Annotated in this window: 20 protein-coding genes and 2 pseudogenes; 14 read left to right on the top strand and 8 right to left on the bottom strand. The window is 39.3% G+C overall.

The features are described 5' to 3' along the window. From CDG79_RS18815 to CDG79_RS18780, 7 genes and pseudogenes are all read left to right on the top strand, one after another. A partial coding sequence (locus tag CDG79_RS18815) for a homocitrate synthase/isopropylmalate synthase family protein (protein WP_442946224.1) occupies positions 1-724 on the top strand: 724 nt, incomplete at its 5' end. Positions 725-856: 132 nt separating this feature from the next. After that, positions 857-997 (top strand): annotated as a pseudogene (locus CDG79_RS43815) (CopG family transcriptional regulator); the annotation flags it as partial. A 438-nt stretch (positions 998-1435) separates the two neighbouring features. Next, a complete protein-coding gene (locus CDG79_RS18800) occupies positions 1436-2146 on the top strand; it encodes a 2OG-Fe(II) oxygenase (protein WP_094343484.1) in 711 nt (236 codons plus the stop codon). A gap of 108 nt (positions 2147-2254) precedes the next feature. Further along, positions 2255-3076: an NADPH-dependent oxidoreductase gene (locus CDG79_RS18795; RefSeq protein ID WP_094343483.1), complete on the top strand. Its 822-nt coding sequence runs from the start codon at positions 2255-2257 to the stop codon at positions 3074-3076. A 563-nt stretch (positions 3077-3639) separates the two neighbouring features. Then, positions 3640-3867 carry a hypothetical protein gene (locus CDG79_RS18790; RefSeq protein WP_143855516.1) on the top strand — a complete coding sequence of 76 codons (228 nt, stop codon included), beginning with the start codon at positions 3640-3642 and terminating at the stop codon, positions 3865-3867. Between the two features lie 359 nt (positions 3868-4226). Further along, positions 4227-4727, top strand: a complete 501-nt coding sequence (locus tag CDG79_RS18785) for a phosphate-starvation-inducible PsiE family protein (protein WP_094343481.1) — start codon at positions 4227-4229, stop codon at positions 4725-4727. A 340-nt stretch (positions 4728-5067) separates the two neighbouring features. Next, positions 5068-5298: a hypothetical protein gene (locus tag CDG79_RS18780; protein ID WP_143855515.1), complete on the top strand. Its 231-nt coding sequence runs from the start codon at positions 5068-5070 to the stop codon at positions 5296-5298. Here the strand turns inward: CDG79_RS18780 and CDG79_RS42470 are convergent. Beyond that, the gene (locus tag CDG79_RS42470) at positions 5271-5420 is read right to left on the bottom strand and encodes a hypothetical protein (protein WP_189525045.1); all 150 of its coding nucleotides are present in this window, start codon (positions 5418-5420) and stop codon (positions 5271-5273) included. The genes CDG79_RS18780 and CDG79_RS42470 overlap by 28 nt on opposite strands. A 256-nt stretch (positions 5421-5676) precedes the next feature. On the opposite strand from CDG79_RS42470, the gene CDG79_RS18775 reads away from it, so the two are divergent. From CDG79_RS18775 to CDG79_RS45515, 5 genes and pseudogenes are all read left to right on the top strand, one after another. Beyond that, complete coding sequence (locus CDG79_RS18775; protein WP_094343479.1) at positions 5677-6558, top strand: substrate-binding domain-containing protein; 882 nt, start codon at positions 5677-5679, stop codon at positions 6556-6558. Between the two features lie 87 nt (positions 6559-6645). Beyond that, entirely contained in the window at positions 6646-6864 is a 219-nt protein-coding gene (locus CDG79_RS18770; RefSeq protein ID WP_094343478.1) for a hypothetical protein, read from the top strand. A 444-nt stretch (positions 6865-7308) separates the two neighbouring features. After that, on the top strand, positions 7309-8007 hold the full coding sequence (locus CDG79_RS18765; protein ID WP_094343477.1) for an ABC transporter permease: 699 nt from the start codon (positions 7309-7311) through the stop codon (positions 8005-8007). Continuing rightward, a complete protein-coding gene (locus tag CDG79_RS18760) occupies positions 8004-9086 on the top strand; it encodes an energy-coupling factor ABC transporter ATP-binding protein (protein ID WP_094343476.1) in 1083 nt (360 codons plus the stop codon). Before CDG79_RS18765 ends, CDG79_RS18760 begins: the two co-directional genes overlap by 4 nt. A gap of 211 nt (positions 9087-9297) precedes the next feature. Continuing rightward, positions 9298-9592: pseudogene (locus CDG79_RS45515) on the top strand (hypothetical protein); the annotation flags it as partial. A gap of 95 nt (positions 9593-9687) precedes the next feature. Here the strand turns inward: CDG79_RS45515 and CDG79_RS18750 are convergent. The 7 genes from CDG79_RS18750 to CDG79_RS18720 form a co-directional block, all read right to left on the bottom strand. Then, positions 9688-11721: an ABC transporter ATP-binding protein/permease gene (locus CDG79_RS18750; protein WP_094343475.1), complete on the bottom strand. Its 2034-nt coding sequence runs from the start codon at positions 11719-11721 to the stop codon at positions 9688-9690. Between the two features lie 21 nt (positions 11722-11742). Next, a complete protein-coding gene (locus CDG79_RS18745) occupies positions 11743-12768 on the bottom strand; it encodes a hydroxyacid dehydrogenase (protein WP_094343474.1) in 1026 nt (341 codons plus the stop codon). Between the two features lie 151 nt (positions 12769-12919). Next, entirely contained in the window at positions 12920-13630 is a 711-nt protein-coding gene (locus CDG79_RS18740) for an aspartate/glutamate racemase family protein (RefSeq protein WP_094343473.1), read from the bottom strand. A gap of 30 nt (positions 13631-13660) precedes the next feature. After that, entirely contained in the window at positions 13661-24100 is a 10440-nt protein-coding gene (locus tag CDG79_RS18735) for a hybrid non-ribosomal peptide synthetase/type I polyketide synthase (RefSeq protein ID WP_094343472.1), read from the bottom strand. Positions 24101-24135: 35 nt separating this feature from the next. Continuing rightward, positions 24136-25065 carry a class I SAM-dependent methyltransferase gene (locus CDG79_RS18730; RefSeq protein WP_094343471.1) on the bottom strand — a complete coding sequence of 310 codons (930 nt, stop codon included), beginning with the start codon at positions 25063-25065 and terminating at the stop codon, positions 24136-24138. Positions 25066-25145: 80 nt separating this feature from the next. Then, the gene (locus tag CDG79_RS18725) at positions 25146-36698 is read right to left on the bottom strand and encodes a type I polyketide synthase (RefSeq protein ID WP_189525043.1); all 11553 of its coding nucleotides are present in this window, start codon (positions 36696-36698) and stop codon (positions 25146-25148) included. A gap of 37 nt (positions 36699-36735) precedes the next feature. Then, positions 36736-44637, bottom strand: a complete 7902-nt coding sequence (locus tag CDG79_RS18720) for a type I polyketide synthase (RefSeq protein ID WP_094343470.1) — start codon at positions 44635-44637, stop codon at positions 36736-36738. Between the two features lie 885 nt (positions 44638-45522). On the opposite strand from CDG79_RS18720, the gene CDG79_RS18715 reads away from it, so the two are divergent. Beyond that, complete coding sequence (locus CDG79_RS18715) at positions 45523-45759, top strand: hypothetical protein (RefSeq protein WP_143855514.1); 237 nt, start codon at positions 45523-45525, stop codon at positions 45757-45759. A 106-nt stretch (positions 45760-45865) separates the two neighbouring features. Further along, positions 45866-51201 (top strand): non-ribosomal peptide synthetase (locus CDG79_RS18710; protein ID WP_143855513.1); only part of this gene is annotated, 5336 nt, incomplete at its 3' end.

Genomic DNA, 51201 nt, shown 5'->3' with positions numbered 1-51201 from the left:
TGTATCTGTTGGCGGAGAAGATTCTTCCAGAGCCGATCCATCTTTTTTATTGGATGTGGCGTATTATGCTCAAGAGTTGGGAGCTTTCCGGTTTCGCTTTTGTGACACTGTAGGAATTCTCGACCCTCTGAACACTTACAGCAAAGTTCGCTCCCTTGTGCATCATCTATTCATTCCCATAGAAATGCACACGCATAATGATTTTGGATTGGCAATGGCGAACTCGCTAGCTGGTATTGAAGCAGGGGCGCGATCCGTTAACACTACAGTAAATGGGATTGGTGAACGCGCAGGTAATGCGGCGTTGGAAGAAATGGTGATGGCACTGAAACACCTTTACAACATCCCAACGGGTATTAATACAAAACGGTTGCTGGAACTATCACGGTTAGTTGCGAAAGCTGCTAATTGGCCGGTTCCTCCCTGGAAAGCGATCGTGGGTGAAAATACTTTTGCACACGAGTCGGGCATTCATGCTCACGGTGTGTTGCAAAATCCCGGTACTTACGAACCGTTTGCGCCCGAAGATGTTGGTTGGGAACGTCGCCTTGTTGTAGGCAAACATTCCGGTCGGCATCTGATCATCAGTGTGCTGCAAGAACATGGAATCATACTCAGTCAGCCAGAAATTCAATCAGTGCTAGATGCTGTAAAGCATGAGTCAGTAAAAGTTAAGCGCAGTCTCACTGTTGAAGAACTCCTGAGTTTTGTTCCCCAAAGGTGAACTCAATGAGGAGTCGGGAGGGTTAAGAAAGCATCACAATTCCGTCTCTGGTTAGCGTAGGCGCAGCCCGCCGCAAGCATCGCAGTTATTGTACCAACTGCTAGAATATTACCAATTATGTTGGTAACAGCTATGCCGAGAAAAGAGCAAGGATGGATCACTTTTCAATTGTCTCCCGAAGAACGGCAACTTCTAGAGCAGTACTGCGATCGGTTCCAACGCACTAAGACTGATGTTTTGCGTTCCCTATTGCGTAGTCTCCAAGGACAATCACTCAAACAGCAGGGAAAGCAGTTTGATCCTGGGGAGGTTGATCTGGATTTATTTTGAGCAGTGGTGAAGAACCGCTATCGGTAAAGCGAGTTGTCTTGCACCTAAACAAATTTGCAATGGGGTTGTTAATCCCTCTGAAATCGGCAAAAAGCGTTCAAGTTCAACAGTTGACTATGACAAATCCTACAAAATTATTGCGATCGGGATGGGCCCTCCGGGACTGGGGACTGGGGAATGGGGACTAGGGAATGGGGACTAGGGACTGGGGACTAGGGACTGGGAAGATTTAGATGGGGATTCAGACCCCAAGCAAATCTTACTCATATTTTCTTGCCCAATCCCCAGTCCCCATTCCCTAGTCCCCATTCCCTAGTTCAATACCACTTGATGTCCAGGGTAATCATGATTGGTTAATTCTACTAAAGCGTTTTTTCTACCATGCTTAATTTTGATTCGATTCGTGCCACAGCAATGCAAAAAGTCCCATACAATTGGGCTTTGATCAAAAACCTGCTTTCACCAGAAGCAAGCTTAGAACTAACTGCGAGTTTTCCTCACGAAGAGTTTCGCCTGTCGGAGGGAGAGGGATATGGATACTCTTGGGGAAAGATGCTTGCCACTAGCGAGGATATTTCCTTGATGCTCAAATCTAGCGATAATCGCTGGCGAGAGCGGATGGCACAAGGCAGACTTACTTATGACTTGAGACACCTCAGTAAAGTCTGGCGACAGTTGATAGAAGGACTATGGACAGATTCTTACCGTGCAGCAATAGCTGAAATGTCTGGGTTGGAACTAAAAAACTGTGTAATGGATATTGGATTTCGTCGATATCAATTAGGACAGTTGCATCACCCTCATACAGACGAGCCGAACAAACTTTTAACTCATCTGCTATTTTTCAATCAACAATGGTCTGTAGATTGGGGAGGCTATTTGCGAATTCTCAAAGACTCCCAGGCGGAATCTGCCTTTCAAGATATTCTACCCCTGAGTGATTCCTCAGTTGCGATCGCACGTTCTGATAATTCTTGGCATACGGTAACTCCCCTTACTTGTCCTGCATCTGAGTATCGGCTAGCTTTACGAGTTGCTTTTTTTCGGAAAGATCGCCTTTCAGATTTCGGAGAAACCCAGCTAGCTGCGTAGTAATCAAGTCTTTTCTCTCTATTGTTGTCAGTTAATCAGCCTCCTGATTTTCTGGTTCTTCCTTGTTTTCCTTAATCGTAAAGAAGTGTTCAGGTTCAAAAACTGACTATGACCAATCCTACAGAACTACTGCGATCGCGCTACGGTGAAGTTCCCTTCAATCACGAAATTGACTGGAACGATTCTCTAGAAACGCTAATAGCCCACCGTTCAGTCCGGTCTTATCTATCCGATCCTTTACCACCAGGAACCCTAGAATGGCTAGTTGCTGCTGCTCAATCTGCTCCTAGTTCAGCTAATATGCAAACCTGGAGTGTAGTAGCAGTTGAAGATCAAGAGCGCAAAGCAGAATTATGCAGGCTGGCTAATAACCAAGTATGGATTAACCAGGCTCCCGTATTCTTCGTTTGGTTAGCAGATTTAGGTCGTCTGGCTCATGTTGCTGACAGTCGCGGACTAACTCCCGTAGCTCTAGATTACGTAGAACTGTTGGTTAAAGCCATAGTCGATGCTTCAGTCGCAGCGCAAAATGCGATTGTAGCTGCTGAATCTGTTGGTTTAGGAACGGTATATATCGGCGCAATCCGCAAAAGTACTCAAGAGGTAGCCATGTTATTGAATTTGCCACCTTTTGTGTTCCCTGTGTTTGGGTTGTGTGTGGGTTATCCCAATCCTGAAGCACAACCTGTTGTTAAGCCACGTCTACCCCAGCCAGCCGTATTCCACCGGGAAACTTATAAATTGGCAGAGCAAGATGAAGCGATCGCTCATTATAATGATATCATGAAAGAGTTCTACACTGAACAAAAAATGAATGTGCCTGGTGATTGGTCGCAACATTCAGCCGAGCGAATAGCCACTTTAGACTATTTAAAAGGGTGTAAGGATTTGCGTGAGACTCTGAATAACTTCGGCTTCAAGTTGTTATAAAGAAGGGCAATAGTTGTTCCACTTGCAATACTTGTCGGGTTTTGTGGGAAAAGGAGAAAAACCTTTAACCTTTTCCCAAAACCAAATGTAGTGGGGAGGGGTAAAAGCCTTCGTAGTGAGGACTTCAGTCCTTATTCTCTAAGCACTAAAGTGCTTACTACAAACCTATCAAAACTAATAGGACAGACTACTAGTATTGGCTGCACTTGCAGAAAAATTGGAGCGAAGGAAATCTTTGCATTGCGATCGCTACACTCGCATACTCCTGCAAAGAAGCAAGCTACACGGAGCATCTCCAAGAGTTGCAATCTCAAGTTTTCAGTGCATAAATCCTAAAATAGACCAGTTAACTTACCAAATATAGCAATTCTCCTGCTTGAAACCTTTGTAAGAATTTGGGGAATCTGAAGGCATTTAAGCAGTCAACAGGCGAAAGATTTAATGGGTATTCCAGCAAGCTTTATCTTTCAAAAAAGGGCTGAACTGTAAGAATCGCTCTTGTTATGAGAATTGCTGACCAAAAATGTAGAATTAACCCGCGAAACAGAAAGGAGCTTCAGACAATGAATAATTTATCTACCAAAGACCTCAACAGACTACGCTCTCAAAGCAAAATAATTATGAATCGAGTGGAGATTTTCATAGAAACTTATTTATCAGAAACCTCCCTTGATGAGGATCTGGTTAACGAAACCTTACAAGAGATCGTTAAGGCTACGAATAACTTAACAACCGCAGCATCCAAGATGAAAACTGCCGAAACTGTACATAACCTCAACGGTTCCAAATAGTTTAATAGGGCTGAGTTGAACCTCATAGCTAAATGGGGATTGAATACAGTTCCAAGTGCTGAGTAATCGATCCTAGATACTCATACCAATTTTTTATGAAGCTGCATAGAATTCGATCCCCCCTAGCCCACGCCAGTCGCTCATGGGGGAAACCCCCATCGCTCTTAGCGTCTCCCCCTTGGGAGAAGACCGCGCTGGCTCCCCTTAACAAGGGGGGAACCGGAAAAAAAAACATCTATCAAAGTCCCCCTTTTTAAGGGGGATTTAGGGGGATCAAGATATGTGCAACTTCACATTAAATTGGTATCAGCACTATTTCAGTTATAGAAATAAATGAATCTAGACTGTTAGGAAATACGATGCTCAAAGGGCTAACTTTAAACTTAAATCACTGGTTACAAAGAAATACAATTGTACGTAACCTGGAGTTTTTTCAAGACTTTATTATCATTTCTCTCTGCCTTGGTTTATTCTGTGTGATGCTCATCCGACTGGGAGATATGTTTTTCTCCTTTTTGAGTCCATTAGATTTGCGGCAAGTAACATCTGATATCCTGTTCATTTTGATTTTAGTAGAGTTATTCCGCTTGTTAATAGATCATATACAACAACAACGAACATCCGTGGCAGCAGCAGTAGAGATTACTATGGTTTCTGCTTTAAGAGAAGTAATTTTACGCGGTGTTCTTGAAATTCCCCGCGACCAAATTTTTGGAATTGCAGTATTTTTAGTAGTATTAGCGGGAATTCTTGGGGCTTTACCTTGGGTATCTAGCTTTTTTGAACAGGTCAGAATTCCTCACACTGAAACAAAAGAAAAAACGCAATTATTGCCTGATAATCCTCTAGTTAATGATTAATTGTAACTACACATAATGCTTCTGTAATTTTAGGACAGATGAATTTCTTTTTAGCGTTTGGTGTGTGCTTTTACCGTTCGGAATCGGCGTTTAAAATCAGCCCTAAAAGAGCATGACTAGGAAACACGGACAAAGCATCCGCTTTTTAATGAAAACTAACAATCCATAATGCAAAATCGACATTTTTAAGCGTACTTTTGCCGCCTTAAATATTTCCAATTTGCCTAATTAAGAACCCTTTAAGAACATCCCATAACGGTTGTATTTTGCAACTAAACCAACAGACTTAAAGCAACTATACGATTTACGCTCGACAATGTACTCTTATACTTTAAAAGCAATGCCGATCGTATTTAATGTAGTAGACGTTGAGGAAAAAGAGCATTACTTGAACTATGAAGAGATAGAGGAAACAAAGGTAGCTGATGAAGGATTACGCAACGATGATTACCTCGATGCTCAATGCTTTTTCGTCCTCCTCAAAAATGGAGATATACTACTTCTAGAAATGGCCAGACAAAACCAAGTAAGTAAAAACTTCCTTTACCGCTTACTGATGCCAGGAGAATAGCCTCCTTTAATATCTAGGGCTGCCTGGATGCCGATCGTTGCTATTTTTAAATCCATCGTGGACACACGAACCTGTTGCGATCGCAACAGGTTCGTCAACTGCGATCGCATTCCACCAAGCATCTCTAAACTACGTCACAACGACTGAAACGAAGCGTCTAAAGCCATACCAGGACTTCTGTCAAGTTCCTCTCAAGTAACGCCATGCTGGGTAAAAACTCAGATGTCAGCATCTTGTCAAGAATTCCTCTCATCAGAAAAATTGTCTTGAAAACAACATAAATAGTTGATCTCCTACTCAATCTTGCTTATACTTGCCAATGTAAGCTTTACTTGCCATAGTAAAAAATATTGGCACATAGATTGCTAGGAGAGTGCAATGATCAATCATCGGGCTTTGCGTCATGGATGTTTGGTAATTTTCGTGGCGATTCTTTGCATCGGCTTTGGTAGTATAGCCAACCAAGAGCCAACTCTGGGACAGTCATCAGCGAGTAAAAACATCATAGTGGCGATGACAACCAGCATTGAGGATAGTGGGCTGCTAGATGATTTAGTTCCGGCCATTGAAAAGAAAACAGGATATAGGCTGAAAAAGGTTGCTGTTGGTACCGGACAAGCTTTGGCTCTGGCTGAAAAAGGTGAGGTTGACGCGCTATTCGTCAATTCACCGAAAGCCGAACGCAAAGTCTTGGCAGGCGGGGCGGTGATTAATCGCCACTTGGTAATGCACAATGACTTTGTGATTGTCGGCCCAGATGCAGACAAAGCAAAGATCCGAGGTAAAAAGAATGCTGTGGAAGCATTCAGTCTCATTGCCAAAAATCAAGCATTGTTTGTATCGCGGGGTGATGACTCAGGTACTAACAAACTAGAAAAAGATTTATGGAAACAGGCAAACATCACGCCGTCTGGCAGTTGGTATCAGCAAACAGGTTCAGGGATGGGGGAAACTTTGCAAATTGCTAATCAAAAACTGGGATATACCTTAGCAGATCGAGCAACCTATATATTTCAGCAGAAAAACCTGTCTTTGCCAATACTGGTGCAAGGAGATAAGAAACTGTTAAATCTCTACCATGTGATGGAAGTGAATCCGAAGAAATTTCCCAGAGTGAATAGTGCAGGAGCTAAAGCGTTTATTAATTTTGTCTTGTCTCCTGAAGGACAGACAATAATTGCAGCCCACGGGAAAAAAGAGTTCAAACAACCTCTATTTTATGTTGATGCCGGCAAAACGGAGAAAGATTATGGATTTTAAATAAACTTCCATATCACATAATGAGCCAAAAAATTGTTACAATTGGACAGAATAGAAACTATTCTTTTCTATACCAGGAGTAAGCTCATGACAACCCAACAAAACTTGTCCAAAACCGACCCACACTACCATACAGCGAAAATCAAAGGCCAGTTGAACGATCTAATCACACACTTGCGTGAAGATATTACCAAAATTGAAGAACCAAAGGCTCAGGCTCTTTTTGAGACTACAGCCGAAGTTCTCAAGGGTCTGGTGAATGCTTACAATGATTACGATCAACACTCAGAGGAAGCCTGGAAATAAATTACCATAGCGAATCCTTAAGCAACTGAGGTACACCCAAATCTTTTTTACAAACGCCATCTTTGAGTAGATGGCGCGAGGGGGATTTTGGTGATGATTTTCGTATTTGCACCCAAAGTCGGGTAATTCTAGCAAGTGTTCTTGTGTTGCAAGCTATTGCAGTTCTAACCACAAACGAGGATCTGTCTGCTTTCCCTTCGACATCGCATCTCGCAGCAGATGTGTACATTTAGACAGACAACCTCAAGTAATCTCGCATATTCTCCTACTTCTCTGAGTAGAAACCACATCTATTTTGAGAACCATAGTTTTCCAAAGTAGTCGGAGCATCTTGCTCTCGAATAGTAGTAGCGGGCTTTTCAGCCCTACTCCAGGTTTCAAAATGGACGAGGTTTAGATATCTGGGATTTGACAGCAGCAATCAGATTGTCAGGGTAATAAACTGTGAATACAATCATCGAAGGGGCTGTGAAAGCTCTTGAGCTATTAACCAGTGGCGATAGTGACGTTTTTCAGGTAATGACAATGACATTGTTCGTATCTGGGACAGCTACAGCCATTAGCGTTTTACTGGGACTACCATTAGGACTATGGCTAGCATTAGCGGATTTCGTCGGCAAGCAGACTCTGACTAGTTTGATTAACTTCGGTATGGGATTACCACCCGTCGTAGTCGGTTTATTCGTCAGTATTTTTTTGTGGCGATCTGGCCCATTGGGAAATCTTGATTTGATTTATACACCCACAGCTATGATCGTCGCCCAAACCATCATTGCTTTTCCAATTGTAGCTGGCTTCAGTTTTGCGGCAATTATCAGTATTAATCCGAAACTACGCTGGCGACTGTTATCAATGGGGGCGACACAGTGGCAAGCCAACTGGTTGCTAATCAAGGAAGCACGGTTAGGGTTAATGGCTGCAATCATGGCTGGTTTTGGTCGCGTCATCTCGGAAGTTGGAGCATCCATGATGGTGGGCGGCAATATTAAGGGGCAGACAAGAGTTTTGACAACAGCGATCGTTACGGAGGTAGGGAAAGGAAATTATGATGTGGCAATGGCGATCGCATATATTCTCCTAATCATCACATACACCGTGATCGTGTTGCTGACTATCCTACAGCATGACAAGAAAATTTTATGAGTCCTAACGAGTATGTCCTGAATATGCGACAGGTGAGCGTTGATAGCAAAACACGTAAAAATATCCTGTCAATTGAAAATTTTACAGTTCGTCCAGGAGAATTGGTTGCTGTACTTGGCCCCAATGGCGCTGGTAAAAGCACTCTGTTAAGAACAATCAATCTCTTGCAACCTTACCGTGGTGAGATGCAATTATTTGGACAGGATATCCGTAGTGCCAATAAAACATTGTTGCGTCGTCGTTCGGCTTTGGTATTTCAAGAAACCTTACTACTAGATGACACTGTTTTTAATAATGTTGCCAAGGTATTAAAGTTTCGCGGCACACCAACACACAAGATTAAGCAAAGGGTATATACTGCACTGATAGCTTTTGGCTGTGAACACTTAGCAAATCAGTCAGCTCGTTCTCTGTCTGGTGGTGAAGCCAAACGAGTTTGTATTGCCTGTGGTTTAGTTGCTGATTCCGAATTGCTGCTTTTGGATGAGCCTTCCGCCTCTTTAGATGTGGGAATACGTCCCCAGATGATCGAGAAAATTAGACAATTAGCCCAACAGAGGGGATCAGCAGTCATCTTAGTCAGTCATAATTTTACAGATATACTGCATTTTGCCGATCGCGCGATCGCTTTATTTGACGGCTGTATTGTCCAGGATGATAACTTGGAAACTATCATCCGCCGACCAGCTAACGAGCAGCTTGCCAGACTGGTAGGGATAGATAATATTATTCCGTGCCATGTAGAACGGAGTAGCCGTGGAAATTTTATCAAACTTGCAAACGGGATAGAGTTTTTATATCCTGGGGAAATCACAAAACCAATTACTACATGTTGTTTATCTGGCGATACTTTCAATCTTTACGATGCAAGTTCTTCAATACGACACAAACTGTGTTCGGTAATTATTGAAGGACTAGTAGAACGGGTTTTAAATGGTATTGGTATTTGTAGTATTTGGGTGAAGGTGGGAGAACAAACTTTAATTGCCAGAGTGCCTCGGAATCATATATTTGGCAATGTATATCCCCATGAAATCATTAAGTTGACATTCAATCCTAAAGATGCACATTTTGTTTAGAAAAAATGGCGTTACTGACCTATCGATAACCTCTCAATGGTCGGGTGCATGGCCTGGATTTCTCACAAGCGAGAAAAAATACTTGAATTAGCCAGATTTAGAATAATTTAATTGATACATCATCAAAACACATACAAGGAATGCGTATCCTTAAGTAAAAACCGAGTATATTCAAGATGCACAAAATACATAAGAGTTAATGAATAGTAATGAAGCTCCATTTGACCCATCAATGTTAGTACATTTTCGTGAAAGAATTAGTGCTGAATTGGTCAACAAAGTAAATCAAGAAACTGTTAAGAGGATGCTAGAGACAACATCTTCAACTTTAGAAACTGAATCAACTGAATCAACTCAAAAAAAACAGAAGAATTAGAAAAAGAAGATAACACGCCAAAAAATAGGGAAAAATTAATATTAGATGCAACTTGTGCGCTAGCAGACATCAGCTATCCAACAGATTTAGAGCTATTAAATCAAGCATATTACAGACAGAACGAATCATAAGAAAATCAGTCAGTTATTAGGCTGGCTTGGTGAGTGTCGTCGTACCCATAATCTTGCCGCGACTGTAACCATAATCTTGGGCTTTAAATGTGGCCTAAAGTCTTACCCATTTCAATATCTTTGGGTTTTTGTTATAGCGGTAGGTTAAGCCCTCTTTAGTAGTAATGGATTGGCCTTTGCTTGCCTTACTTCTAATGGTACCAATTGAATAGTTTGCTAACATCTGCATTTCCTGATGGGAAAGCCCTTCTATTGTGTCTATTTCTACTGCTCTTTCTGGTTGAATTTGGGATTCTTCGTTAGAAAAATCATCTATTTTGATTTCAGCTTTTTGGGTAGGATTGATGATAATTTCTTTTGCTTTTTGAAGCTGATAATCCTGCACGGTTAAAAGTTGCCAACTGGAATCTTGTGAAAGCTCCAAAACCCATTGATGATAATTAAACAGGCTTTCCCGATGCCCAACACTGATAAAAGTTGTTTGAGTTGATTGTAACTGTTGATATAAACTTCCTTCATTATTCAAATCTAAAGCACTCGTTGCTTCATCTAATATAGTAAAACTAGGACGAGTAACTAAGAGTCGTGCGAAAGCAAGACGTTGTTGTTCTCCTAGCGATAATATATTTTCCCAAGGAATTTCTGTGTCAAAGCTATCAACTTTTGTCACCACATTTTGGAGATTAACTTGTTGCAAAAATGTTTCAAGTTCTGTATCAGTTATTTGACGATTTGTTCTCGGATAAAGTAACTGTTCGCGTAATGTTCCCAAAATTATATAAGGACGTTGAGGCAAAAATAAGACTTCTTCCAGGGGGGGGCGCACGAGACGACCAGATCCGGCATCCCACAAACCAGCGATCGCTCTTAACAGAGAACTTTTACCTCTACCACTAGGCCCAACAATTAATAAACCTTCTCCTGGTTGAACAGACAGTGATAAGTTTTCGACGATTACCTGGGCATAATCCGGTGTTTGTAAGGTGACATTCTCGAAAGCGATATGGTTTTCTTCGATTGTTTTGATGCTACTTACGTTCTCTGGTTGTTTGGTGACAGCTTCTAAAGCATCGGAAAACTCAACTAAACGCTCAACATAACTGGAAAATCGTCCGGAAGTCCCAAATTCATCTATTAATGTGGCAATACCATTAGCAAACATACTGCAAGCAATAACTGCTTGATTAACTTGTCCGAAATCAATTTCACCGCGAATATATGCAGGTGCGAATATTAAAAACGGAAATATTTGAATAACAGACCGATATCCTCTGTTAAAAATGTCTTTATTTCTCTCCCAGTCAATCTTGCTTGCAGAGTTTTTTACAAGATTATTAAATCGGCGCCGAATTATATTTAATTCTTGGTTTTCTCCCTGAAAAAAAGCTATCGATTCGGCATGATTCCGAACATGAGTTAGGCTATAAGTGTAGTCGGCTTTAAATTCAAGTTCATCTTGAGTAATTTTATCTAATTCTTGACTCAAGTAAACAGCAATAAAATTACCTATAATCGTATAAATAAGCAGAATAACTGCGGCTATTTGGGAAATTGACCAAAGAATTATTAAAAAAGTCGCCATTTCCAGGACTTTTTCTAAAAAAGTAGCTGCAAAATTTAGAGCAATCCTGGTAATAGGTTCGATTTCTTGGGATAGACGTTGATCTGGGTTATCAACATTGGATATAAAATTTATTTTATAGTAGGCGCGATTGCTAAAATATTTTTCTAAAATTTGCTTATTGATCGATTGATACCAATCAAGGGTAATTTTTTTTCTGACAAATTTAGTAAATGCTGTCAAGAGGGTGATCGAGAGCAGTCCAATGCCGTAAATCCATAACGTCTTGAAAAACTTAGAAGTATCTTTATCTTGAATAATGACATCAATTAAATAGCGATCAACAAAGCTATTAATGGCAGTTACACCCACAAGCCCAATGATTAATGAGATGAGGAGAGCCAGCATTCCCCATGAACCAGTCACCTCTGAAAATGGCCTTCCCTGGGGATCTGTTGGATACCAGTAAGGTCTAGCGATCGCTTGGACGTTATTCCAAAATCGAGTAAAAGCTGAGACAGCAGGCGTATTTGTTAAGGGGCGATCGCGAACAACTTGAGTTTGCATATTCAAGAAATATAATGGTTCTCATTGCAGGTTTGGAAAATTGTGCCAAACTTCTGGATTAACAATATGAGGCGGCTTTTTACCCTGAAGCACTTGCAGTATTTGATTAGCTGCCGAAAGTGTAGCAGCTATAGCAGCTTCTGGTGTAACTCCAGCCAGGTGCGGTGACAAAATTACATTGTCAAAGTCATATAAAGGATTCTCCTGAGATGGGGGTTCTGGCTCAAACACATCTATTGCTGCTCCTGCTATCCATTTTTCACCTATGGCTACAACCAAATCTTGTTCACGAACTATCTTCCCACGAGATGTATTAATTAAGAAAGCAGTGGGTTTCATTTTTTGGAAAGCTTCTAAAGCAAACATTTCATGAGTTTCATCGGTTAGTTCAGGATGCAAAGATACAAAGTCAGATTCCGCCAAAAGGGAGTCTAAGTTTTTCACCAAGGTTCCACCCACTGCTTCTGCCTTGCTGGATAGAACGTAAGGATCGTAAGCTAAAATTCGCATCTGGAATGCTGTACTGCACATACTGGCAACAGCACTACCAATCCTTCCTAGTCCAACAATACCAAGTGTTTTTCCTTCCAGTTGCATTGGTTGTACTTGATTACGAATTAGGTAATTTCCTGTTTTTACGCACTGATTAAGAAAAGTCAGCTTTTTTGCCAGAGCTAAAATCATGCAAATCGTGTGTTCTGCCACAGCAGTTGTTGACAAACCAGGATTGTTAACTACAACAATCCCATGTTTTGTTGCCGCAGCAATGTCAATTGCATCAGTACCAAATCCAGATGTACTGATAACTTTTAAATTTTTGGCAAATGCGATCGCTTGGGCATCTAATTGAGTAGGATAACGAACAAATACGCCGGATGCTTCTTGAATAGCGTTATTGATTTGATTTTTTGTTGGTTCTTTTAAAATCTCGACATTAGTATGTTCTTCAAGCAGTTGTTCACCTGTCTCATGGTACATTTTCCCAATTAAAAGAACCTTATGATTTTTAGTATCTACTGTGGAAGTTTGGGGGAAAATAGCTGTCATCAAATTTATCCTCAACTAAATTTTTTACACAAATCACTATTTCAGAAGCAAAGTCAACCTGAACATACTAATGTCAAATCAAGGGTTTCAAAACCTGACTTCTATTTGCCAGGGCTTATTTTCAGGCATCCGTCTTCAGCAATTTTATTTTTTATGGAAGCGAATTAGAATCTAATAGCTGAAAAAAGTTTTGGGCAATAGTACTTAAAGGATCAATCGCTTTTATCGAATCAATTCCATTTAGCTTGAGATATTTTGTTAACAAATGGAATTCTGTACAACCCGAAATATAAGAATGAGTATTATATTTCTCTAACAATTCTTTTATATCTGCAATAATTTTGAGTGGGTCTTGTCCTCGCTTGAGTATTTTAAATATCATATCATCAATCAATTGTTGCTCTGCTTTAGACAGAGAAATAATGCGTTCAGTAGCAATACAACCTTCCTGAAACAATTTTTTTGTGTAAGTTCCCGTGCTTGCCAATAAAAGGGCAGGTTCATCATGTTCTTGAAGTTGTTGATCTGCGATTTTAATTAGAGAAATTACTTTCCGCGTCAGATGTTCTGGAATCTGAGGTAAAGCATAATGAGCTAGACAACAGCCAATCACTATGCGATCAACAAGTTGATTGAGATTTTCCAGATGCAATTGGATAAAATCAATAAATTCTCTTTCATTCCCAGTATTAATGGAATTGTTGCGATCTGGTATAGATGGCAGTGAGAAAATAATGACATTAGGTGTTTCTTGTTCTTTATGAATAAACTGGTTATATTCGTAAATAGATTTGAGAAATTCTGCGGTAACTACAGGTCCCATTCCGCCTAAAACTCCAAGAATTGGTAGCTTTTTGCTCATAAATTTCTCCTACTTTAACTGTATGGGTTACTAAAAATTAAAATTTGTTGAAAAAATATTGCTATCTTCTTTGTCAGAATTTTCTCTGTTAAAAGACAGCTTTAGCAATGGTATTTCAGGAGATTCTACTATTTCTTCTAGCAGACCTTTTAACAATTTTAGTATCAACGAGATACGTTCCCCGGCAAATATATCTGTATTATAGATTAGCTTCAGATATAGTTCTGCCTCTTCCACAAAAATAAATTCTAGATCGAATTTAGCACTAACAATCTCTTGGTCAAAGGAATTAACAATAATTCCATCTAGTACTAGCTGTACATTTTGATTATTTTGCAAAACAACAACAGTATCAAATAGAGGATTACGACTAGAATCGCGCTGGAAATTTAAATCTGATACTAATTTGTCGAAAGGATATTCTTGATTGTCATAAGCTTCTAGTGTGGTTGTTCTTACTTTGGCAAGTAAAGTAGCAAAACTATCGTCTGCTGCTATTTGATCCCTTAAGACTAAGGTATTAACATAAAAACCAATTTGTTCTTCTAAATCAGGATGATTTCTGCCAGCTATAGGAGAGCCTACTGTAATCTCATTTTGTTCAGTGTAGCGAAACAGAAGACTCTTGACTAAAGTTAGTAACCCCATAAACAAACTAGATTCTTTATTTTTGACTAATCCCCCAAAACGCTTGATTAATTCTTGATTTGGCTTCCAGATAACCGCAGAGCCTTGAAAACTTTGAACCAATGGACGGGCATAATCTAAAGGTAAGCTAATACGTGTAGGAGCAGGAGTCAATTTAAGCAGCCAGTAATCATGTTGTGCTTGTAATTTAGACGTTGTTAAAAGCTTTTCTTGCCAGTAAGTATAATCTTTATAATGAATCCTTAAAGGTGGTGGTAATTCTACCTTCTCTTGTCCGTAAGCATGATAAAAAGCGAGGAAATCTTTAATTAAAACACCTGCCGACCAACCATCTGAAATGATATGGTGCATATTAAACAGAACTATATAGCTGTGTTGGCTGACTTTTAATAAGTTAACTTTGAGTAAAGAGCCTGTTTCTAAATTAAAAGTAGTTTTTGCATTATTATGAATAGCTTCAGAAATGATTTCTTCTTTTTTCTCATACTCCATCAAATCTATTTGCTTGACTGCAAAGTCCATTTGTTCATGGACAATTTGACGGGGTTCATTATCTATTAATGTAAAGGTAGTACGTAAGATTTCGTGGCGTTGGATCAAATTTTGAAAGGCATTTTCAAAGGCAGCAATATTTAAATCACCATTAAATTCATAAGCACTGGGCATTCCGTAAGCAGTATGATTGCGATCGAGGAATTCTAAAGCCCAAAGGCGGCGCTGCCCATGAGACATAAGATAAGACTTTTGCTGAGTTATTGTTGGTATGGGTTCTTGATAGTCATATTGAGTTTTAGATACTAAAGCTGCTAATCCGGCGATTGTAGGAACTTTAAAGAAGTCAGCCAATTTTACCAACATATTTAATTCTTTATGAACGTGAGTTGCCACTCTCGAAAGTAGTAGGGAATGTCCACCAATTTCAAAGAAATTATCAAAAATGCCAATGGGTTGTTTAGTAAGAATTTTTTCCCAAATATTTACTAGCTTAGACTCTAAATTATTGCGCGGTGCAGTATAATTTTCCAGGGTTAGCTTACTTATTTCGTTGAGTTCAGCAAGCGATCGCAAGTCAATTTTACCATGTCTGGTTAGAGGAAATTGCTTTAAAAATATAAAGTAAGTAGGAATCATGTAAACAGGTAAAGAGCTAGATATAAATTCCCTAATTTCGGAAATTTCTATGTCTTTATCAGTTTGACAATAGGCAGATAGCTGGGTTTGATTATCTACATTAAGAGACAATACAATTGCTCTCTCAATTTGAGAATGGCGGCTGAGTTGGTATTCAATTTCTCCTGGATCTATGCGATAGCCATTCACCTTAACTTGATTATCTTTACGACCAAGAAATTCAATCACTCCTGGGGCAATTTGTTTACCTAAGTCTCCCGTTCTAAAGAAAGTTTTTCCCTCACTTATGAAGCTGGGTTTAAATTTTTCTGTGGTGATTTGGGGGAGATTGTGATAACCAGATGCTAATGCTACACCTTCTACACAAATTTCACCTACAACATGAAGAGGTACGGTGTTATTAAATTCATCGAGGACAAATAAGCGATTGTTATGGAAAACCTGCCCAAGAGGTACATCTATATTTAAATTTTCATCTATTCTATATTGAGCTACTCCTACACAAGTTTCTGTGGAACCGTAGACATTACTGACAATATCAGCTTGGAAGCATTTTCGTAAAGCGATCGCTGTTTCTCGATCTAATTTCTCTCCCCCTGAAGAAATATATTTTAAGCTGGGGATAGTTTCTTTATTGTCGAGTACAGCCAAGATTTCTCGATAAATAGATGGCGTTGTGTGCAGTGCATTAATTTGGTTTTCCTGTAAAAAGGAAACTAAATGCCCTATATGCTTAACTTCGTACATATATAAAGCAGCACCGATTGTCAACGGGAGAAAAATATTCCGCAAAGATGGATCATGGGTAACAGGTGCGGTGAAGATATAGCGCCAGTCAGGATGTTTGTCTAAGTTAAAGGTAAGTCGTAAACTCCGAATTACATTCAAAATAGAGATGTGACAACCCATGACTCCTTTGGGTTTTCCTGTTGAACCAGAAGTGTATAAAATATAGGCTATTTTGCTAGAGTCAGGTTTAATTTTAGGTTCAGTGTTGTCAAATTCTGCTAGAATATCATCGATTTTATCTAAGCAAATTGCTTCTATGTCTTCAGGTAATTTGGAGAGAAAATTGCTTTCGGTAAGACATATTTGAGAACCGCTATCTTTTAAGATAAAATCAATCCGTTTTTTAGGATATTGTGGGTCTATTGGAACATAAATTGCCCCTGTTTTAAAAGCAGCAAGAATACCGATAATTAAGTTTTGATTACGTCCGATAATTAGTGCGATCGCTTTCCCGGTAACAAGGTGATATTTTTTATGCAAGTAATTCGTTAACCGATTTACTCGATCATTCAATTCTCGATAACTGAGAATAATTTGCCCAACAATTAATGCTGGTGCATTTGGTGTAGAGTTTACTTTAGCAATAAAGTCATCAATAATTGTTGCATTTTGGGGCAAATCTATTTTTGTGCCTGTTAACTCTGCTAGTAATTTTTCTTCTTGCGACTGTGTTAATAAAGGTAACTGAGAAAGTAAACTATTGCCATTATTAATTACACCCTGCATCAAAATTTCAAAACTTTCGAGAAACTGTTTGATAGTTTCTGGCTTAAACAGTTCTGTATTGTAGTTGCAGTAGACAATAAGCGCGTCATTTATTTCTATGAAATTAAAGCCTAAATCAAAAGGAGTATATCCAATTGGCTCTGGCGGCAGCAATACTTGTAATCCCTCAAACTCAGGTAGAGTTAAACTAGGGTCCATATTTAAAGATACGGATATCAAGGGAGAACGGGAAAAATCCCGTTGTAATTGTAAAGCTGCTAATAATTCTTCTAAGGCATGACTTTGGTGCTTAAAGGCGGCTATGAGAGTTTCTTTAGTATGACGAAGATGTTCAGCAAAAGAAGCAGTGATATTTGTCTGTATACGAACTGGCAAAAATTGCGAACAAAAGCCAACTAACTCATCACTTCCCTCAAATTGTCGTCCAGAAATGGGAATACCAATTACTAAATCATCATGACCAGAAATTCGACGCAGAAAAGCTGTGTAAGCCGCAAACATCGTCATAAATAATGTTGCTTGGTTTTTGCGCCCTCCAGTTTGCAAATCTCGCCACAGTTGAGGAGCAATAATTTTACTTTCTCTACCTCCTGTGTAAGTTTTCACAGCCGGACGGGGAAAGTCAGTCGGAAGCTCAAATACGGGGATTTCTCCCTCGTAGGTTTTCAACCAAAAATCACGATGCTCTTGCATCTGTGGGCTTTGCGCTTCTTGCTGTCGCAAAGCTAAATATTGGGAAAACTGCATTGGTGGGGCTAAATTGTCTGTAGCAGCACCAATTTTTGCTGAATAAAGTTTGCCTACTTCATTCAAAATTAGCCCTAGTGACCAACCATCAGCAACGATATGATGGGTTTTTAAAGATAGCAGATAGTGTTCAGGTGCTAAACGTATTAACACTACTGCAAATAGGGGAGCGATACCTAAATTAAAAGGCTTTTGAGACAGCTGAGTTCTTAATTTTAAAGCAGTTGCTTCGGGATTTTCTTCATTGGTCAAATTGATTAAAGGTAAGTCAATTTTGACATTATTGATAACTTCCTGTAATTCGCCTTGCTCTAAGATTTTAGTTCGCAAAGCTTCATGACGATTTACTACTTCATTAATAGCTTGTTGTAAAGAGGAAATATCTACAGAACCATGCAATTCCAAGGAAGTAGTAACGTTATATGATGCCGAAGCGGTGGTGTCTAATTCTGCCAATAGCCAAAGCTGACGTTGCGCTTCACTAGTAGGAAATGCCTGGTTTAAATTATTCCTACCATCTTCATCGTCAGAGCGATCGCTTTCTTCTCTTTTCTTTGCTTGGGGTGGTTTGGCATTTTCAAAAAAACCCGCTTGTCGCAGTTCTGTAATAGCTTCTTTGACAGCAATTACTACTTTATTTATATCTTCATTAGTATGATATGTGGAGAGAAAACAAACTCGTTTTTCCCATGTATAAACGCCTTTGAGATTTAGCAAGTAATAAAAGAGCGGCAATTCAATTGGTTGCAGAAAAAGACTATAAGCTCCAAATGGTTCAAAACGAAACAGAGAACCAAAATTAACGATGCGGATGGGAATTCCGATTTCTTGAAAAAATTGATTAACTTCAGTTGCTAATCGATTAGTTAATTGATTTACTCGTTTTTGAAGTGTTCTGCCTTGTTCGCGTAAATGTAGCAGCACCGCTCGACAAGCAGCTAAAGCTAAAGGATGACGACAGAAAGTCCCACCATAAGCCGTTAATTCTATTTGCGGATGAGAATTATCTCCATAACTCCAAAAACCGCCATCAATTGTATCTAGGAAATCAGCTTTGCCACAGATCATACTAATAGGCAAACCACCACCAATTGCCTTACCGTAAACTACTATATCTGCCTCAACGTCAAACCATTCCTGCGCTCCTCCTAGAGCCATGCGAAATCCAGTAATAATTTCATCAAAAATTAACGCAATCTCTTTTTCATGAGTCAATTTCCGCAATTTTTGGAGAAATTCTTTAGGCTGCAAATCAGGTTTACGACTTTGTACAGGTTCCACCAATACTGCTGCTAAATTATCAGCTTGAGCAGCAATTATTTCTAGACTTTCTTCGGCTCCATAAGTAAGAACTATGATGTCTTCAACCATTCCTAATGGTGTACCAAGACTCAATGCTTGAGATGTTTCTGAATCCTCTCCAACTCGCGCTAGAATACCATCAAAAGTACCATGATAAGAACCAGAAAATAGCACAACTTTTTGGCGTTTTGTTCGAGAACGAGCAATCCGAACTGCTGCCATAATTGCTTCTGTTCCAGTGTTACTAAAAGCAACCCGTTCTACACCAGTTATTTCACTAATTAAAGCAGCAGTTTCTGCCGCAATATTAGACTGCATTCCTAATCCGATTCCGTGTTGCATTTGCTGCTGAACTGCTTCGATCACGAAATCAGGACTATGCCCAAAAAAGTTAACACCAAACCCCATTGCTAAGTCGATGTAATCATTGCCGTCAATATCCCGAAAATATGCACCTTCGGCTGATTCTGAGACAATGGGATATTGAAATTCTTTTAAAGCCATACGGAAATCAATGGTAGGTTTGACATCAACCATTGTTTTACGGCTATTTTGTGAATATGTCTTAGATTTTGCTGTTCTTTGATTATAAATAATCTCTAAACTGCTGATAAAAGCTTGTTGTTTTTCCGTTAAATATTTATTTTCATTCAGCTTTAAGGCTAATGGGTTTAAGCTTGGAGAACTAGTTGTTTTAGGTGAATCAGTTTTAAGTTTCTGGGGGGGAGGTGCAATTTCTATTTTGGCTTGTTGAGCAGGCGCCGTTTCTGTCTGTCTAATCAAAACTTCTGACGTAGGGCTTGATGCAACAGATGCAGATTGGAGTATTTCTAATTGCTTGATAATGGTTTTTTCATGTATATCTTTGAGGTCTTTCAAAGATTGTAATTGAGCCATCATCAAAGCTTCTTTACCAGAAGTTTGTATTGATACAGGTAGTGTTTTTGGTTGGCTGACAATAGCACTTTCAGCAGAGGTAGAAGCAATAATTAACTCTTGCCCATTGTAGATGCTGACATTATTTTGTTGAGAAAAACTATCCGCAGTGGTAAAACCACAACGTTTTAAAACAGAACACCAAGTTTCTCTACTCAACAACGGAGTATCTAAACGCAACTCTTTATCTTGAAAGCGCCACCATCCTGGTGTAAGTCCAAAGGTTAAATCTAGCCAAGAATTATTTTCTACTGTTTCTAGTAGTACTAAGAAACCACCGGGTAGTAGTAATTCCCGGATATGATTTAGGGTTTCTGTAATATTTCGGGTACTGTGAAGCACATTAGCAGCAACAACTATATGATAAGAATGTGCTGGTAGCCCTTGAGAAACGGGCGATTTTTCAATATCTAATTGGTGGAAGTTGAGATTATCTGTATTCTGAAACTTTTGACGTGCTTTATTTAATAGAACAGGAGAGAGTTCGGTAAAAGAATAATTTACGTGATTGAGATTTAGCCCATTAAGAATTGCTTCAGAAGTCGCGCCTGTACCACCTCCGACTTCGATAATTTGGTAGGGGCGATCGCTACTAGAAAAACTCTTTAAAATTCGGTTAATTTCTTGGGCTACTCGTTGATTCATCAAACGAGATACAGGAGAATTGCCATATATACTTTCTGCATGGATTACTGAACCTGCTGGGAAAATTAACTCCAAAGGATCTATATTGCCTTTGAGAACTTCTGCTAGATTTTCTCCGCAACGTTGCAGCATTTCTAACTCCGGTTTGGCTGCTGAACAAGTTTCTTGCAGATTTTCTATGGCTTCTGGTAAAGAAAAAGGTGTAGGTAGGTTTTTTGCCGTCCAGAGATTACCTTGATTTTGAATAATTCCCGCTTGCTCTAAAGTTTTTAAATAACGAGTAACTAAAATATGATATTTGGGGGCTATGGGCAAAGTTCGGAATAAGTCTTCTGTTGTCCAAGTTTCTCCCTTATTTAGTCTCTTACCTAATGCTCCCAAAGCTTTGAGAATATAGGCAACAGCAATCGGTTGTAATTGGGAAATTACCCACAGGTAATTATTTAATTCTGAGGTAGGATTTAATGTATTGGCTACTGATATTTCATCAGATATCTCTAATGGTTCCTGTTGAATATAATTAGATAGATAATTAGCTAGATCAACAATTGTTTGTAAATCGGTGAATAATTGGTCTATTTTGACCTTGACGCTAAATTTTTCTTCAATTTTGCGAGCAAAGTCAGTCAAAATAATAGAATCTGCTCCTAGATTTAATAAAGTTTCATCATCTCTAATATCATTTTCATTTTCTTTGAGCAGGATAGATAAAATAGACTTTAACTTATTGCGGATCTCTTGCTGATATTTTTGGTTGTTTGAAACTTTTGCTATGGTCATTTTAGTTTGTTCTTTTTCGATATAAACTTTGTTAATTTGGTTAGGTTCAACTAAAACAGCAGACTGAAATTGGAAACGTTTTCTTTGAAAAGGATAGGTCGGTAATTGTACATTTCTGTAGCCGTAATCTTCATTAAATTTTTCGGCATCAAAACTAACTCCATTAATGTAGAGTTGGGCTAGTGTTGCCAGCATTGTATGCCAATTATCCAAACCTCTATTTAGAGAACTCAACCAGATAGCTTCATCGTTATAACGACGACCTTGTTCTGCTAGAATTGGTCTTGGCCCCACTTCTAAAAACAGGTTATATCCCTTATTTAAAGCAGTAACTAGACTTTGCAAAAATTGCACAGGTTGACGGCATTGTTGTCTCCAGTAAGTTGCATCGGGCACATTTTCTACAGGTTGTCCGTCAATTCCTGAAATTAGTATATTTTTGGGATGATGATAAGAAATAGTTCGAGCAGCAGTTTCAAATTCATCTAAAACTGGCTCTATTAATGGAGAATGAAAAGCACCGCTCACTGATAGTAATTGAACAGCAATTTTTTTGCTTTTGCAGTTGACGACAATCTCATCAATGCTATTGCTTTCTCCAGAAATCACAATTTGTTGAGGATGATTAATAGCTGCAATGGAAACTTTATCACTGTAGTTTTTAATAAGAGACAGTACAGTTGCTTCATCTGCAAAAACTGAAGCCATTTTTCCTGTAGGCGCAGTTTGCATTAATTGTCCACGTTTAACAACTAATTGTAGACCTGATTCTAAGCTAAATACTCCGGCAATACAAGCTGCTACATATTCGCCAACGCTATGCCCAATTAATAAGCTGGGTTCGATTCCCCAAGATTGCCACAGCATCGCGAGAGAATATTCTAGAGCAAATATAGCTGGTTGAGCGTATGCAGTTTGATTCAGTAAATCTGTTTGATTACCAAATAATATATCTTGTAATGAATGCTCTAAATGATTCGCTAAAATTTCGGCACATTTATCAATATATTTGCGAAATGTCGGTTGGGTTTGGTAAAATTGATGACCCATACCTGCATAGCAAGCTCCTTGACCAGTAAAAAGAAAGACTATTTTTGTCTGTTTTTCTACTGGAAAACGTTGATAAAAAGTCAGATTATCATTAGTTTTTTCGTCAGTAAAAGCTGATAACTTTTGTTGCAATTCTGGTAATGTATCTGTAACGATCGCTAATCGTTCAGGTAAGGGCGATCTACCTATAGCTGCACTATGACAGATATCTCCGATTTCTGGATGAGATTCTAGGCGAGTGTGAAAACGTTGTGCTAGTTCTTTGAGAGCAGTTTCGTTATAAGCGGAAATTATCAATAGATGGCTAGGACGTTGCAGCTTAATTTCTATTGTTTTTGCAGCAGGTGCTTGTTCAACAATTACATGAGCATTGGTTCCAGAAAAACCGAAGGAACTAACTCCAGCTATGCGGACTTCACTATTGTTTGACCAGGGTATTGTTTGACTAGGAATTTTGATCGGATATTTTTGCCAATTAATCAGGGGATTAGGATCTTGGAAGTGGAGATGAGGCGGGATTTCCCCATGCTGGAGGGCGAGAATCGTCTTGATCATTCCCGCTATCCCTGCGGCGGCTTCGAGATGTCCAATATTAGTTTTAACTGAACCGACGTAAAGAGGTTGCGATCGCTCTCCATAAACAGCCGCGATCGCATTCATTTCTATGGGATCTCCTAAAGATGTTCCAGTCCCATGTGCTTCTATATACCCAATTTGTTGGGGAGATACTCTGGCATCAGCTAAGGCTTGACGGAGTAAATCTTGTTGCGCGGGGCCACTGGGAACTGTTAAACCGGCGGCTGCACCGTTATGATTGACCGCAGATCCTCGTAAGATAGCGAGGATGCGATCGCTCTTTTTCTGAGCTACAGACAAGCGTTTCAGCACTAAAACCCCACAGCCTTCTCCCCGCACATAACCATTTGCAGCCGCATCAAAGGTCTTGCAGCGACCATCGGGAGACATCATCCCCGACTGAGAAAGGTTAATTGTAATTGCTGGATTTAAGATGAGATTTACCCCACCAACCAAAGCTAATTCGCACTCATTATTTCTTAAGCTGCGAATAGCTTGGTGAACAGCAACCAGTGAAGAAGCACAGGCCGCATCAATAGACATAGAAGGGCCGCGGAGGTTGAGAAAATAAGATAACCTACCGGCGGCGGCACTCAGGGCATTTCCTGTGCCAAAAAAAGAATCGATTTCATCATAATTGCTTTTGTAGACCGTCATTGCATGGTCAACACTGGTAATTCCAATAAACACACCCACGCGATCGCCTGCTAAATTAGTCGGTGGTATATTGGCATTTTCTAAAGCTTCCCACGTCACCTTAAGTAGTAACCTTTGTTGAGGGTCCATTGAGGTGGCTTCGCGGGAAGATATAGAAAAGAAACGGGCATCAAATTCGTTAATATCCTCTTGGAGAAATCCTCCATAACGAGTATTCATTTTACCGGGAGTGGGTTCTTGAGCATAAAATTTTGAGATATCCCAACGGCTTTGAGGAACTTCTACAATTGCATCAAGTCCGGCTTGACAATAATTCCAATAAGCTTCAGGAGAATTTATGCCTCCGGGGAAACGACATCCCATTCCAACAACAGCAATTGGCTCACTTTGTCTCGTTTCTAATTCGGTAATGCGAGCCTGCATTGCCTCCATTTTTGTTAAGGTTGCGGCTATTAGTTTTTTATGATCTATATTTTGAGCCATTCTTCTCTTTGCGATTTTTTATTCTCTGGAAATATCTAATTGGGTTTTTCCCCTGAAAATAAAACATAATCATCAAATGCCATAAACCAACCCCTATCTCTCGACCAAGCCTCAATTCCTGGATTATCTTTCTGGAGATCGATCGCTATATCGTGTTTACTAATTTGTTGACCTACCTGGGTAAAGTAATGAACAGCTGCCGGAAAAACATATTCGCTAATTGGTATGGCTTGAATATTTAAAAATCCATGCTTTTTGAGTTTTTCGACATAAATATGTTGGTCATATTGGTTGGCAAAGGGAATACACATTTTATTGCTATTGACGCGCAGCCAAAAGTTAATCTCTCGTCCGACTCTAGGCAAACAATCTGCTAATGCTAGTTTGCCACCAGGACGCAAAACTCGAACTGCTTCTGCAAAAAAATCCTCACGGGTATTGAAATGAAAAGCACATTCTAAAGCTGTAACTTTATCAAAAGAATTCTCTGCAAAAGGCATTTCTGTTGCCGAACCTACCTGAAGATTTATTTGTTCCGCTAGTCCTGCCCTAGCTACTCGTTCTTTAGCAATTTCTACTTGTATTTCTGTAGTATTTATACCAGTAATTGCGCCCACATTGTTTTCACGCATCCAGAGGATATCTTGTTCAGCAAAACCGAAGCCAACATCCAAAACTTGGTCTTTAGGGCTAAGTTCGGCGATTTCTCCTAATTTACGGGCTAAAGCGGCACAAGCTCCATTGTAAGTTGTTTCTTCTTGCCAATAGCCAAAGTTGAGCCATTGGGGAATATTGGGATTGTTAAGATCCCTATCTCGTTTAGCTAAACCTGTGTAAAGTTCAGATACCTTGAATTTGTCTCGTAAAAACCATATTTCTTTAACTGGATTCTGGATAAATTCTTTGATGATTATCCAACGATTTCGCCATTCATAGTTGAAAGGAATTTTGCCAATATTTTCCACAGTTATACTCTCCTATTTGTACAATAAAACTTTTCACTCTGCTGAAGTTTTGCTATCTTATAAATGGTTAGTCTCAATATTCATTCACCATATTTATCAAGCTCTGCTAACTTTTGATTAAGTAGTATTGCCAGTTCATCTTCATCAAGGCTGTCATAAGGGTTTAGAGCATCTGTTTGTGAGTTTACTTTTACCTCAAATTCGATACTATCAGCTAATATTTCTTCCCTCAAATAATTACTCAGACTTGTGATATTAGGATAGTCAAATATCACAGATGAAGATAAAGCGCAAGCTAAATTACTTTCTAACCTATTTTTAAATTCTAGTACCATTAACGAGTTTAAACCTAACTCTAAGAAAGAAGTTTGTTGAGGAATCACGCTAGTTGCACTTAATCCAGTTACCTCCCGTAATACTTGCTCAATCCCTTGGGATAAAGTTGTTGCTCTCTCATCTAGAGATACAGATTTTAACTGTTCTAATAATTTTGCATCTTGGTTGTTTTCTTTTGGTGTGATTACTTCAGCAAAGAACGGTTGGTTAATATTGAAAGCTTGATTAAAAGTAGACCAATCAATATCGATAATTGCTCCTTGAGAAACGTTGCCTAAAATCAATTGACTGAGATATTCTAGAGCAGTATCAGAAGACATACTTTCAATACCCCAACTAGCAAAACGTTGTTTGTGAATTTCATTACCTGTATCCCATGCTCCCCAATTAATGCTGATACCTGGTAATCCTAAATTTCGCCGTTGCTGCATTAAAGCATCCATAAAAGCATTAGCAGCAGCGTAACTACTTTGACCGGGTGAACCGAGTATTACAGCAGCCGAAGAAAAGGCAATGAAAAAGTCTAAAGATAGATTGCGGGTGTAGCGGTCTAATAATAAAATACCTTCTACTTTGGGACGCATAACATTTTGATATCTTTCCCAATTTTGATTGACTAAAAGACCATCATCTAAGACACCAGCCGCGTGAATTACCCCGCGTAAAGAAGGTAAATCTGTGCCAAAACCAAAACGAGAGAAGATTTGTTCTATATCTGCTGGTGAGGTTATATCAGCGCCGATAATTGTAATCTGTGTACCATTTTTAATTAATGAAGCGATCGCTTCTGGTTGAGACTTAACATTGCGGCTACACAAAACTATATGACTAGCACCCATCTTTGATAGCCACTCAGCCATTAGCAAGCCAAGTTTACCCAAACCTCCAGTAATTAAATAAGCTCCTTCTTTGCTAACTAGCTGCTGTTTTTGTGCTGTAGGAATTGTTGCATATACTAACCTTGCTCCATAGCGGTTTCCTTGACGTAAAACTAGGCGCGACTCACTGCTTGAAGTGTGTAATTCGTTGAACAAAAATTCAGCTTCATCAGGTTCTACTGTGGGTGATAAATCCAAACATACACAATGCATTTGGGGATATTCGTTATTAATTACTGCTCCTAATCCCCATAATCCTGACTGTTCAGGTCGCAAGTCAGTCTCAGCTAGCACTTGATTTGCACCGCGAGTTAGTAACCATAAATCAGGTAATTTTTTCCACTTAGCTGTGATGCTTTGGATTAAGTGCAATGCTGCATTACAACTCTTGTAAACTGTATCTGCTTCCCAAGCAAAAATCACCCCTGTAGGAAATTCTCCCGATGGATATGCTTCTTGATATAAACGCTCAAAATCAGATTTCTGAGATGGATTGATTACAAAATCATGTTGAGAAGGGGATTTATAATCATCACCTATTTCCACAGTAATGACTTGCTCTCCAGCTTTTTTAAATAAATTTACTAACTGACTCAAAGCTGTATCATGATGTACAAACACTAACCAAGAATTGTTAGTATTTGCTGTAACAGTTAAAATTGAATTCAGCTTTTGCCATTGAACTTGGTAAAACCAATTTTTTTCAGTTTCTTGCCATAAACGTTGTAAAACTGTTGGATTAGTTCGGCGTGCAACTAAATCTGTAAACCGAGCGCAAAGCTGTTCTTGTTCATCAGAAACATCTACGTCTACAGACATTTCACCGTTAGCATCAGATTTAATATAAATGTGCGCCCAAGCTTGAGAACCAGGATTTTCAAAGAATTCTAATGAAGAGAAACCATAAGGTAAATGCAATTCCTTACCGTGAATTTCTGGGAAAGCCGCGCCAATACTTTGCAAGCAAGCATCTAGAAGCACAGGATGCAGGCAATAGCGCTGATCTACTAAACTGCTATCAATACTAATCTTAGCTTGAGAACCATTTCCTAAATAGCGTAATTCTTGAAGAGCTTGAAATTCCTTCCCATAGCTAATTCCCATCTGCTGATAAAGCTCATAAAATCGAGAGATAGAAACAGATTCCCCTCCGTCTGCGTCTCTGCGTCTCTGCGTGAACTTTTCATATTCATTTTTAGCTTTAATCTCACCACTAACATGAAGAACCCACTTATCTTGTGATGAATCATTACTAAATATCTCAAAACCATAGCCAGATGATTTTTTTTGTTTAAAAATCATTTGCAACGTAGTTGGAGATTGAGATAATACTAACCCCTGATGAATTGACACATTTTTTATAGTTAAACCATTACTAAATATTTTTTGGCTAGCTGCCAAAATCGCTTCAATAAAACCCGTAGCCGGAAATAATATTTTTCCAAATACCTTGTGTCCTTCCAGATATTCTGGATTTTCAGAACTTATGTCTCCCTCAAAAATCATTTCTCCTGTAGCTAGCTTTTTAAAATCACTAATAAAAGGATGTAACTGAGTTTTGAGATCAGCTATAGCAAATTGTGAATTGGACAACCAGTAGTGTTCTCGTTGGAATGGATAAGTAGGTAAAGTAATTCGCGCTCCTTGTTTCAATACTTCTGTCCATTCTATAGAATAACCATTAACGAAAAGTGTTGCCAAACTTCTGTACATTTGGGCTTGCTCATCTTTTTCAGGTACAATACTCGGTAGCCATAATATTTTTTTAATTTGAGAAGTTAGTCGCGCCATCCCAATCAATACAGGTTTTGGCCCCAACTCCAGAAAACAGCGATAACCACTGTCAATTAAGAATTGAAACCCTTTACCAAAATGCACAGTGCTGCGAAGATGTCGTAGCCAATAATCGGGAGTAGCGATTTCTTTACCAATTGGTTTACCTGTAACATTGCTAATAATAGTCAAGCTTGGCTCATGGAAAGAAATTCTATTTAAAATCTCAGCAAACTCATCAAGGATTGGCTCCATTAAAGCAGAGTGAAAAGCATGAGATACTGTTAATCGTCTAGTTTTATAACTTTGTTGTATAAAAAGTTTTTCTAGTTTATTAACAATTTCATTCAAGCCAGAAATTACAGTAATTGCACCATTGGCGGCGGCAATATTAACTTGATTGCTATATGGAGCAATATAGGTTGTTACTGTTTCATAATCGGCATAAATTGCCGCCATAGCTCCATTGGGCGGTAGTTCTCCCATTAAGTGACCGCGTTGGGTAACTAATTGCAGAGCATCTTCTAAAGAAAATACTCCAGCTAAACAAGCTGCGACATATTCACCAATGCTATGCCCTAAAAGTGCTGAGGGTTGTATTCCCCAAGATTGCCATAATTTAGCAAGTGCGTATTCCAGGGAAAACAGCGCTGGCTGTGTAATTTGAGTTTGTTCGAGCAAGTCACTATTTTGCAATTGAAAGATTAAATCTAACAGCGATTTTCCTAAAATAGGTTGCAGGATTTTGTCACAAATATCTAGAGTATTTTTAAAGACAGATTCTTTGTTATAAAGAGTTTGTCCCATCCCTGAATATTGAGAACCTTGTCCTGAGAATAGGAAAGCTAAATTTGATTGAGTTTCTGATAAAATTGGCGTAATTAAATTATCAGAATCCTCACCTTTTTGGAAATCAGCAAGTGCTTTTTGTGCTGTGGTAATTGAATCGGCTAAAATACATAATCGATGGCGAAAAATAGCCCGTCCTGTACTGGCAGTAAAACAAGCATCGCCTAATTTGACAGATTCATTTAAAACGGATTGATAATTTTTTACTAGCTCTTTGAGAGATTTTTCAGAACGAGTCGAAAGAGGCAAAAGATAAAGCTGATTATCGGATTTGTGTGAAGAATTAGATGCAATTTCTCCCAGAATAATATGGGCATTAGTACCACTAAACCCAAAGGAACTTACTCCCGCGATTCGTTCTCGTTCACTAGGATGCCAGTTTTTACCATGTACTGGAACCTCAAAAATATGAGAACTCCAATCAAAACGAGGGTTAGGTTTTTCAAAGTGAAGATGGGGAGGAATTTTATGGTGTTGCAAAGCTAAAACAGTTTTGATTAACCCAGCAATTCCGGCTGCACCTTCTAAATGTCCTAAATTAGTTTTGACAGAACCAATAATTAAAGGCCGATTTTGGGGGCGATCGCTAAAAACCGCAGCCATACTTTCTAATTCAATCGGATCTCCGATCGCAGTACCAGTACCATGAGCTTCGATAAAATCTATTTGCTCTGGTTTGAGTTTCGCTATATTCAGTGCTTGATGTAATAATTTTTCTTGAGCATCACCATTGGGTACAGTCAGCCCACTACTGGGGCCATCATGATTCACGGCTGTACTGTAAACTCTAGCTAAAATGCGATCGCCATTTTTAACTGCTTGACTCAACCGCTTGAGAACAATTATCCCGCAACCTTCACCCCTTACCATACCGTTGGCGCTAGCATCAAAAGTTTTGCAACGTCCATCAGGCGCTAGCATCTGAGCGCGACTTTCAATTAAGGAAATTATCGGGGTTAAAATTACGTTGACACCACCCGCCAAGGCAATATCACATTCACCGTTACGCAAGGCATTACAAGCCAAATGTACTGCTACTAATGAAGAAGAACAAGCAGTATCAACCGTCATTGATGGCCCTTGCAAGCCAAGTACATAAGAAAGACGACCGGCGGCTACACTTACAGAAGTTCCAGAACCAGTATAGGCGTTGATTGCTTCTGGAGCATAACTCAATTGTGCATAGTCTTGAGTCATTGCCCCCACAAAAACCCCAGTTTGACTGTTGCGTAACTGTTGGGGATTTTGACCGGCAGATTCTAAAGCTTGCCAAGTAGTTTCTAATAATAAACGTTGCTGCGGATCTATGGCGACGGCTTCGCGGGGGACAATTCCAAAAAATTCGGCATCAAATTGATCTATTTGCTCTAGAAATGCGCCGTAAGGAGAATATATTTTTCCTGGTATATTTGGATCGGGATGATACCATGCTTTCATATCCCAGCGATCGCCTGGAATTTCTCTTACTGCATCTTTCCCCTGTTCTAAAAGTTGCCAGAATGATTCCAAATCATTTGCACCGCCAGGAAATCGGCAAGCCATCCCTACAATGACAACTGGATCTTCTTCTTGTTGTGGTTTTTCTGAAGAAGCTTTTTTAACTTCTATTTGAGTGACTTCTTCTATTAACTTTTGTACAGGAATTTGCACCTCAGAGATATTTAAAACTTCTTGCAGTAGATAATCTGCTAAAGTTTCGACGTTGGGAAACCGAAAAGTAATTGTTGTGGGTAGAGAGCAATTGAAATCTGTTTGTAGAAGATTGCGAAGTTCTGTAGAGGTGAGCGAGTCCATCCCCATATCAAAAAAGCCTTGTTGGGGAGAAACTATTTCATCGCTTGATAATGCTAATACAGTGGAGACGCGTAAACTAATGTGGTTAATTAGCAAATCTCGACGCTGTTTTACAGGTACTGTTTGCCATTGTTCTAAAATATTTGATGCAGTTTGAGATTTAGTTTGTACTTGAGGTAAGAAGTTTTGATAAAAGCTTTGCTTAATATAGGGGAAACGTTGCCAATTAATTGCAATCACACCAGCACGCACAACCTTGTTAAACAAGATTTTTTCTAAAGTATGAAGTGCTAAATCAGGTGCGATCGCATCATAACCTTTGGCTGCTAATCTTTCTAAGACATTGCGATCGACTGCTGCACCAATTTCGCTCCACGGCCCCCAATTGATAACTGTTGCAGGTAAATTCTGTGCATGACGATAATAGATAAAGGCATCCTCAAAAGCATTTGCAGCCGCCGCATTTGCTTGTCCCGCCGAGCCAATTAGCGACACAGCAGAGGTATAACAAACAAAGAAATCTAAAGGATCGTTGAGGGTTAATTGATGAAGTAGCCAAGTTCCTTTTACTTTGGGTGCGAGAACATGGTTAAAACGTTCTGGTGTGAGTCGCAGTAATGTTGTATCGTCTAAAGTGCCGGCGATGTGGAAAATCCCTCGTATAGGATACTGCGATCGGCATTCTTGTAGTAAAATATGCAGTTTTTCTGCATCTGTGACATCAACATCTTTAATTTTGATATCTGCGTTAAGCGATTGCAGACTTGTAAGAATTTCGGGTGTGAGAGCATTTGCACCACTACGACTACACAATACTAAATGACGAGCGCCACGTTCTATCATCCATTTTGTGGTGGCTAAACCTAATCCGCCTGTGCCACCAGTAATTAGATAAAAGCCATCTTGACAGAAATTGATGTTTCCATCTTCTAATTTTCGCTCTATTAAACGCGGAGCAAAGCGTTCATTTCCGCGCAAGGCTACGCGGGGTTCTTGGGTATCGCTGTAGATTTCTCGGAGTAATTTTTCTTCTAAATCTTGTTCGTGAGGATCTAAATCTATGGTTCTAAAATTTAGTTCAGGATGTTCTAGTACTAGGCTTAAAGCAATTCCTAATAAGGAAGATTGTGCTGGAGATGTGAGGGTTGCTAGTTCTTTGGCTGGTACGGAACCTTTGGTGATGAGAATAAGCGCGGGAGGATTTTCTTGTTGTAATAATGCCTGAATTAAAAAGAGGAAACGCTGACAATGAATTTCTACTGCTTGATAAATTTCACCTTCTATTTCTTCCAATGCCCAAAAGTAGACAATTTCACGAGTTTCTGGGGTTAGGAGTTTTTGTAATATTAATCGGTAGTCCTCGGCGTTACCCCGATCAATTTCTTCAGGTAAGATTAAAGAACAAGCAATGCCTCGCTGTTGTAATGGTGTGATTAAAGTTTGGGCAATTCCTTTAGTGTCCGCAAATATTAATTCATGAGATATAGATTTCAAGAGACTATTTGTTTTAGCAACAATTACACTTTGTTGTAATAGGTTGCATGTCTCTGGGTTGATTGGTTCAATAATATTAGTTTCTGCAAACCCATGATTAGCAAGTAAATTTTGCCAATGTTTTGTATCTACTAAGGGATAACCAGCACGGAGTGGATCTTTACTACATAACCACCATCCTTCTGTTAAACCAAAGGTTAAATCTATCCAACGCCGTGTGCCGGTACTTTCTAATAGTATTAGTAGGGCGTTGGGTGCGCTTAGGGATTGTACGTGTTGGAGGGTTTTGTCTATATCTGCTGTTGCATGGAGGACGTTGGCGGCAATAATAATATCAAAACTTCCTGGCAGAAAATCTTGACTCAAGGGATTTTTTTCTATATCTAATATTTGATATTTTATGAAGGGATAATAGCTGAAATTTTCTTTGGCTCTGGTTAAGAATCTAGAGGAAATATCGGTAAATACATATTCGATTTGACCGCTATTTAAATACGGTAAAATTGCAGTGGTGGCTGATCCTGTTCCACTTCCAATTTCTAAAATTCGGATCTGACGATTTGTTGGTAAATTTGCTACTGCACATTTAATAGTTTCTGCAACTAGTTGATTCATTAATTTAGCCCCAGCCGCATCAGAATATACAGATGCGATTGCATTTAAATCGCCTTGGGGAAATAGTAGTTCTAATGGCTCAATTTGGCGACGCATTACAGCCGCTAAAGCTGAACCACAACGTTCTATGAGGTTGATTTCTGCAAGGTAATTGGGAAATTCGCTGCAAAGGTGTGGAATTTGTAATTGAGATGAAGATGTACTAGGTTCTTTTGTTAATAACCAGCCATCTTTTTGCTGAGTAATAATTCCTTCTTCGGCTAGGATGGCGAAACAGCGTGATAATAAGGGACGATAAAAATCAACTACTCCACCTTGAGCCGCAATCTGTTCTTCTTGATAAGTTTCACCTAATTTCGGTTCCCAGTTAAGCTTTTTTAAACCTTCCCATATATAACTTACGCTTAAACTTTCCATCTCACCCAGCAAGCGTTCATATTGACGCAATTTATCTGCTAATTGCTGTTCTAATTGCTCTGGTTGGATTTGAGTTTTAATGATATCGGGAGTAAGTAAAAAATCTCTTCCATCGGGTAATAAGGGTGGTAAGGGAATCCATTCCTCTAGATAAGATTGAGCTTGCCTTTCATGGCGAATAATTTCTTGGCGTTGAACTGATTTGAGTTCAAATCCGGTAATGGCTACTAGTAATTCGCCTTGTTCGGAATAAATATCAATATCAGAGCTAATTAAATTATGAGAATTCTTAGTTACTCTAACTGCACTGATGACGCTATCACTTGGAGAGCGGAAAAATTGGAATTTATCAATGCGGATTGGGACATAAGTTGAAGATGAATCTTGCTCAAATAATATAGCTGCGATCGCCTGAAAACAAGCGTCAAGCATTGCTGGATGAAAATGATAGTTTTTCGCTGCTAAACGTAGATTATCAGTTAACTTAATTTGAGCGATCGCACTATTTTTACCACGCTGAAGTTTATTGATTAGTTGAAAGCTACTACCGTAATTTACTCCAGATTTTTGGTATGTTTTATAAAATGAATTAATGTCAAGCTGTTCGGGAGATTCCGCTTCTATTTCTTCTAGATTTTGGGTAGTTAAATTAATTGATTTTAACTTCTCAATTTCTCCAGAAACGAGTACATCCCAACTATCGCCAGCTTGATTATATATATGAAAATTTTCTTTTTTAGAGATTTTATGCTCAATAATTAATTGTAAAATATTTTCCGTATCTCGAAGTAACAAAGCTTTATGAAATTCAATTTTTTCTAACCTAACTGCTTTGCCTTCTCCCGCAGCTAGCGCCATTTCCATAAATGCTGCACCTGGAAAGATAGCTCGATCAAAAACTTGATGTTCTGCCAAAAATGCTGGATTGTGCTGACTAATACTAACTCGATATTGAATAGAAGATAGAGGAGAGGGTAGGCGATCGCCTAATAAAGGATGTGCATAGTTATGACAATTAACAGGAGTTACCCAATAGCGTTTGCGGATAAAAGGAGAATTTGGTAAACTAACATTCTGCCCTGGTCGAGAGCGATGAAATTCTTGCCAATTAATATTTACCCCTCTTACATATAGTTCTGCTACAACAGCTTGCATTTGCTGAGAATTGCTACCATCTTGAGCTAAACTACATAACCAAAGGATTTCACTCCCAGGTAAATTTTGACGACCAATATTAATTAGACTAGGCTGAGTTCCAATTTCGAGAAATATTTGATAGCCCATCTGATGGAGAGTAGCAATTCTTTTAGCAACATTATCTGATTGACGCAGTTGCTGCACCCAATAAGCAGCAGTTTTAATAGAACTACCAACAACTTCACCATCAGAAATTAAAGTCAGTTGAGGATTATGATAAGAAACTTCTTCAGCTATTTTTTGAAAAGTTAAAAATCCGTCCTCCCCAACCTTTTGATTAAACAAACGAGCGCGACTTGCAACCAACTTAACAGCATCTTCAACAGAAAAAACTCCAGCTTGTTGAGCCGCAACATACTCACCCAAACCAGAACCTAAAATCGCCGAAGGGCGAATTCCCCAAGACTTCCAAAGTTCACAAAGAGCATATTGCAGAGCAAATAAAGCAGGTTGCACATATAAATCTTGATTTTGCTCAAGTAACTCTTCTAGAGAAAAATTTAAATAACTTTGGAACAAGCGATCGCATCGAACAAACGCCTCACGAAATACAAGTTCTTCCCCCACACCAGGAGAGATCACTTTCTCATCATTACAGAGAAAAGCAATCTTAGTATTTCCTTGCGCCTCACCACAAATAACTGCACTTCTGCGCCTCTGCGTGAAATTCCGAAGTTCCTCCCGAAAACCGTCAATACTAGAAACTAACAAAGCTAGTCGTTGTTTATGCTGAAAACGACCTGTATTTAAAGAAAAGGCAATATCATTTAAATTTAAATCATTATCAACATAGTCAATAAAACGATCCGCCAACAGATGTAAACGCTCTTCATCTTTAGCAGACAAGGTAATTAGTATAGGAAATGTTGTTTGAGCCGGAGACTGTACTTGAGGAGGTTCGCTCAAGATTACATGAGCATTGGTTCCCGATGCTCCAAAAGAACTGACTCCCGCAGCTTTTATCTTGCCATTATTGACAGTCCAGGGACGAGTTTGTGTCACCACATCCAGGGGTAAACTGTCCCAATTAATATGAGGGTTTGGTTTTTGGAAATTCAGATGAGCCGGAATTTCCGAATGATATATAGATAATACAGTCTTGATTAAACCAGAAATCCCCGCCGCCGCCGCTAGATGACCGAGATTTGTCTTGATAGAACCGACTAACAAAGGTTGGGATTTAGAGCGATTTACACATAAAGCATCAGCGATCGCTTTAATTTCAATAGGATCTCCCAAAGCCGTACCAGTGCCGTGAGCCTCGATATAATCAATGACATCGGCACTCAAACGCGCATCATTGAGAGCTTCACGAATTAAATCTGTCTGCACTGGCCCATTAGGAACTGTAAAACCGCCACTTGCACCGTCATTATTTACAGCTGTTCCCCGAATTAAAGCCCAAATGCGATCGCCATCTTCTAAGGCTTCACTCAACTTTTTTAAAACAACAACTCCACAACCTTCACCAATTCCAAACCCATCAGCGCTTGCATCAAAGGTTTTGCACCTACCATCAACAGCTAACATCTGATTTCTGCACAATGCGATTGGCACTTCTGGTGTGAGAATCAAGTTCACGCCTCCCACCAAAGCTTGTCTACATTCCTGCGATCGCAAAGAACGACACGCTAAATGAATCGCCACCAGCGAAGAAGAACAAGCCGTATCCACAGCCAAACTAGGGCCGTTAAGATTCAACAGATAAGAGATGCGTCCCGCAGCAGCATTTATATGATTTCCAGAGATATGATAAGCACCAACTGTGCTATAATCTCCCCCTGGTGCAATCAAACGAGTATAATCATTATTGGTAATTCCAATAAAAACCCCAGTTTTGCCAGTTCTAGAAGTAGGCGCAGCCATAGCAGCATCTTCCAACGCTTCATAGGCAACTTCTAACAGCAACCGTTGCTGAGGATCAATATGCAAAGCTTCTCTCGGTGCAATCCCGAAAAATTGCGCGTCGAACATCGAGATATCATTGAGAAAACCGCCTTGAGACACGTAGATTCTACCAGCTTTCTCACGATCTGAATCATAAAAATCAGAAACATTCCAGCGATCGCGCGGTATATCCCTCAGCGTATTACCACCAGCTTTGAGAAAAGACCAAAACGCCTGGGGAGTAGAAATATCATTACCAAAACGACAACCCAAACCAACAACTGCGATCGGTTCACTTTGTTTAGCTTCAACAGCCTTTAATCTCTCTTTCGCCTCATTCAGCGCCTTAAATATCCTAGCTTGGACAGCCTTATCGTTATCTGATATATCCATATTAATTACGAATTACGAATTACGTTAGCGTCGCCCATTACGAATTACCAAGAAAAGCCTCCAAATCTGCAAGTTCCTGCAAAATTAAATCCTCATTAACCTCTTGCTGAATAGGAGCAGCCTCTACAACTGCATTCACCTGCCATGCAAAAACCTGTTCCACCAAATAATTACCTAATCTTGTAATATTCGGAAAATCAAATATCAAAGAAGCAGGCAAAGAAACCTCCAAACCTTTTTCTAATCTATTTTTCAACTCAATAGAAAGCAGAGAATCAATCCCCATTTCTAAAAATCCTTGATCCGGGTCAGGCATCTGCTTGATTCCCAAAATCGTAGTAACTTGCTTCCCAATATATGCAAACAAATGCTCTCGACGTTCTCCTGGCGGAACCTCTTCTATAAAACGGCGTGATGAGCTTGATTCTTTAACAGATTTAACAGATATTTGGGGTTCTCCCAATTTTTCTAAAATAGGCTTATTGCTGTGAAATTGATAAATATTTTTGAACCTAACCCAATCGACATCAGCTAATAAAACTTGCGTTTTACCAGATGCCATAACAGCAGTCATTGCTCGAAAAGCTTTATCTAAATCAATTTCTTTCATACCAATCTGTTTTAGCCAATCTTCATACTCTTGAGAAACTATACCATTTCCAGCTAATAAAGCCCAATTCAAAGTGGTAGCTGGTAATCCTTGAAGATGACGTGAATGAGCCAAAGCATCCATAAAATGACTAGCTGCATCGTATAAACCTTGCTCTTTAGCTCCCCAAATTGCACCTGCGGAAGAGAAAAACACAAAATAATCCAATTCCGTCTCTAAAGATAATTGATGTAAATTCCAGGAACCCCAAACTTTGGCATGAAAAACCTCTTCAATATCATCTAAAGTACATTCACTCAATCGCGCTTTGCGTCCTGATACTCCAGCCAGATGGAAAATACCCCGTAGCGGATAGGGTGTTTTTTGGATAGTTTCAAAGATACCAGACATCTGTTGAAAATCTCCCACATCTGCTTGACAAATCTCTACAGATGCGCCTTTACTTTCTAAAGTAATAAGATTTTGAATAATTTCTGAAAATTCTATTTGTGAGTCCCACTCTGTTCGTGGCGGAAATTGACGACGTGTAGTCAAAATAAGGTTTTTTGCACCCAAATCAACCAAATGGTGAGCAAGTTGCAATCCTAGATGACCAATTCCTCCTGTAATCAAATAGGTCGCCTGAGTTTGGATAGTAACTGGTTTTGTCGGTAAAGATTCCTGTGGAACCAGACGCGCCACATAAGCTTGACCTTTGCGGAAGAGAAGATGATCTTCTTTAACAGAGTTTGTTAATGCTGGAAGTAAAGCAGCAAGATTTTGAGTAATATCGGCGTGGGGGTCAAGGTCAATCATTCCCCCCCATAATTCTGGTTCTTCTAGCGCCACAACGCGTCCTAAAGCCCAAAGGGGAGACTGATTAACAAAAGATGGTTGATCTAGTCCAAATGGTTGACCGCCTTGGGTGACAAGGAATAATTTCGGAGGACTTGCTATTTTTTTAATCGCCTGGAGAAGATTTAAAAAATAGCTACAGCGATTAAATAAAATTGACCCAGATTGATTGTGGCGATCGCTAACAAGATAAATTATCCCACGCCAAGATGTTTCTAGCTCAAAGCTATGTTCTAGATTAGCGATCGCACAAGAGCTATGATGCTTTATGAGTTGCTCTTGAATTGCTAAAGCCAGATTTTGCTCACTATCTGTAACAATTAGCCAGTCTCCCGAAATATCATTCTCTGTATTTTGGGCAACAATGATACTTTGCTGAAATAAAGGACTACCAATTTCTTCATCAGGAGAAACAAATTCAGCTTGAGCAAAGCCAGATTGTAAGAGGATAGATTTCCAAGTAGATGCCTCAATTATGGGATGGTCTGGTCGTAAATGGTGTAGCTTGCCGCCGTAGGCATCGCTAAATCGCCACCAACCTTGAGTCACACCAAATATTAAATCAATCCACCGTGACTGATGAGTTAGTTCTAAGAGTAATAAATGTCCTCCCGGACGCAGCAAACCTCGAATGTGAGGTAAAGTTTCTCTTTGCAAATCCCGCGTAGAATGTAATACGTTTGCCGCAATAATCAAATCATAAGAACTGGGTGAAAAACCTTGAAGTTCAGGGTCTTTTTCTATATCCAGAACCTTATATTCTATGAAAGGAAACTGAGCAAAAGTATCTTTGGCAGTCTCAAGGAAGAATGGGGAAATATCACTATACGTATAGAAAATCTGGTGAGAAGCACAAGCTTGGAGCAATTGATGGGTAGTTCCTCCGGTTCCTGCACCAATTTCTAAAACGCGGATTGGTTTTAATTGAGAATGATTTGATAATAAAAGTTTAACTGTTTTAGAAATCCCCAGATTGAGAACTTTTGCCCAAGATGTTTCTTTATAAAACTGCGCTGCTCCAATTTGCCCATCTTGGGGAAATAAGATTGATAAAGGAGAAATTTGTCCTCTAAGTATGGCGGCTAAATTGGCAGCGACTCGATTAAATAATGTCAGTTCTATACGCGCATTTGGGTACTTAAAAATTAAATTATCTACTGTTAAATTAGGGTGAGATTGTTGCGGTTCACTAATGATTTTCCAGTCATCCCCATGCTTCTCTATAATCCCTGTTTCTACCAATATTTTCAAGCAATGATTCCATAGCAATTTATGCTCATCTTTAATTCCAGTCTGACGAAAACTATTCTCTGGAGAAAGGATAGTATTGATTTCAAATAATTTCAAATCTTTTAAAGCTTTAACAATAAAGTCTGCACTAAGTTCTTCCATCTCCCTAAAAGCTAGAGCAACTCCTGTAATTGGTGCAGATTTTACTTGTTCTCCTAAATAAGAGTCTAAATCAGTCTGAAATTTTTCTAGATTCTGTAATTCCCTGTTTGAGAAAGCATAAGGCAACCATTCAAGCTGGTAAAGTAAGTTATCAAAATTAGAATTATCTGTGTCTTGATGATGCAACTTTATTAATTGCTGAACAATTGCCGATAAAGTTTGTTTTTCCCCTTCCGAATAATTGCCAGTTTCTAGTAGAGTCTGCATCAAGCTTTTTGTATCTTTTTGAGACAGCATCTTGACAACAACAGATTCCTCTGAAGAAGTTTGCAAATGAGTCTTTAAAGGAATCCAATGTCGGCGTTGCTCAAAAGGATAGGTTGGTAAAGGACATCTTCTAGGTTGATAATCTCGATCAATACCAAACCAATCTATATTTGTACCACGAACATAAAGCTTGCCCACACTTTCTAATAAAACCTCCCAGTCAGAAAATCCTGAGCGGAGACTTGGTAAGAGTAGAGGCTCAGATATCGATGACTGGACAATTCCTAATAAAACAGGTTTCGGGCCGATTTCGATAAAAGTATCACACCCTAAAGATTGAAGAGACAAAACTCCTTGGTGAAATTGCACAGTGTGCAACAAATGCTCAATCCAATACTCAGGAGTAACAATGCTGCCATCAGCAACTTCTCCCGTCAGGTTAGAGATTATGGGGATTTGAGGTTTAGCAAAGTAAATTTGCTGTAGAGTATTTTTAAATTCTTCGCATATCGGCTCTATTAATGGTGAGTGAAAAGCATGAGAAACCTTTAATTGACGAACTTTAACTCCTTCGTTGATAAAGTGTTCACAAAGTTGTTGAATAATTATTCGTTCCCCGGAAATTACTGTATGTTGTTCGGCATTAATAGCTGCGATCGCTATTTTTATCCCTTGGCTCTGGCAAACTTGACGAATAGAATTTTCATCTACAAAAATAGCCGCCATCGCTCCATCTTCTGCTGGCAATTCACCAATCAGCTTGGCACGTTTGGTAACAAGTTTTAAACCACTCTCAATATCAAAAACTCCCGCAAAACAAGCAGCAGCATATTCACCCAAGCTATGTCCCAAAACCGCAGTAGGTTCAATTCCCCAAGAACGCCACAATTGAGCTAATGCTACTTCGACAACAAATAAAGCTGGTTGCGTATAAGATGTATGGCTTAAAGCCACATCTAAATTAGCAAATATGACTTGCAGTAAAGATTTACCAGTTAGTTCTTGGTAGATCGTTTCACATTTATCTAAAGTTTGGCGGAAAGTTGGCTGGGTTTGATAAAGTTGTTCAGCCATTCCCAAATATTGAGAACCCTGTCCTGTGAACAAAAAGGCAATTTTGGGAGGCTTCTTTTCATCAACTTGAGCATAAATTATTGATTCTACTTCTTGTTTCTCAAAACTACGTAATTTGGTGACAAAATCACTAATTTGAGAGCCAGTCACCGCCAAACGATTTAATAATTTCACTCGGCTAGTATTTGCTGTGAATACTACATTACAGATATCGCTTTCGGGATGATTTTCGAGAAATTCTGCATAGTTTTTTGCTAAATCTACCAAAGCCTGTTCTGTTCTGGCAGAAAGTGTGAGTAAATGGTGGGTACGCTTAATCTCATTCTGCTGAGGAATAATGGTGGGAGCTTCCTCTAACACAACATGAACATTCACACCACCAATTCCTAAAGAGTTCACCCCTGCTCGTCGAGGTAATTCTTTACCATCTCGTTGTTTTGCAGTCCAGGGTATGGCTTCGCTATTGACATAAAAAGGAGTCTTGGAAAAATCAATTTGGGGATTGGGAATATTGAAATGTAAAGTTGGGGGAATAATTTGATATTTAAGAGCTAGAGCAGCTTTAATCAAACCAACAATACCAGAAGCAATTTGTATATGTCCGATATTTGTTTTCACAGACCCCAAAGCACACTCTCCCTGTTTAGCAGCGCTATATGCTCTAGCCAGCGCATCAACTTCGATGGGGTCTCCGAGTCTAGTACCTGTGCCATGAGCTTCTACAAAGCCAATAGTATCAGCCTCAACTCCTGCAAAGGCTAGCGCTTCGGCTGCTACTGAAGTCTGACCTTCTCCTCCAGGTGCTGCGAATCCCAGTTTTGTACCGCCATCGTTATTAATGGCAGATCCTTTAATCACAGCATAGATATGATCGTTATCTGCTAGAGCGTCTTGTAGTCTTTTGAGCAGAACAACCCCGATGCCACTACCAAAAATAGTACCATTCGCTTGGGCATCAAAGGCGCGACAATGCCCATCTGGAGAAATAATCGAACCTTCTTGATATAAATAACCAATCTTTTGAGGAGAGTTAACAGAAGCAGCACCAGCCAAAGCCATGTCACTTTCTCCACTCAGCAAACTTTGACAGGCGAGATGCACTACTGCTAAACCGGTGGAACAGGCTGTTTGCACATTAACACTGGGGCCGCGCAGATTTAGTTTATAGGAAATCCGCATCGTCAAATAGTCTTTGTCATTAGCCACCATCGTTTGGAATCCTCCCATCGAATCTAATGTGAAGGGTTGCAATTCGTCAGTGCTATCTAATTGACCGCGATTTGGATAACAGTTATTGATGAAATAAGTGTTCATGCTTGCCCCAGCAAACATCCCGATCGCACCCTGGTATAAGTTAGAATTGTAGCCAGCGTTTTCTAAACATTCCCAGCTAGATTGGAGCAGTAAACGTTGCTGAGGGTCGAGCAATTCTGCTTCCCGGTCTGTGTAACCAAAAAATTCGCTATCAAAATACTCGGCTTTATCGATAATCGGTCTGGCTTTGACGTAGTTAGGCTGATTGAACAGTTCAGGAGAAACCCCCGATTCTAATAATTCTTCTTCAGAAAAGAAAGATATTGTTTCGACTCCGTTTTTGAGATTTTCCCAAAAAGTTTGCAGATTGTTAGCCCCCGGAAATCGCCCAGCCATGCCAATAATGGCAATATCATGAGTGTCATGACTCCGACGCGAACGGTTTTCGGCACGCTGGCGACTTTTTTCTTCTGTAGCTTTGGTTGAATTCGATTCTTCAGTTAAGAAATTGGCTAATGTCGCAACTGTAGAATTTTTAAACATCTCAGCTATTGGTAGCTGACGCTCAAAAAGTTTTTCTAATAGGTTTTGGACACGGATTAAGTAGAGAGAATGCCCTCCCAATTCAAAGAAGTTATCATGTAAACCCACTGACGAAAGTTGCAATACTTCACACCAAACTGCTGCAATTTGGCGCTCATTTTCAGACTTTGGTAAGCTTTGGGTTTTATTTCTCTCTTTCACCAAATACTCATTAATTTGTTGGATACGAGTTGCAAATAATCCCTGCTCAAAGTCTTTTTTTAATTTAACTTTTTGAACTTTACCAATAGATGTTTTCGGAACTAGTTCAGCTTCTAAGGGAATCACATAAGTCGGCGCGATTCCTACTTTCTGGGTTAAATGGCTGCGAATCTCTCTAACTAGTTTTACCCATTCTTCAAAATTATCTGATCCCGGGCTAAAAGTAATAACTAATAAATCTGTTTCTTGATTTTGGTCAAAAAGTGCAAAGGCAGCCGTATAAGAAATAGCTACACCATCTAATTCTTCTATAGCTGTTTCAATTTCATGAGCAAAGTAGTTAATACCGTTAATAATAATTTCTTGCTTTTCTCTACCAGTAATATATAATTCACCATTATGAAGATAGCCCAAATCTCCCGTAATAAACCAACCGCCATCTTGAAAAACTTCTTGGTTGAGTTCAGGATTATTATAATATCCTTCAGTCACAGAAAACCCTTTTATCTGAAGTCGTCCAATTTCGTTTTCAGGTAAAACATGATTTTCTTGGTCAACAATCCGAATAGTAGCCCCAGGAATCGGCCGCCCCAGTGATATAAAACTATTCTCTTGGGTGAGTTCATCTTTACTTAAACCTGCTGACCAAGTAATGCCAGAACAAGATTCAGTCATCCCAAATGCTGGTTTAATTACTCTATCTTGCAGTTTATGTTTCTCTAGAAGTTCTAAGAATAAGCGAATAGTTTTGACCGAAACTTGCTCTCCTGCATTCACTAAAAACTTCATTGAGGAGAGGTTATAACAAGACTGATTAAGTTCTTCGACCTGTTGATTAATTAAGGAGAATGCAAAGTTGGGAGACCAAGAGATAGTAGCTTGATGCTTTTGAATTAGGTCTAACCATTTGAGGGGTTGCCGCAAAATTAATTCAATTGGTACATGGATTTGATTGCAAGCCAAATCCACAGCCATAATTCCTAAAAATACTATTGCCCCCACATGGTCTAAGGGCATCCAATTAAGCGTAACTTCTGCTTGTGTAAAATTATTCATCCGCACTGTACCGGCGGACATGGATAGAAGATTGCGGTGATGCAACATCACACCCTTGGGAAGACCTGTGCTACCAGACGTGAATAGTAACAACGCCGGGTCTTGTGGTGCAAGACGAGGTAATTCATGAGGATTTGATAGAGATTGATGAGTTCGCAAATCATCTATCGATACAACTTGTAAATCCTGCAAATGCGGTTGAGTAGCTAATTTTTCTATTTCACTAGTTAATTCACAATCTGATAAGATAATGGGCTGATCTAAAATCTTCCAGACGTTGTAAAGTTTTTTAACGGCAGCGTTCTCTACATCATAATTAGGAGCAGTAGTGAGAGGTGCCGGGATGATTCCGCCTAAAAAGCAAGCCCAGAGTGCAGGAATAAAGTCTTGATTTTTGCCAATTTGAAATATAACTTTATCTCCCAACTTTAGCCCGTGGTGATAAAGCCCATCTAATATATTTAAAGCATCTTTATATAAATCTTTATAAGTCTGAAAATATTCAGATTCATCGTTTTGAATATATGTAATACCTTTGTCTTCATGGCAAGTAGCACTAGCCAACACTTCTGGTAGAGTTCGGAAATTATCTTCTAATTGCCCACCCAAGCTGATGGAATCTTTTAATATTTCTTCTTGCTCATACTCGCTATGAAATTGTTCACGCAAATGAGTTTCAGTTATTTTTTTGACTTGAGGTGTATGCATATATTTTCTTGACAATTAATAAATTATTACTTGACTAAAGAATAAGTTTTATTTTCACCTTGTCACTTTTATTCTTAATTTTGTCAATTCTGGTTTTCATTGCCTTGATAATAAATGTCAATTGATAAAATAGGATTATTTTAGATATTTACGGAAAGTTTGACAACAAACGCCGTACAATATATACCTACAATTCAATGCTTACTGAGTTTATTGTAGAATTTAGTTGTGACGATGCTGATAACGCTTTGCAAAGAAAAATTCTACCGAATCGAGCATTTCGTCTGATGAACAATATATAGTATTGGCTACTGAAGCAACTGTCCGATACAGAAAAACTTTATAACTTTTAAAAAGTTATATAGATTTTTATACGCAAATCAGCACCTGTACTGCTTATAAGTTGTGTAACGTAGCATTACATAAAAGATATAGGGAATATTGGATTTTTTTGATGCTTTAACATCATCTCAATATTATGCTGAAGATGCAATACCAAATTAATTATTTTCTCTTAACTGTCTTAACTGTCTTAACTGTCTTAACTGTCTTAACTGTCCAAATATATTATGAACTTATCCCAATAATATCGAAATGTGGTAATTTACTTATCATATAGATTATTTTTCAAGAGCGATCGCACTGCAACTCAAAAAAAGTTTACAACTAAGCTCTAATGCATAAAGTCTATTTATATGAAGCATCCTGGCTCTTGCTTGTATCCGAGTCTGAAAGATAAATTGAGATTTTCTCTGATTAACTTATTGTTTAACAAACACTTATGGTGTAGATTTAATCTTGATGGTTCTAGTATTTCCTACTAGTTCCTCAACCATAAAAGGCAATTAACTATATTGATTAAACAATGATATCGAGCGAAATGTGATGAACATCTATCGAATGTTTGTGCGTCTTTACGGTTTAGAAGCATCTCAAAAGTTGCAGCGCTATCTGGAAAACTTGAATTCTCAATTGCAACATCAACTCAAATTACTCGAACAAACTCGACCAGATATGGCTAAAAAGTTTATTATGATCTGGAGAAATTTATTTCCCGAAGATCGCCCAATACCTGAAGTTTCTGCTCCAATTTTGGAAGATGGCAATTTAGTTACACACTAAACTTATATAACTTAGGGCTATTTTTTAATTATTTAATTTTCAGAAATGTTGCAATTTTCAATAAAAATCATGAATTGAATATACAACACCATTTATGGAGAAGTTTATGGAAGTGGCGGAATCACATCTTGTTTCATCAGATTACCAAATTCGACAACTTAGAGATATTCAGCCAGTTACACCGTTATTTAACAATGTTAATCAGAATAAAACAGAGCAACAAGCAGCAATAGTTGATGTTATATCTGTAAATCTACGTGATAGAATATATCATCTAACTGCTAATTCTCCTGTTAATAAACTTGCTCTATATCTCTTAGCTATTGAAATTTTAATATTTAAATATACTGCTCAAGAAGAATTCGTTGTGGCAACAGGAGCGTTGAATTTAGACACATCCCCAAGCCTCATTTTCTCTCGATTCAATGGGCAAAAGTTCACATCATTTAAGGATTTATTAAAAGCAACCCGTAACAATCTCCAAGAGGGATATCACTACCAAAGCTATGATGTTGATGCTTTTCTAGAAACATTTCTTGCTAGAGGTGGAAATCCAGCCGCAATTTTTGATATTGCTCTGATCCAAGAGGGATTGTGCAGCCGCAGTTCTTTCTTAAACAACTTTCAATTAGTTTTTGAAATTGATGCTCAAGATAGTACTGTTACTGTAACTTTCTCCAAAGATGCTTTTTATGCAGATTTTGTCCAAAGAATGCTAGAACATTTTCGGCAAATCTTGGAAACTGTAACTGCCAATTTTGATTGTCAATTGTCAGAAATTGACATACTAACACCAGAAGAACGTAAACTATTGAGTCAATGGAATAATACAGCAATTCCATATCCCCAACATAAATGTATTCATCAGTTATTTGAAGAACAAGTAGAGCGTAGTCCTGATGCATTAGCGGTAGTATTTGAAAATCAACAATTAACTTATCGTCAGTTAAATGAGCAAGCCAATCAGCTAGCTCATTATTTACAAAAAAAAGGCGTAAAACCAGAGGTACTAGTAGGCATTTGCGTAGAGCGTTCCTTAGAAATGGTCGTCGGATTATTGGGAATTCTCAAGGCTGGGGGAGCTTATGTGCCATTAGACCCCTATTATCCCACAGAACGCTTAAGTTATCTTCTGGAAGATACAGGGGTGAAAGTATTGCTCACTCAGGAATCACTCACTGAATTGTTACCAGAGCATCAGGTAATTATGCTGTGTTTAGATACAGATTGGCCAGTTATTGCTCAAGAGAATCAAAATAATCTCCACAGTGGGGTGAAAGGGGAGAATTTAGCTTATGTAATTTATACTTCTGGTTCTACAGGTAAGCCAAAGGGAGCAATGAATACCCACAAAGGTATTAGTAATCGCTTGCTGTGGATGCAGGATACTTATCAGTTAACACCAAGCGATGCCTACGGCGGGCAAAGCGATCGCATTCTCCAAAAAACCCCCTTCAGTTTCGATGTCTCAGTGTGGGAATTCTTTTGGCCGTTATTAGCAGGTGCAACCCTGGTAGTGGCGAAACCTGAAGGGCATAAAGATAGTGCTTACTTAATCAAGCTGATACAGCAGCAGCAAATTACCACCATCCATTTTGTGCCTTCAATGCTGCGAGTGTTTTTGCAAGAACCAAACCTCGAAGATTGCAGTTGCTTAAAGCGAGTAATTTGTAGTGGAGAAGCACTACCATCTGACCTGACACAACATTTCTTTGAGCGGTTAAACTGCGAACTACATAATCTCTACGGGCCAACAGAAGCAGCAATTGATGTCACATACTGGCACTGTTTACCACAAATTCAACAACAGATAGTTCCCATTGGTCGTCCCATTGCCAACACCCAGATTTACATCCTAGATCAATATCTGCAACCAGTTCCTATTGGCATCGCCGGAGAATTACATATCGGTGGTATTGGTTTAGCCCGTGGCTACCTCAACCGCCCCGAATTAACTGCCGAGAAATTTATTTCTCATCCCTTTGGGGATGGCAAGTTATATAAAACAGGCGATTTAGCTCGCTATTTACCGGATGGCAATATTGAATATCTTGGGCGCATCGACCACCAAGTTAAGATTCGCGGCTTCCGTATTGAACTAGGAGAAATTGAGACTGTACTCAGCCATCACCCATCAGTAGAACAGGCTGTAGTCATAGTTTATGAGGAAAAAACTGGAAATCAAAGCCTCGTTGGTTACATAGTCCAAAATTCTCAAACTAGCGATCGCCTTGAAAGTAACCAAGAAGTACAATTATTTGACGAACAAGTAGAGCAATGGCAGATGCTCTACAACCAAACTTACAGCCAAGCTAATATCGAGCCAGACTCAACCTTTAATATAGTTGGCTGGAATAGCAGCTACACAAGTCAATCCATTCCCGCAGCCCAAATGCGCGAGTGGCTCAACGACAAAGTAAAGATAATTCTGACCCAGCAACCAAATCGAGTCCTCGAAATAGGTTGCGGCACAGGACTAATACTATTCCAAATTGCTCCGCACTGCTGCCATTATTGGGCTACAGACATCTCACCAGTGGCACTAAACTACATCCAGCAGCAATTGAATAAACTAGAGCCAAGCCTGGATCGTGTGAATCTATTGCAGCGTGCAGCAGATAATTTTGAGAATTTAGAAGCAGAAGGATTTGACACCATCATCCTTAACTCAGTGGTGCAGTACTTCCCCCATATTGATTATTTGTTGCAGGTTTTAGAAGGTGCAGTGAATGCAGTTGCCCCTGGAGGCTGTATTTTCCTAGGAGATGTGCGGAATCTGCAATTACTGGAAGCTTTCCACGCCTCTGTGGAACTGCATAAAGCTCCACCCGATCTATCTGTAACCCAGTGGCAACAGCGTGTACAGAGGCAAATTGACCAAGAGAATGAACTGCTGATTGATCCAGCCTTGTTTACGGCTATTGGGCAGCATTTTCCCCAAATTACTCATGTGCAGATCCATTTACAGCGAGGACAGCACCACAACGAACTAACTCAATTTCGTTACAACGTCCTACTGTATGTGGGAGATGCGGTGAATATTCCCCAGGATGTTCAGTGGATAGATTGGCAAAAACAACAACTCACATTGTCTGCGGTGCGACATCTGTTAGTAGAGACACAACCTGAGATACTGGGAGTTACACGGATACTGAATCCCAGATTAATCACAAGTTTAAAAAGCGCAGAATTACTAAAAAATCCCCAGGAATTCCAGACAGTCAGCCAACTACGTGCAGTCATAAATGCGATCGCTCCAGAGATAGGAGTAGAACCCGATGAATTTTATGCTCTAGCTGAGGCTTTGTCTTATTCTTTAGTTGTTACTTGCTCAGATGCTAGTGTTTCAGACTACTACGATGTGATTTTTGTACAACGCCAAAGTCAGGGGCAAATCCCTCCAAGAGTGTTTCCTCCCACTCAAAAACAAACTCAGCGTGACTGGCGATTATATGCCAACCAACCTTTACAGCCAAAGTTGAAACGTCAACTTATACCCCAACTGCGGAGTTATCTAGAAACACATCTACCAGAGTACATGATGCCAAATGCTTTCGTCATGTTGGATGCCATACCACTGACAGCCAATGGCAAAATTGACCGTCGGGCTTTACCGTCTCCAGAACAAATCCGTCTAGAGTTGGCAGATACCTTTGTCCCCCCATGTACTCCCATAGAGGAAATGCTGGCTCTGATCTGGGCTGAAGTTTTGGGCATCGAACAGGTAGGTATCCACGACAACTTCTTTGAACTAGGAGGAGACTCAATTCGGGGTATCCAGGCGATCGCCAAAGCTAGGCAAATGGGTTTCGATTTTTCCCTACCACAGCTATTCCAACATCAAACAATTCAAGAATTGGCAAGTTTAGTTAGCGAAGAATTGAGTTCTTTACCCAGACAAAAGACAGAAGCATTCAGCCTCATCTCTGAAGAACAGCGTCTAAATCTACCAGAGGGTGTAGAAGATGCCTATCCACTCGCAGCCCTACAGGCAGGGATGGTCTTTCACAGTGAGTATAGTACTAACGTCCCGATCTACCACGATGTCTTTACTTACCACATTCGAGCTACTCTCAACCTTCAGGCTTTACACAGTGTCATCAAACAGGTAGTCAATCGTCATCCAGTGCTACGTACCAGCTTTGCCCTGACTAACTACCAACAGCCACTACAACTGGTTTATCAGCAAGTAGATGTTCCCTTAAACTTAGATGATCTGAGTCATTTATCGACTACTGAACAAGAAGTAGCTCTAGATACTTGGATTGAACAAGAGAAAACACGGCATTTTGATTGGAATGTTCCGCCATTACTGCGCTTTCATCTACATCGTCGCAGTTCTGAAACATTTAATTTGACCTTGAGCTTCCACCACTCTATTCTTGACGGCTGGAGTGTGGCCTCACTGCTTACTGAATTGTTGCAACAATACTTATATCTTCTCAGCAAAAATGTTCTGCCTCTGCCAGCACCACCGACAATTACCTTTCGAGATTTCGTGGCATTAGAGCAAATAACCTTGAAATCTCAAGAATGCCAAGAATATTGGCAACAGCAACTCAGCGACATTACAATTACCAAACTACCACGGTGGTCAAAGTCGAACCGCGCCATTAAAAATTGGGATTCGTCAGTTTTTATATCTTCAAGAGTTTCTCAGGGTTTAAAACATCTCAGTAAAGCGACGGGAGTTCCCCTCAAAAGTGTTTTGTTAGCCGCTCATTTAAGGGTGTTGAGCTTCTTAACTAACCAGACAGATATTCTCACAGGTTTAGTATCTAATGGCAGACTAGAAGATACTGATGGAGAAAGGGTACTAGGATTATTTCTTAATACTTTGCCATTTCGTTTAAAACTCCTTGGCGGCACTTGGACAGACTTAGTGCGGCAGACCTTCGATACTGAACGGGAATGCTTGTCTTTTCGACGATATCCTCTGGCTGAATTGCAACGGAATTTTGGTGGACAGCCTTTGTTCGAGACTGCGTTTAACTTTATTCATTTCCACGTTTACCAGGACATCATAGGTATTAAAGATTTAGAAGTATTAGGTGGTAAGTTTTTTAATCAAACCAACTTCACTTTAGTAGCTAATTTTAGTCTGCATCCCATTTCCTCTCAAGTAGAGCTAATCCTGAAATACGATGGTAATCAGTTAGGTGAAGAACAGATAAAAATGATTGGCGGATACTATCAAGAAGCTCTAACAGCGATTGCCAGTCAAGGGTCAGAGCCATATCAAAAGCATTGTTTACTCTCAGATAGAGAACAGCATCGGCTGTTGGTGGAATGGAATGATACTCAAACTGACTATACCCAAGATAAATGCATTCATCAGTTATTTGCAGAGCAAGTGGAGCGTAGTCCCGATGCAGTAGCGGTGGTGTTTGAAAATCAGCAATTGACCTATCGACAGTTGAATGAGCGGGCTAATCAGTTAGC

Origin of the sequence: Nostoc sp. 'Peltigera membranacea cyanobiont' 232, assembly GCF_002245985.1 — a bacterium.
Taxonomy (GTDB): domain Bacteria; phylum Cyanobacteriota; class Cyanobacteriia; order Cyanobacteriales; family Nostocaceae; genus Nostoc.
The sequence above is the reverse complement of the archived record's forward strand: the minus strand, read 5'-3'. Positions and strand labels throughout refer to the sequence as shown.

Excerpts from the sequence above, each read along its gene's own strand:
- CDG79_RS18745 (WP_094343474.1), bottom strand. The coding sequence starts at position 12,768 with ATGACAGCTATTTTCCCCCAAACTTCCACAGTAGATACTAAAAATCAT.
- CDG79_RS18750 (WP_094343475.1), bottom strand. The coding sequence starts at position 11,721 with ATGCAAACTCAAGTTGTTCGCGATCGCCCCTTAACAAATACGCCTGCT.
- CDG79_RS18775 (WP_094343479.1), top strand. The coding sequence starts at position 5,677 with ATGATCAATCATCGGGCTTTGCGTCATGGATGTTTGGTAATTTTCGTG.
- CDG79_RS18725 (WP_189525043.1), bottom strand. The coding sequence starts at position 36,698 with ATGGATATATCAGATAACGATAAGGCTGTCCAAGCTAGGATATTTAAG.
- CDG79_RS18715 (WP_143855514.1), top strand. The coding sequence starts at position 45,523 with ATGAACATCTATCGAATGTTTGTGCGTCTTTACGGTTTAGAAGCATCT.
- CDG79_RS18790 (WP_143855516.1), top strand. The coding sequence starts at position 3,640 with ATGAATAATTTATCTACCAAAGACCTCAACAGACTACGCTCTCAAAGC.
- CDG79_RS18770 (WP_094343478.1), top strand. The coding sequence starts at position 6,646 with ATGACAACCCAACAAAACTTGTCCAAAACCGACCCACACTACCATACA.
- CDG79_RS42470 (WP_189525045.1), bottom strand. The coding sequence starts at position 5,420 with ATGCTTGGTGGAATGCGATCGCAGTTGACGAACCTGTTGCGATCGCAA.
- CDG79_RS18800 (WP_094343484.1), top strand. The coding sequence starts at position 1,436 with ATGCTTAATTTTGATTCGATTCGTGCCACAGCAATGCAAAAAGTCCCA.
- CDG79_RS18735 (WP_094343472.1), bottom strand. The coding sequence starts at position 24,100 with ATGGCTCAAAATATAGATCATAAAAAACTAATAGCCGCAACCTTAACA.
- CDG79_RS18795 (WP_094343483.1), top strand. The coding sequence starts at position 2,255 with ATGACCAATCCTACAGAACTACTGCGATCGCGCTACGGTGAAGTTCCC.
- CDG79_RS18785 (WP_094343481.1), top strand. The coding sequence starts at position 4,227 with ATGCTCAAAGGGCTAACTTTAAACTTAAATCACTGGTTACAAAGAAAT.
- CDG79_RS18780 (WP_143855515.1), top strand. The coding sequence starts at position 5,068 with ATGCCGATCGTATTTAATGTAGTAGACGTTGAGGAAAAAGAGCATTAC.
- CDG79_RS18760 (WP_094343476.1), top strand. The coding sequence starts at position 8,004 with ATGAGTCCTAACGAGTATGTCCTGAATATGCGACAGGTGAGCGTTGAT.
- CDG79_RS18720 (WP_094343470.1), bottom strand. The coding sequence starts at position 44,637 with ATGCATACACCTCAAGTCAAAAAAATAACTGAAACTCATTTGCGTGAA.
- CDG79_RS18740 (WP_094343473.1), bottom strand. The coding sequence starts at position 13,630 with ATGAGCAAAAAGCTACCAATTCTTGGAGTTTTAGGCGGAATGGGACCT.